Source organism: Loktanella agnita (assembly GCF_046640325.1).
Taxonomy (GTDB): Bacteria; Pseudomonadota; Alphaproteobacteria; order Rhodobacterales; family Rhodobacteraceae; genus Yoonia; species Yoonia agnita.
On record NZ_JBJMBF010000014.1, the window covers coordinates 57,672 to 107,129 of the forward strand.

A 49,458-nucleotide genomic window follows, 5' to 3' on the forward strand; every position below is an offset into this window, starting at 1 on the left:
CGGCCTCTTGTTGTAGAAAACGCCCGCGCGGTGGCACCCGATACGCCCGGTACGGGTGTGGAATTCGACTGGGAAGCACTGGCAGGATTTGAAACGCACGGCTAACACCTGCGCCCACTATTTGGCTTGCATTTGGTATACCAAGTTGCAACCTTGCGATCAGAACGTCTGGAGGGACCCCAATGCCATCAATGATCATCACCGGCGCCGGAAGCGGTATCGGACGGGCAACCGCGCAGGCGATGTTGGATGCGGGATGGGATGTTGCTTTGGTGGGTCGCCGCGCAGAGCCATTGCAAGAAACGGCTGGCAGCAGCGCGGCGCTGGTGCTGCCCTGTGATGTGACGGATGAGGCGCAGGTCGCAGCCGCCTTTGATAAAGCCTATCAACATTGGGGCCATGTCGATGCGTTGTTCAACAATGCAGGCGTCAGTCTGAAAGGTGCCCCGCTGGACGATCTGTCCGTTGCTGACATTCGCAACCTCATCGACGTGAACGTCATGGGCGCAGTCATCGCCGCGCGCGAAGCCTTTGGCATCATGCGCAAACAATCCCCACAAGGCGGGCGCATCATTAACAACGGGTCAGTGTCGGCCTATGTGCCGCGCTGGGGCTCGGCGGCATATACGACGTCCAAACACGCAATTACCGGGCTGACGCGCACGATTTCGCTCGATGGGCGGGCGTTCAACATTGCCTGCGGGCAGATCGACATCGGCAACGCGCTGACCGATATGGCGCAGGCGATGACCCAAGGAGTACCGCAGGCCGATGGCTCCATGGCGGTTGAACCGGTCATGGACGTGAAACATGTCGCGTCCTCAGTACTGCATATGGCGGGCCTGCCACTGGACGCCAATGTGCAGTTCATGACCGTCATGGCCAGCGCCATGCCCTATATCGGCCGGGGCTAGCAGGTGGAGTTTCAGGGGCAAACAGCTGTCGTCACCGGTGCCGCACAAGGCATCGGGTATGCAGTCGCGACACTTCTGGCGAATAAAGGCGTGCATGTTGTCAGTTGGGATGTTGATGACAGTAACGCCACCGCAATGGATCAGATCGGCGGCACCGCAGTCGCCTGTAACATCACCGATCCAGCGTCAGTCCAAGCCGCCTATGACACAACATGCGCGCAAATCGGTGTGCCCACGATCCTTGTAAACAGCGCCGGGGTCGCCGGGCCGAATGCGACTGTGCAGGACTACGACATCCGCGCATGGAACGATGTGGTCCAGATCAATCTGACGGGTACGTTTCTGGTCAACAAAGTCTGTGTGCAGGGAATGAAGGCGCAGGGCTATGGGCGTATCCTGAACGTGGCCTCCATCGCGGGGAAAGAGGGAAACCCGAACGCTTGCGCCTATTCCGCATCCAAAGCAGGGGTGATCGGCTTCACCAAATCGCTGGGCAAAGAGCTTGCGGATATGAACATTGCCGTAAACTGTGTCACACCCGCCGCCGCCCGCACCCGCATTTTCGACCAGATGTCAGCAGAACATATCGACTATATGCTGTCCAAAATCCCCCGCGGGCGGTTTTTAGAAGTCGACGAAGCCGCCAAGATGATCGTCTGGGCTGTCTCTGCGGAAAATTCATTCACCACGGGCGCGGTCTTTGACCTGTCCGGTGGGCGTGCAACTTATTAAGCAACGATAAGGAACAAATTATGGGACGGTTATCGGACAAGCGCGCGCTGGTCACGGCCGCGGGACAGGGGATCGGACGGGCATCGGCCCTTGCGATGGCAGCCGAGGGCGCGCAGGTGTTCGCGACCGACATCAACAAAGACGCGCTTGACGGATTAGGCGCTGCGGGTATCACAGCCTTTGTGATGGATGTGCGCGACCCGGACAGCATCAAGGCAGGCGTTGATCAGGCACAGCCGGACGTATTGTTCAATTGTGCGGGCTTCGTGCATCACGGGTCCGTTCTGGACGCCACCGAAGACGAATGGGACGTCGCATTTGATTTGAATGTGCGTTCCATGTCGCGCACGATCCGCGCCGCGCTGCCGGGGATGCTGGAACGGGGCGGCGGGGCGATTGTGAATATGTCCTCGGCCTGTTCCTCGATTATCGGCGCACCCAACCGGTTTATCTATGGGACAACCAAGGCCGCTGTGATCGGCATGACAAAATCAGTGGCCGTGGATTACATCACCCAAGGGATCCGCTGCAATTGTATCTGCCCCGGCACCGTCGAAAGCCCAAGCTGGCATGCGCGGGTCAAGGCGCTTGGCGATCAGCTTGGGTCTTACGACGACGCGCTGCAGCAATTCGTGTCGCGCCAACCCATGGGACGCGTTGCCACCGCAGAAGAAATCGCCGCGCTGGTGGTTTATCTGTCCAGCGACGAATCCGCCTTTACCACCGGGCAACCGCACGTCATCGACGGCGGCTGGTCGGGCTGAAATTCAAGGAGACAACAATGAAACTATTTCGCTATGGCGCTGTGGGCGCTGAAAAACCAGGGATGCTGGACGACGATGGCGGTCTGCGCGATTTGTCGGGTATCGTGGATGACATCGCGGGCGACGTGCTGTCGGATGCGGGGCTCGAAAAACTACGCGCTTTGGATCCGGCAACCCTGCCGCAGGTGGACGGTACGCCACGCATCGGGCCATGTGTGGGCCGTATCGGCAAATTCTGCTGCATCGGGCTGAACTATTCCGATCACGCCGCAGAAACCGGCGCCGCAATCCCGGACCATCCGATCCTCTTCATGAAAGCGACCTCTGCCGTCGTCGGCCCCAATGACGATGTTATCCTCCCGCGTGGATCGACCCATTCCGATTGGGAGGTGGAGCTGGGCGTCGTGATCGGCAAGACGGTCAAATACGTCAGCGCCGACGACGCATTAGCGCATGTGGCAGGCTACTGCGTGATCAATGACGTCTCAGAGCGCCATTTTCAGACGCAACTGTCCGGAAACTGGACCAAAGGCAAAAGCTGCGACACCTTCGGGCCAACAGGACCATGGCTGGTGACCCGTGATGAGGTTGAAAACCCGCAAGCACTGGCCATGCATCTGGATGTGAACGGCAAGCGCATGCAAACCGGGAACACCGACACGATGATCTTTACCGTGGCGCAAATCATCGAACATCTGTCCAGCCTGTTCACGCTGTACCCGGGTGACGTGATCTCCACCGGGACGCCGCCGGGCGTTGGCATGGGGATGAAACCGGATCCCGTTTACTTGAAAAAAGGCGACGTGATGGAACTGTCCATCGACGGTCTGGGCACCCAGAAACAATCAGTTGGGCAGGATGCATAATGGCTGATAAACCAAACCTCTTGGTGATCGGCGGGGCCATGTCGCCACCGATGCAAGCCGCATTGGAACAGGATTTCACGCTGCATAAATTGCATGCGCAGGATGACCAACAGGCTTGGTTGGCCGCACATGGGGCCGACATGCCGTCGGTCCTGACAGACGGCCACTGGGGCGTGCGCCCTGACGTGATGTTACATCTGTCTTCGGTGAAAATGATTTCCTGCTATGGCGTCGGCTATGACAATATCGACGCGGCAAGCTGTGCGGGCAAGGGCATCATGGTCACGCATACGCCCAATGTGCTCAACGCCGAAGTCGCGAATACCGCACTGCTGCTGTGGCTTGCCACCAGTCGGCGGCTGGTGCGCGACGATAAGTATATCCGCGATGGAAAATGGCCCGATGGCAACGCGCCACTAACCCATTCTGTCGATGATCGAAAGGTCGGCATTCTGGGGCTTGGCCGCATCGGTGAAGAATTGGCGCGGCGGCTGGCCGTGTTTAACGCCGACATCAGCTATCACACCCGCACCGAAAAACCAGAGAGCGGCTTTCGGTATTATAACGCGCTGGTCGATATGGCCCGCGATGTCGACGTGTTGTTTTGCATCACCCCCGGCGGTGCCGCGACGCACCATTTGGTGAACCGCGACGTCATGGACGCTCTGGGGCCCAACGGCACGCTCATCAACGTCGGCCGCGGCACCGTGGTGGACGAGGCCGAATTGGTCAAAGCTTTAGCCGACGGACGGTTGGGGAACGCGGGCCTCGACGTTTTCGAAAACGAACCACAGGTCCCACAGGAACTGTTCGACATGGATCAAGTCACATTGCTCCCCCACGTCGGCAGCGCCACGGTAGAAACACGCACTGCAATGGGCGATCTGGCCGTCAGTAATTTGCAGCAATTCCTGCGTGACGGCACGGTCATCAGCCCAGTACCAGAGTGCCGCGATCTTTGATATGAGAGGGCAAGGCGCCGCTGTCCTTGCCCTCACCTCAAAACCTGCGGGATCTTCCCTTCAGAGGCAGGCAGAAGCCTCTTCAATACTGCCGGATGTAAGAACGCCGAAAAAACGTGTGTCTTTATCACATAACCTGAAAATACCCGCGCCTGAGGGATTGAAGCAATTCTCCGGCCTACCCTGCGTAATCCGCCCCCTCTCCATCCAAAATCGTCTTCAGTTCCGCCAGATGCCGCGCGTCTTGTTCGGGATAACCTTCCAGCTCCTGCGCCGTCTTCTCGGCCACGTCATCGGGCAACACCCGCAGTTTCATCCCGGTTTGCAGCGCGCGGATATAGGTCTCGCAGGCGCGCTCGAAATAATACATCCGGTTAAAGGTTTCGGCCACGGTTTCCCCGATCACCAGCACTCCGTGATTGCCCATGATCAGCACCCGCTTGGCTGGATCATCAAACAGGGCCGCACAGCGTTCGCCTTCTTCCTCGAAAGCCAGCCCGCCGTAGCCGTCATCAATCACGTAGCGATTGAAGAAAGTGCAGCAATTCTGGTCGATGGGCGGCAACCGGCTATCAGCAAGCGAGGCCAGCACAGTAGCAAAGATCGAATGCACATGCATCGCACAGCGGGCATGGGGGACGCGGCGATGCACTGCGCCATGCAGCCCCCAGGCCGTCGGATCCGGCGCGTTCGGACCTTGCAGCGTGTCAGGATCAGCCGCATCCACCACGATCAGATCGCTCGCCTTGATCCGGGCGAAATGCATCTGGTTGGGGTTCATCAGGAACCGCGTGCCCTCATCGTTGATCGCCAGACTGAAATGGTTCGCCACCGCTTCGTGCATGTTCAGCCGGGCCGTCCAGCGAAAGGCGGCGGCCATGTCCGTGCGCTCCGCCCAATGGGTCAGGTTTCCCTTTGATATGTTCATCGCCCACTCCCTTGGATTTGTCCTGCACGCGGGGTAAGGATGCCGCAAAGATCAATACAAAGGAAGCAGATCATGGCATTCATCCCCGCCAAATGGCCCCGCAAGCTGCGGTCACAGGAATGGTTCGGCGGCAGCTCGAAGGATGCGATCTATCACCGGTCCTGGATGAAAAATCAGGGGCTCCCGGCAGATTTGCTGGACGGGCGTCCTGTGATCGGTATCTGCAACACATGGTCCGAACTGACCCCTTGTAACGCCCATCTGCGCGATCTGGCCGAACGGGTGAAATTCGGCGTGTATGAGGCCGGGGGCTTCCCCGTTGAGTTCCCTGTTTTCAGCCCTTCTGAAAGCACAATCCGCCCCACGGCAATGATGTACCGCAATATGTGTGCCATGGACGTCGAAGAGGCGATCCGCGCCAAATGCATGGATGGGGTCGTTCTGCTGGCTGGATGTGACAAGACCACACCCGCGCTATTGATGGGTGCGGCCTCGGTCGATCTGCCTGCGATCATGGTTTCTGGCGGGCCAATGCTGAACGGCTATTTCGGCGGCGAACGGGTCGGTTCCGGCACCCATCTGTGGAAATTCTCCGAAGCGGTCCGCGCGGGTGAGATGACAGCAGAAGAATTCGTCGAGGCAGAGGCATCCATGTCCCGCTCGCCGGGATCCTGCAACACGATGGGCACCGCCAGCACGATGGCGTCTATGGCCGAAGCGCTGGGCATGGCCATGTCAGGCAATGCCGCCATTCCCGCCGTCGACAGCCGCCGCCGGGTCATGGCGCATCTGACCGGTCGCCGGATCGTGGATATGGTCAAGGATGACCTGAAACCATCGGACGTGATGACGAAGGATGCATTTGAAAACGCCATCCGCACCAATGCGGCCATCGGCGGGTCAACCAATGCGGTCGTCCACTTGCTTGCCATGGCGGGCCGGACCGCTAACGTCGATCTGACGCTGGATGACTGGGACCGGCTTGGGCGCGACGTGCCGACCATCGTGAACCTGATGCCATCGGGCAAATACCTGATGGAGGAGTTCTTTTATGCGGGCGGCCTGCCCGTGGTGATCAAACGGTTGGGTGAGGCCGGACTGCTCAACAAAGATGCGCTGACCGTATCCGGCGGCAGCATCTGGGAAGAGGTCAAGGATGTGCGCAACCACAACCCTGATGTAATCCTGCCGGTAGAACAGGCGCTGACCCAATCGGGGGGCATCGCCGTGCTGCGCGGAAACCTCGCGCCGGGCGGTGCCGTGCTGAAACCCTCTGCCGCGACGCCGGAACTGATGCAGCACCGGGGCCGGGCCGTCGTGTTCGAAGATATCGACGACTACAAAGCGCGCATCAACAGGGACGATCTGGATATCGACGAAACCTGCGTCATGGTTCTGAAAAACTGCGGCCCGCGCGGCTATCCCGGCATGGCCGAGGTGGGCAATATGGGGCTGCCACCCAAGATCCTGAAAAAAGGGATCACTGACATGGTGCGGATCTCGGATGCGCGTATGTCCGGCACCGCCTTTGGCACGGTCGTGCTGCACACCACGCCTGAGGCCGCGCGCGGTGGCCCGCTGGCCGTGGTGCAAAACGGCGACATGATTGAATTGGACGTGGAAGGACGCCGCCTGCATCTTGATATTTCTGACGATGAGCTGCAAGCGCGGTTGGCCAAATGGACAGCAGAAGGCTCCGGCGCCAACCCCCGGCCCGAAAGCGGATATGCGATGCTCTACCATGACAAGGTCATGGGCGCAGACACAGGGGCCGACTTCGACTTCCTCGTCGGATGCCGTGGCAATGCCGTCGGCAAGGAAGCCCACTGATGACGCCCATATGCCTTGTGGGGATCGGCAAGATCGCGGTGGACCAGCATGTGCCTGCGATCGACGGCAGTGCTGACTGGACGCTCGCCGCGACTGTCAGCCGGGCGGGCAGCGTCGATGGGGTGCCGGCCTATTCTGACTTCGATCAGATGCTGGCCGAACGGCCTGACATCCCGGTTATCTCGCTCTGCCTGCCGCCGGTGCCGCGCTATGAGTACGCCGCCAAAGCCATCGCGGCAGGGCGGCATGTGATGTTGGAAAAACCACCCGGTGCCACACTGGCAGAGGTGCAAGCGTTGGAAACCATGGCGCAGACGGCGGGCGTATCGCTCTTTGCCACATGGCACAGCCGGATGGCGCGTGGCGTGGCGGCGGCCAAATCATTTCTGGCAGATAAAACCGTCACCGCCGGGAAGATCACCTGGAAAGAGGATGTGCGGCGCTGGCATCCGGGGCAGGATTGGGTGTTCGATCCCGGCGGGATGGGCGTGTTCGATCCCGGCATCAACGCACTCTCCATCCTGACAGAGGTACTGCCCGCCCCCGTGCACCTGCAATCCGCCACGCTGTCCTTCCCGGAAAATCGACAGACGCCCATCGCCGCAGACCTGCGCTTTTCCGGTGGGATCAGCGGCGCATTCGACTGGCGGCAAGAGGGGCCACAAACATGGGATATCACCTTGCAAGCGGGTGATGATCTGGTAGAGCTTCAAGAGGGCGGCAACCGCTGCATGATCAACGGGCAAGAGGCTACGTTGTCCGAACTCGACGAATATCCCGCGCTCTACGCACGCATGGCCGGGCTGATCAAGAACAGCAGCTCTGACGTTGACCTCTCTCCCATGATCCACGTCGCGGACGCGATGACACTGGGCCAGCGGAACATCGTCGCGGCCTTCGCATTCTGAAAACGGTCGGTGGGGGTGACGCTCCACCGGCAAATTCTGGACGCGACGGCTATTTCGTGGCCCAACTGACCGTCTCGGCGCTAACAAGCCAGCTTTTACTTAGAATGCTGATTCCTTAGGGTTGCTGACAACCGGCAGAAAGGAACATCAGGGATGGACGTTCAGCAGATGTACGATGATTTTCACCGTCAATATTCTGATGTGGCCAAAGCGGCTGATGCTCAACACAAGGTGACATGGGACAGTGTCACAGTCGAAGCGTCGCCCGTCTGGTTCGAAAGCCTTGCCAGCGTACTCAATACCCGCATGGGGGCGTTGGAAAATCACACTGAAATGGCTGCGATATTCCGCTTTTTTGATCTGAAGTTTCAGACAGGAAGCAAAGAGGTCAAAAGCTGCATTGATACCTGTTTTGTTGAAAACCTCTTTTGGCAAGTTCCTCCAAAAAAGGCGGCACCGGTTTGGGCTGTTCTGCCGCAGAACTTGCAGCAGTTATATGTTGCCTTCCATGGTCGGGCCCCGAACCAAGGCTGACAACGATTAAGTGCTGACACCAGCCCGTCCTATAGCGTTGACGAAATACCTAAGACATGACGTGTCAGCTAACGCGCCCAAATCTGTGATTTCGGGCGGCGTTAGCTGATCCAAATTTTTCGCATAACGCTCTAAATGCATGCGCCTCAAGAAACTGTTTGACATTGACGTTAGTGTCACCCTGCTAAGCACGGCTCCTAATCAAAGATGAACACTCATCTTCATCAGGAGAAAACACAAAATGACGCAGACGAATATCTGGCAAGACAAGGTTGCAATTGTGACTGGCGGCAGTTCCGGCATTGGGCGGGCGACCGCAATTGCGCTTGCAGAAAAAGGGGTCAAAGTTCTGATCACCGGGCGAAATGCAGACAGGCTGGCAGAGGTGACCGCCACAAATGATGCGATTAAGGCGGTGCAGACAGACAGCGCAGATGTGGAAAGTGGCGCACAGATCGTTGCAGCGACACGCGACCATTGGGGCCGCCTTGATCTGATCGTCAATAACGCAGGCGCGGGCCAGCCCTTACCAATCGCCGCCTATGACGCCGACATCATCGCAAACATGACGGCGGTGAATATTATTGCGCCCTCACAATTGGTCAAAGCGGGTCACGCAGCCCTGCGTGAAACCAAAGGGGCGATTGTCAATATCGGCACTGCCGTTTCCCAGAATGCTGCGCCGATGTTGGCGCATTACGCGGCAACCAAGGCCGCGCTCGCGCATTTGACCAAATCCTGGGCGATTGAACTGGCAGGCGACGGGATTCGCGTGAATGCGATCGCTCCGGGGCCCGTCAAAAGTGGCGCATTGACGGGGATGATGGGGTTGGCGGCGGAAACAGCCCAGCAGATAGAGGCACAGGAAGCGGCGCAAATCCCCCTTGGCCGGCGCGGTGTCACGGATGATATCGTACCGTGGATTTTGCGATTAGGCAGCGCGGAAAACGCATGGCTCACAGGGCAGGTTTTGACCGTCGATGGTGGCTGGGCGTTGCGCGCATAGAATCTGGCACAGGGTGGGCGGATTTCACTGATCCGCCCACGACGCTTGATCAGCGCACACAACGTTATCATCTATGTCAGAGTTAGTATAGGAGGGACGAAAATGCAGGCCAAAGCCGCCGCCGAAAGCTTGGGGATTACCCAGCGCATGTTGCGCCACTATGAAAACGAAGGTTTGATGCATGTGGCACGCAATCTGAACGGCTATCGGCACTATAGCGCGGCCGATCTGCGTCGTGCAGGGCGCATCCGCGATTTCATCTCAACCGGATTTTCCACACGCGAAATCCGCGCCATGAGCGCGTGCCTGTCGGATGACGGCTCTGGCGCCTGCGAAGGCGGGATCGAAAAGCTGACGCAAAAGCTGGCGGATATTGATCGGCTCCGATCTGAACTGGATGCACGCCGGGCCGCAGTTCAGGATCGCCTCGCAAGTCTAAGACGTGACCTACTCTCCGAAGCCATCCTTTAAAGCGTTTCGATTTCAACTTGAGACATTAAGCATCACAAATCGCGTTCGACCGTTAGGGAGAGGCAGCGAATTGTGATCCAAGGATGAATCGAAACGCTGTAGCGCACTGAAAACGGCAAGCGGCAGCCCCGAAAATCCTGAAGTTTGCCTTACATCCATATGCACGATGGGCGGACAGGCGGTGCGTAAAACCTTCGCGCGTTTTGCGTGCTGATCGGGAAAATGGTTAATGATCCCTGCAAAATGGACCGCACGATACATTAATTCGGGGCTTTTGCCCGGCAGAGTCCGATGCAAGTCCGACGTGTTTCCGACGTAAATCCGACCGGCATTTTTCCATAAAATACAGGCGTTAATCTTTGATTCGCGGGGGTTGCGTCCACCCAACGCACGGGCGGGGTCATGCAACGCCACCGCGCGTTGCACCCCCAAAGTTCACAAACTGCCAAAAATTTACCATTTGATAAAAAATAAAACTGTGGCAGGCTGATTCCCGTGAAGCCACGACAGGAAACGCTCATGTCCAGCCCCGTGAATACTCCGATGACCCCCGGCATTGCTGCTGACCGGCTGCCGCATGATACGCTTGATGACAATTTCAGCGACCTGCATGCGCCGCTTGCCCCGCATGAGGCCAGCGTTGCCGCCGACCGCTGTTATTTCTGCCATGACGCGCCTTGCATCACGGCCTGCCCGACAAGCATTGATATCCCGCTTTTCATTCGGCAAATCAGCACCGGCACGCCCGAGGCTGCGGCGAAAACAATCTTTGATAGCAATATCTTGGGCGGCATGTGCGCCCGGGTTTGCCCGACAGAGGAACTCTGCGAACAAGCCTGCGTGCGCGAAGCCGCCGAAGGCAAACCGGTCGAAATTGGTCGCTTGCAGCGCCACGCGACGGATCGTTTGATGGCGATGCAGGGCCACCCCTATACCCGCGCGCCAGAGACTGGTAAAACCGTTGCCGTGGTGGGTGCTGGGCCCGCTGGACTGGCCTGTGCGCACCGTCTGGCGATGCAGGGCCATGCGGTCACGCTGTATGATGCGCTGCCAAAACCGGGTGGCCTGAACGAATACGGCATTGCCGCTTATAAATCGACAGATGATTTCGCAGCGCGCGAAGCTGCGTGGCTGATGCAGATCGGCGGGATCACCTTGCAAAACGGCCAACGGCTGGGGGCAGAGCTTGCGCTGGATACGCTGGCCGACACGTTTGATGCGGTGTTCCTTGGTGTGGGGCTTGGCGGTGTGAATGCGCTGCGGGTCGCGGGCGAAGACATGGGCGGTGTGACCGATGCCGTTGGTTTCATTAAAGAATTACGACAATCGCAGGATCTGGCGCGCTTGCCCATCGGGCGTGATGTGGTGGTGATTGGCGGCGGTATGACGGCTGTTGACGCCGCCGTGCAATCCAAACTGCTGGGCGCGCAAAACGTGACCATCGCCTATCGGCGTGGACGTGAAAGCATGGGGGCCAGCACCTATGAACAAGACCTCGCCGCCGCCAAAGGGGTGACGTTGCTGTTCAACGCGCAGCCTGTTGCGCTGCACGGAAACGGCGCTGTGCGCGAAATTGAACTGGAATATACCGCCGATGATGGGACCGGGCTGAAAGGCACCGGCGAAACGATCCGGCTGAAGGCCGATCAAGTGTTCAAAGCCATCGGGCAGACGCTGGAAACCGATGCGGGGCTGACGCTTGCGGGGCGCAAAATCGCGGTGACAGGGCCGGGGCGCACCAGTCGCGCAGGCATCTGGGCAGGCGGCGATTGCGCCAGCGGTGGCGATGATCTGACGGTGACAGCCGTGGCCGAAGGGCGCGACGCGGCGATGGATATTCATGCAGTTTTGATGGGGAGCAATTAAGATGGCTGATCTGACAACAGAGTTTCTGGGCATCAAATCCCCCAACCCGTTCTGGCTGGCCTCGGCCCCACCGACCGATAAGGAATACAATGTGCGCCGCGCCTTTGAGGCGGGTTGGGGTGGTGTCGTCTGGAAGACGCTGGGCTCCGAAGGGCCGCCTGTCGTCAACGTGAACGGCCCGCGCTATGGCGCGATCTACGGGGCGGACCGGCGCTTGCTGGGGCTCAACAATATTGAGCTGATCACCGACCGCGATTTGCAAACCAACCTAGATGAAATCACGCGTGTGAAGGCAGATTACCCTGACCGTGCAGTGATCGTCAGCATCATGGTCCCGTGTGAGGAAGAAGCCTGGAAAGCGATTTTGCCAAAGGTCGCCGCGACCGGTGCTGATGGGATTGAGCTGAACTTTGGCTGCCCACATGGGATGGCCGAACGCGGCATGGGCAGCGCCGTGGGGCAGGTGCCTGAATACATCCAGATGGTCACCGAATGGTGCAAGAAATACTATGACAAACCGGTTATCGTAAAGCTGACGCCCAATATCACCGATGTGCGCAAACCAGCGCAAGCGGCCAAGGATGGCGGGGCCGATGCGGTCAGCCTAATCAACACGATCAATTCGATCACCAGCGTCGATCTGGATGTCATGGCCCCGCAGCCGACGATTGATGGCAAAGGCACCCATGGCGGCTATTGCGGCCCGGCGGTCAAACCGATTGCGATGAATATGGTCGCCGAAATTGCCCGCGATCCGGGCACACATGGGCTGCCGATTTCCGGCATTGGCGGGATCACGACTTGGCGCGACGCGGCAGAGTTTATGGCGCTGGGCTGCGGTAATGTGCAGGTCTGCACGGCGGCGATGACCTATGGCTTCAAGGTTGTTCAGGAAATGATCAGCGGACTGTCGCAATGGATGGATGAAAAGGGCTATCGTTCCACCGCGGATTTCATCGGCATGGCGGTTCCCAATGTCACTGACTGGCAGTATCTGAACCTGAACTATGTGGCAAAAGCGCAGATCAGTCAGGATGATTGCATCAAATGCGGGCGCTGCTATGCGGCCTGCGAAGACACCAGCCATCAGGCGATTGCAATGTCCGCAGATCGCACCTTTAGCGTGATTGATAAAGAATGCGTCGCCTGCAACCTATGTGTTGATGTCTGCCCGGTGGAAAACTGTATCACCATGGTGCCGATGACGCCGGGCGAAGTTGATCCGCGCACCGGTAAGGTGGTGCAGAAAGAATACGCCAACTGGACAACCCACCCCAATAATCCGGGTGCTGTCGCGGCAGAGTGATCGGAACCGCCGGCCCTTTCCCTTGTTAAACAGGGGAAAGGGAGAATTGACATGACAAAGGATCACGGACCGTCCATCAAGGATGATGACACCTATGAGGCACTGCGCGAAGACGGTGCCTCCAAGGAAAAGGCCGCGCGGATCGCAAACGCGAAAGCGAATGACGATCAACACCCGTCGGAAAAGGGTGGCAAGGCAAAGCCTTATGAAGACTGGACTGTTAAAGAGCTTTACTACCGGGCACAAGAACTGGATATTGATGGCCGGACGGATATGAACAAGGACGCGCTGATCGACGCTCTGCGCCATCACTAACGCCCCGCTGGCGGGACAAGCCGCAACGCGCGCGCCGAACGCGAAATTGTTGCGGCGTTACAACTCTTTCCAAAACTTTCAAAAACCGTTATGGCCCGTCCATCTTGAGAGCCCGGCGCCCGCGTCCCAGCGCCTGACCAAAGAAGATACCGGGATGAGGGGGAATACGCCCCCTACGCAAAAGGCCGCACAGGCCAACTAGGAAAACATGATGTTTAACGAAGTGAAAAAATCAATGCAGTGGGGGCAGGACACGCTCACGCTGGAAACGGGTAAGGTTGCCCGTCAGGCGGATGGTTCCGTCATTGCCACGCTGGGCGAAACCAGTGTGATGGCCAACGTGACATTCGCACGTGCCCAAAAGCCCGGTCAGGATTTCTTTCCGCTGACCGTCCACTACCAGGAAAAATATTACGCCGCCGGTAAAGTGCCAGGCGGCTTTTTCAAGCGCGAAGCGCGTCCGACTGAAAAAGAGACGCTGACCTCCCGCCTGATCGACCGCCCCATTCGCCCGCTGTTCGTCCCCGGCTTCAAGAACGAAGTGCTGGTGATGTGTACGGTTCTGTCGCATGACATGGTCAATGACCCCGATATGGTCGCGATGATCGCAGCCTCGGCCGCGCTGACCATTTCCGGTGCACCTTTCATGGGTCCGATCGGCGCCTGCCGCGTGGGCTTTGTGGATGGCGAATACATCCTGAACCCCGAAATCGACGATATGCACAACCTGCGTCTGAACCCAGAGCAGCGTCTGGACCTTGTTGTCGCCGGCACCAAAGACGCCGTGATGATGGTGGAATCGGAAGCCTATGAGCTGACCGAAGAAGAGATGCTGGGTGCCGTGACCTTCGCGCACGAACAGATCCAGCCGGTCATCGACCTGATCATTGATCTGGCCGAAGAAACCGCGAAAGAGCCGTTCGATTTCCAGCCTGTCGATTATTCGGATCTGTCCGCCGCTGTCAAAGCCGCTGGCGAAGACAAGATGCGCGCTGCCTATGCGATCACCGACAAGCAGGAACGCACATCGGCCGTGTCCGCCGCCAAGGATGCGATCATCGCTTCTTTGACCGAAGAACAGCAGGAAGACGGCAACCTTGGTGCCGCGCTGAAAAAGCTGGAATCCGCAGTGCTGCGCGGCGATGTCGTCAAGAACGGCAAGCGGATCGACGGACGTGCGCTGGACCAGATCCGGCCCATCGTGTCGGAAACCGGCATTCTGCCCCGGACCCACGGTTCCGCCCTGTTCACCCGTGGTGAAACGCAGGGTCTTGTCGTGACCACGCTGGGCACCGGCGACGACGAACAGATGATCGACGCGCTGACCGGCATGTATAAATCCAACTTCATGCTGCATTATAACTTCCCCCCCTATTCTGTCGGTGAAGTTGGCCGTGTGTCTGGCCCGGGCCGTCGCGAAATCGGTCACGGTAAACTGGCATGGCGTGCGTTGCAGGCAGTTCTGCCAGCGGCAACGGATTTCCCCTATACGATCCGCGTCGTGTCCGAGATCACTGAATCCAACGGCTCGTCCTCGATGGCGTCGGTCTGCGGCGGTTCGCTGTCCATGATGGACGCCGGTGTGCCGCTGAAAGCCCCCGTCGCCGGTGTGGCTATGGGTCTGGTGATGGAAGATGACGGTTCCTACGCCGTGCTGTCCGACATTCTGGGTGACGAAGACCACCTTGGCGACATGGACTTCAAGGTTGCCGGTACCGAAAACGGCATCACGTCGCTGCAGATGGACATCAAGATCGCGGGCATCACGCCAGAGATCATGTCCAAGGCACTGGATCAGGCCAAGGCCGGCCGCCTCCATATCCTGGGTGAGATGTCCAAGGCCCTGACCGGCGCGCAGGAATTCAGCGTTCACGCGCCCAAGATCGAAACGATGCAGATCCCTGTCGACAAGATCCGTGAAGTCATCGGGTCTGGCGGCAAGGTCATTCGCGAGATCGTGGAAACTTCCGGCGCCAAGGTCGATATCAACGACGACGGTGTGATCAAGCTGGCGTCCAACGACGCCGAGGCGATCAAGCGCGCCCACGACATGATCTATTCCATCGTGGCCGAGCCCGAAGAGGGCAAGGTTTACAAGGGTACGGTCGTGAAACTGGTCGATTTCGGCGCCTTCGTGAACTTCTTTGGCAAGCGCGACGGTCTGGTCCACGTGTCCCAGATCGAAAACCGCCGCCTGAACCACCCTTCCGATGTTCTGAAAGAAGGTCAGGAAGTCTGGGTCAAGCTGCTCGGCTTTGATGATCGCGGCAAGGTGCGTCTGGCCATGAAAATGGTCGATCAAGAGACCGGCGAAGAGCTGAAGAAAGAACAGGCTGCCGAAGAATAAGGCGACCTACCTGACCTGCCGCATCGCTGCGGCAGGTCTTTTCATTTTGAATATACGTTATAGCGACAACGATATTGTCTTACCTACCATAGCCAACCTTTAACTATGTAACAGGCGCGCCCGTAGGCACTTTATTTGCTGACGCGAATGAGATCATGCCGGACTGTTTTGGTATGTAGTACTGGCGAAAACCGATGAGCTTTAGGGAAATTTCCGTGACGCACGGAGCTTGTTTGACCGGTTCACGCATTCAGCCACATCTCCACCACATTCTATTCGCAATTTCGCAAGGATTCCGCGTTAACCTGAATTACTTGTGTTTAATGAGGGAAGAAATATGAAATTTGTTTTGGCCTGGGCGGCTTTTGCCCTCGCTTCTGCGCCGGTAAGTGCGCAGGATTTGCAGAATCTATCGGTTGGTCTGGGCGTTTCGAGCTTTGGTGGTAATCTTGAAGTTGGTTACCGGGTCGATCAGCGCTTTGGTGTGCGCGGTGCCTATCTGGGCGGTCTTAGCGCGGAATACGACGAACAGGATGGCCAGACCAATATCAGCGGCGATTTTGAGCTGGGTGGCCTGACGGTGATGGGCGATTATTACCCAATGCAGGGCAATTGGCGCGTTTCTGGCGGGCTGTTCTTTTCCGGCAGCGAACTGACTGCCCGCGGGACAGAGCAGATCGGGTTGCAAACCGTCGGCCTCATCACTGAGGCAGAGTTCAAAAATGACGTCTCGCCGGTTCTGACGACCGGATATGAAATTCCATTGGGCAACAATTTCAGCCTGAACACTGAATTCGGCGTCATCTTCACGGGCGGGATTGCGACTGAATTCACCGCAGATGATCCAGATGATCAGGACGACGTGGATAACGACCCGGATTTGCAGCAGTTGCAGGATGATCTGGAAGATATCGGTATCTACCCACAGGCCGCGATTACCGTTTCCTATCGGTTTTAAAACAAAAGCCGCCACGCAGCAGATTGCGTGGCGGCTGTCTTAGCTTCGTATGCGGCGCTTAAGGCGTCAGTCCTTCAGCTTTGTGGTCCGCAGGTAAGGCAGCACTTTTGTGAACTCACCATATTTCGCCTTGGCGTCATCATCGCTGACGGATGCGGGTATGATCACATCATCGCCGACATTCCAGTTGGCTGGTGTCGCGACACCTTTGCCGGTCGATGTTTGCAAACCATCCAGCGCGCGCAGCACTTCGGCAAAATTGCGGCCCACGGTCATCGGGTAGGTCATGGACAGTTTCAGCTTTTTGTCGGGCCCCATGATAAAGACAGAGCGCACGGTCGCGCTGTCGGCAGGTGTGCGGCCGTCAGGCAAATAGGCTTCGGCAGGCAGCATGTCAAAGGCTTTGGAAACTTCCAGCCCAGCATCTGCGATGATCGGGAAACCGGCCTTGGCGCCGCCAAAGGTTTCAATGTCACCCTTCCATTTCTTGTGATCCTCGACTCCGTCAACGCTGACGCCGATCACTTTGGTCCCGCGCTTTTCCCATTCGTCGGCCAGTTGGGCAACGGCACCGAATTCTGTGGTGCAGACAGGGGTGAAATCCTTGGGGTGCGAAAACAGGATCGCCCAGCTATCGCCGATCCAATCATGCAGCGAAATCGTGCCCTGATCGGTTTCGACCGTCAGGTTCGGGATTGTGTCATTGATCCGCAGACCCATCATATCACTCCTTTGAATGTGTTACCTTGGAATTGATATAGGCACGGTCCCGGCGCAGTACCACAGGTGCTTGCACTGTGTTTGGGCCAGTGCCAGTGTCCTGCCAAAGCAACAGGAGCGTTCGCATGATCGAGAACCGCAATTTCTATATCAACGGTGCCTGGGTTGCCCCGGCTAAGGCGCGCGACCATCACGTGATTGACCCCTCAACAGAAGAGGCCTGCGCTGTAATTTCGCTTGGAGATCAGGCGGATACGGATGCGGCGGTGGCTGCGGCCTCGGGTGCTTTTCCAACATGGGCCGCGACCCCGCCTGCCGACCGCGCCGAATATGTGAAGGGTATTCTGGCACAATATGAGGCCCGCCAAGAAGAAATGGCGCAGGCGATCAGCCAAGAAATGGGTGCGCCCATCGACCTTGCGCGCAGCAGTCAGGCCCCCTGCCTGCCGTGGCATCTGTCGAATTTCCTGAAAGCATTCGACCATATGGAATGGATTCGCCCGCTCGGCCCCCACGCCCCTGATGACCGTATCGCGATGGAGCCCATCGGCGTCGTCGGGCTGATCACCCCGTGGAACTGGCCAATGAATCAGGTCACGCTCAAGGTGATTCCGGCGCTTCTGGCAGGCTGCACCATCGTATTAAAACCGTCGGAAGAGGCACCGCTGTCATCACTGTTGTTTGCGGAATTAGTACATGACGCAGGCGTGCCCGCCGGGGTCTTCAATCTGGTAAATGGTGATGGTGCAGGCGTTGGCAGCCAGCTGTCCAGCCATGAAGATGTGGCGATGATCAGCTTTACTGGGTCCACCCGCGCTGGCAAGGCCATCTCTGCTGCGGCGGTGGATACGCTGAAGCGTGTGACGCTGGAGTTGGGCGGCAAGGGCGCGAATGTGATCTTTGCTGATGCGGACGAAAAGGCGATCAAACGCGGTGTGCTGCATTGCATGAACAATAGCGGGCAGTCCTGCAACGCGCCGACACGGATGCTGGTGGAACAGTCGATCTATGATCAGGCCGTCGAGACCGCTGCCGAAATTGCCGATAAGATTACCGTCGGACAAGCGTCGGACTCTGGCCGACATATTGGGCCTGTCGTGAACAAGACCCAATGGGAGAAGATTCAGGACATGATTGAGGTCGGGATCAAGGAAGGTGCCCGTCTGGTCGCGGGTGGTCCCGGTCTGCCAGAGGGCATGAACAAGGGATATTATGTGCGCCCGACGATCTTTGCCGATGTGAAGAATGACATGCGCATCGCGCGTGAAGAGATCTTTGGCCCGGTGCTGTCGATCATCCCTTTTAAGGATGAGGAAGACGCGGTGAAGATCGCGAATGACACGCCCTATGGGCTGACGAACTATGTGCAAACGCAAGACGGGGCAAAGCGGAACCGCATGGCCCGCGCCCTGCGCTCTGGCATGGTGGAAATGAACGGGCAAGCGCGGGGTGCCGGGTCGCCCTTTGGCGGGATGAAGATGTCGGGCCGCGCCCGCGAGGGCGGTGTATGGGGGATTGAGGAATTCCTTGAAGCCAAGGCAATCTCTGGCTGGGACACGGCTGCTGAATAATCCGCCCTGATTTCATGTGCGCCGGCGCACCAAATTCGTGCGCTGGTCGGTCTTTTGTGCGAATGAAATTCAGCTATCTATTTGGCAACGAATAGGAGGCTATTATGCTGAAACAGATCAAAGGTCTGCATCATGTCACGTCGCTGGCGCGCGACGCCCGCGAAAATAACGCGTTCTTCACCAATGTGCTTGGGCTGCGTCGGGTCAAAAAGACGGTCAATTTTGACGCCCCGGATGTGTATCACCTTTATTATGGGGATGAGACCGGCACCCCCGGCACCGTCATGACATATTTTCCCTTTCCGAATGCGGGTCGTGGCCGTCCCGGTACGGGCGAGATCGGGCGCACATCTTTCAGTATTCCGACCGGAACGGCAGAGGCGTGGAAAGAACGACTGGCGACATTCGACGCGCAGGGCATTGCCAGCGACACGCGCTTTGGCCAGACCCGTGTTTTGTTTGAGGGTCCAGATGGTGACGGTTTTGCGCTGGTCGAAAGCGATGATGATCGCACGCCGTGGACCGGCAATGGCGTCAGCGCTGAAATGGCGATCCGTGGCTTTCACTCTGCCGATATGCGGCTGCGCGATGGCGGGATGAGCGCGGAATTGCTCCAATTCATGGGTTATGAAAAGGCCGAGAGTGCCGACAATGTAACCCGGTTCATCGTGCCCGGCGGTAATCCGGCCAATGCGATTGATATTGAGGTGATGCCGGGAGCAAGCCATGCGATGCAGGGGGCGGGGTCAGTTCACCATATCGCCTTTGCTGTCGAAAATCGGGCGCGCCAGTTGGAAGTGCGCGAAGCGCTGCTCGACACGGGCTATCAGGTCACGCCTGTGATCGACCGGGACTATTTCTATGCAATCTATTTCCGCACGCCCGGCGGTGTGTTGTTCGAGGTCGCCACTAACGAGCCGGGTTTTGATAGGGATGAAGACACCGCCCATCTGGGCGAGGCGTTGAAGCTGCCAAGCCAGCATGAGCATATGCGTGCTCGGATCGAATCCCTTCTTGATCCGATCGAGGCCTGACATGAGCTACATCGCGAAACGTAGCACAGGGGCAGCGGGTCAACCGCTGTTCCTGACCTTTCACGGCACGGGTGGGCAAGAGGACCAGTTTCACGGGCTGGCCCGCGCGCTTTTGCCGAATGCACATGTGACATCGCCCCGTGGAGATGTGTCGGAACATGGTGCGCTGCGTTATTTTCGCCGCACGGGCGAAGGTGTCTATGACATGGATGATCTGGCAATGCGTCAGGCGGCCATGGCAGATTTCATCAAGGATGAGATCGCGGCGGCAAAAGCCCCCCGCACAATTGGACTTGGGTATTCCAACGGGGCGAACATTCTGGCGGCTGTTGCTTTCGAAGCGCCTGATCTGGTGGATGATTTGATCCTGATGCATCCGTTAATCCCATGGGACCCAGAACCGCAACCGGGTTTGGCGGGGCGGCGTGTGTTGATCACGGCAGGTCAGCGCGACCCAATCTGCCCGTTTGGTGAAACGGAAAAGCTTGCCAGTTATCTGACGGCGCAAGGGGCCGCGGTAAGCTTGGTCTGGCACGCAGGCGGGCATGAGATCGCGCAATCAGAATTGGACGCGATACAGCAGTTTTTGACGGCCTAGAGCATTTCGATTTATGCCTGAATCACCAATCACTGCCTTTTGCCTGCGGCTCAAACGCAATGGGTGATCTGTGATGTCTCAGGTGAAAACCGAAACGCTTTAAAACGGGCAGGGCGCGGTGATCCGCATGCCTTGCCCGCCATCGGGGTGCCGAAACTGCAAAGTTTCGGAGTGTAGCATCAGGCGCGAATGATCGCGCGCGGGACCCTGCGCATAAAACGGATCGCCCAGGATCGGATGGCCGATGGCCAGCATATGCACGCGCAGCTGATGGGACCGGCCAGTTTTGGGCATCAGCCGCAGCCGCGTTTCATCATCATTCGCCCGGACCACCCGCCAATCGGTCACCGCAGCTTTGCCATTTTCATGATCGACCATCTGTTTCGGCCGGTTCGGCCAATCCACGATCAGGGGCAGATCGACCGTGCCTGTACGCTCTGTAATCCGGCCAGCCACGCGGGCGACATAGGTCTTGCGCGTTTGGCGTTTTTCGAATTGCAGCCCAAGATGGCGCTGGGCGTGGGGTGTCAGGGCGAAAACCATGACCCCGGATGTATCCCGGTCCAGCCGGTGCACCAGCAGTGCGGTCGGAAAGACGGCCTGTACGCGGGTCATCAGGCAATCGGCCAGTTCTGGACCCTTGCCGGGGACCGATAGCAGGCCGCTTGGCTTGTCGACCAACAGCACCTCGTGATCGTCATGCAGAATGCTGAGCGGGTCATTGGGCGGGGCGTAGGCGGTCACCCGTAATCCCGTTCACCAAAGATGGCAGAGCCGACGCGCACATGGGTCGCCCCCAGCGCAATGGCGCTTTCGAAATCCGCGCTCATCCCCATCGACAAACCTTCCAGCCCGTTGCGGGCGGCGATTTTTGCCAGCAAGGCGAAATGAAGCGACGGTTCTTCCTCTGCTGGGGGGATACACATCAGACCTTTCAGTGGCAGATCAAGTGCGCGCACCTCGGCCACGAAATCATCCGCCTCGGCGGGCAGTACACCGGATTTTTGCGGTTCTTCGCCAGTATTCACCTGAATGAACAAATCCGGACATGATCCCATATCCTGCGCCAGCCGTGCGAGTGTATTGGCGAGCTTCGGACGGTCGACCGTGTGGATCGCATCGGCGAGTTCCATCGCCTGCCGCGCCTTGTTCGTTTGCAGCGGCCCGATCAGGTGAAGCTGTACATTATTATAGTGCGCGCGAAAGTCGGGCCATTTGCTTGCCGCCTCTTGCACCTTGTTTTCGCCGAACACGCGGTGCCCCTGATCCAGAATCGTGCGCACCCGATCCAGTGGTTGCACCTTGGATACCGCGATGAGTGTGATTTCATTTCTTTCGCGACCCGCACGGGTGCAGGCAGCCTCAATTCGCGACTGGATATCCGCTAAGGGCATGGAAACTCCGGTAAATAAGGATCACGCTGTGTTTCCGCCTGAAATAAAGGCAATTCAACCTAATGTCATGACCGAAAACACTGTGTGTCCTTGTTGCATCATTTTGCACTCTTGGGTCACAAATTCGCCCAATTCGCTTGAGTGTGAAAGCCCCAACGCGCAGATATTCGCCAATGCTAGGACAACTGGCATTCTTGGGAATGCAAAAACACGAGGGAAAAATCCATGAAAAGCATCCTTCTGACAACAACAGCTCTGGTCGCTTTCGCAAGCGCCGCTGCTGCTGACGGTCACGCCTCTATCTCTTTCTCGGGTAACACCGAAATCGGTTTCAACGACACAAACATTAATGTGCTTCCTACCGATGACAACGACAGCGAAGACGGTTTCTACTGGAACACAGACATCGACGTCACCATGACTGCTGAACTGGACAATGGTCTGACAGCATCGACATCGTTCGAAATCGACGTCGTTGGCGATCCTGCAAACAGTGCAACGCTGTCTAGCGACGAGTGGGTCACATCGATTGAAGGTGAAGGCTTTGGCGTATTCATCGGCGACACTGAATTCGCTGCGATCACCCGTTGGGCATCTGCCGGTGACATGGAAGCAGACAGCTTCTCTGAAGCAGACGGCGAAAACGTAATTCGCGCTGATGCGGACATTGCTGGCTTTGGCGTTTCTGTTTCGGCTGTTATCACTGACGCTGCTCAGGTCTATGTCAGCGACACCAACGGTGAAAACGTTGACCAAATGTCTGCCGGCATCGCAGGCGATCTGGGCATGTTCAGCTTTGCTTTGGCATACCAAGAAGAAGCATCTGCAACATTTGCCCCTGTGGCAGCTGCTGCTAACGGCGACTATGTTGCGAACGAAGTCCTCGGTGTATCTGCTGGCGTGAGCGTTGCTGGTGCAGATATCACCGTTGCTTTCGCCGAGAGAACCGGAATTGCACCTGAGGAAGATGCTACATCTATCGGCGCACAGGTTGCATATCCGTTTGGTCCAGTGACGGTAACTGGTTACTTCGTTGCTGAAGAAGGCACCGACGGCACTGAAGAAGATCCTAACTTCGGTATCGCAGTCGCTTATGCTGATGGCCCAATCGCTGTTGACCTGGACTTCGACGATGACCAAGGCACAACTAAAATCGGGCTTGACGGTTCTTATGACGTTGGCAACGGCCTGACTGTTCTGGCTGGTTACTACACCCAAGACAACGAAGACGGCAGCGACTATGCTGACGAATTCTATGTTGCCGGTACATACGACCTGGGCGGCGGTGCAGAACTGCTCGTTTCCTACGCTGAAGGCGACGACAACACCGACGACGAAATCGGTGGTCCTGACTACCAAATCGGTACAACTGTTGAAGTCTCCTTCGCTTTCTAAGCCAAGCTGACAATCAATACAGTCAGAGCGGCCCCATCCGGGCCGCTCTTTCTTTTTGTGCATCGGCGCTTGTGGCCTGCGCGCCCCTTCGCTACACCTCTTCCAGACCAGAGGCCGCCCTGATGGGAGAGTTCGTTTGACAGCTACGATCCGAAATTTCCGTTTCACCATTGCTGCGCTGTTGCTTGCGGCCCTTGCCGCCTGTGGCGGTGGCCAGACACCAACCCCGCGCGGGGCTGAAAATGTTGCGGTGAACCGTTACCTGTGGACTGCCTCGCTGGATGTGCTTAGCTTTCTGCCAGTGCAAAGCGCTGACCCTTTCACCGGTGTGATTTCCACGGGATACGGGACACCCCCTGGTTCTGGCCGTGCTTATCGCGCGACAATCCATGTCAGTGATCCCGCACTTGATGCGCGTTCGCTCAACCTGTCGCTGATGACCCAAAGCGGCCCTGTCGCCCTTGAAACGCAGCGCGCGGTTGAAGACGCCATTCTATCGCGGGCGCGCCAGCTTCGTATTGCTGATGGTGGCCTATAGCCATCGGCCATCTGCCCGATTATGAATACCGCCGGGCCCTTTCGCCCGGCGTTCTTGTTTGAGAGACATGCTATGACCACCTACACCCCGTCCGAGATTGAGACGAAGTGGCAGGCCGCCTGGGCCGATGCCGAGACTTTCAAGGCCGTCCGCAGTGCCGATAAGCCCAAATATTACGTGCTGGAGATGTTCCCCTACCCGTCGGGCCGCATTCACATGGGCCATGTGCGGAACTACACGATGGGTGATGTGATCGCCCGCTACAAGCTGGCGACCGGCCATAATGTGCTGCACCCGATGGGCTGGGATGCCTTTGGAATGCCTGCCGAAAATGCCGCGATGGCATCGGGCGGTCACCCCAAGGATTGGACCTATAGCAACATCGCCGACATGCGCGCGCAGATGAAGCCGCTGGGTCTGTCCATCGACTGGTCCCGCGAATTCGCCACCTGCGATCCCGAATATTACGGCCAGCAACAGGCGCTGTTCATTGATTTCCTGTCCAAGGGTCTGATCTATCGCAAGAAAGCGGTGGTAAACTGGGATCCGGTCGATATGACCGTGCTGGCCAATGAACAGGTGATCGACGGCAGGGGCTGGCGTTCCGGCGCGGATGTGGAACGCCGCGAACTGGTGCAGTGGTTTTTCAAGATCAGCGACTATTCCGAGGAATTGCTGAGCGCGATTGACAGTCTTGATAACTGGCCTGCTAAGGTCAAGCTGATGCAGGCGAACTGGATCGGCAAATCCCGTGGCTTGCAATTCGCGTTTGAACGCACCGATGGCGGCGAGATCGCGGTTTACACGACCCGCCCAGATACGTTGATGGGCGCGTCATTTGTGGGCATTTCACCCGACCACCCGCTGGCGAAAGAGCTGGAAGCCAAAGACGACAAAGTTGCGGCCTTCTGTGCCCAATGCCGCAAGGGCGGCACAACGGCAGAGGCGATCGAAAAGGCTGAAAAGCTGGGCTATGACACGGGTCTGACGGTCAAGCACCCGCTGGCCGGTCAGCCAGACCTGCCTGTCTATATCGCGAATTTCATCCTGATGGATTACGGCACCGGTGCGATTTTCGGCTGCCCGGCCCATGATCAGCGGGATTTGGATTTTTGCCGGAAATATGGCCTTAAAGTTACGCAGGTTTTTAGTACTCTGGGTGCCAGTAGAAATCATGACTTGCCGGACGAGCTATTCGCGAAATCCGCCTTGTACGAAAAAGAAGTACATGATGAGTACGAAAACTTTCCTCCTAGCTATGAACTGTACGAGCGCATTGTAGATACCGCTTTGGTTCCCCCAAAGAACGAAGAAGTCGAATATTTACTCGGCTTTGCTGGCGAACAGTTGCAAACCGGGGAAGAAGCGGTTGATGCGGCTATCTTATATTGCGAAGCTAATGGCATCGGGCAGGGCGTGACCAAATTCCGCCTGCGCGACTGGGGTCTGTCCCGCCAGCGTTACTGGGGTTGCCCGATCCCTGTGGTGCATTGCGATGCCTGCGGTGTGGTGCCTGAGAAAAAAGAAAACCTGCCGGTCGAGCTGCCCTATGACGTGACATTCGACACCCCCGGCAATCCGCTGGACCGCCATCCGACATGGCGCAACTGTGCTTGCCCATCCTGCGGCAAACCGGCGCTGCGCGAGACAGACACGATGGACACATTTGTGGATTCCAGCTGGTACTATGCCCGCTTCACCGCGCCCCATGCCGCCACCCCCACTGTGGCCGAGGATGCGGCATACTGGATGAATGTGGATCAGTACATCGGCGGCATCGAACATGCGATCCTGCACCTGCTTTACAGCCGTTTCTTTGCCCGCGCGATGAACATCACCGGCCATTTGCCAGATAGCGCGAAAGAACCGTTCAACGCGCTGTTCACCCAAGGCATGGTGACGCATGAAATCTACCAGACCAGCGGTGCCGATGGCCGTCCAGTTTATCACTTCCCCGAGGATGTGACTGACGGGAAATTGGCGGATGGCACTGATGTTGAAATTGTGCCATCGGCGAAGATGTCAAAATCGAAAAAGAATGTCGTCGATCCTGATGATATTCTGGCGAAATATGGTGCTGATACTGCTCGCTGGTTTGTTCTGTCCGACAGCCCGCCTGAACGTGACGTGGAATGGACCGCGTCAGGGGCGGAGGCGACCCATAAGCACCTGTCCCGCGTGTTCCGCGTAGTGACCGATATCGCGGCGATGGATGATGCGCCCGGCGCAGGGGATGAGGATCTGTTGCGTGCGATGCATAAGGCGATTCATGATGTGACCATGGGTGTCGAAACCTTTGGCTTCAACGCGGCAATTGCCAAGCTTTATGCCTTTACCAATGTGCTGGCGAAAGCCAAGGCAGGCGGCGCGGCCAAGCGGCAGGCGGCAAAGGTGCTGTCCCAGTTGATGTCCCCCATGACCCCGCATTTGTCCGAGGAAATTTGGACCATGCTAGGTGGTGATGGGTTGGTGGCTAACGCCCCATGGCCTGTCGCGGATGAGGCGATGTTGGTCGAAGATACGGTGACCATGCCGATCCAGATCAACGGTAAACGCCGGTCGGAAATCGTTGTCGCTGCTGATGCCGACAAGGGCGCGGTGGAAGAGATCGTGATGGGGCTTGAGGTGGTGCAAAAGGCGCTGGATGGGGCCGTGCCGAAAAAGCTGATCGTTGTGCCTGGGCGGATTGTGAATATTGTCATCTGATCGCATCTCTCGTCGCGGGGCCATGTTTGGTCTGCTGGCCTTGGGGGGCTGTGGCTTCATGCCGATCCACCGCAATGACAGTAGCCTGCGCGGTGCGGTTGCATTTGAAACGGGCGATAGCGTGGCCGGTTTCCGGCTACGCGAACGTCTGGAAGAACGGCTGGGGCCCACTGTGGCGCCGCGTTATTTTTTGGGTGTGACATTGCTCGACCGGCGTCGCACCTCTGCCATCACGGCTGAAGGTGAAACGACCCGCTTTAACGTGATCGGTACGGCGAATTGGGTGTTGCGTGACGCCAGCACCGGTGAAGCGCTGGAAACGGGTCAGGTTGAGACCTTTACCAGCTATGGCACAACCGGTTCCACCGTCGCGACACAGGCGTCAGAGGCGGATGCCAGCGCCCGTCTGTCTGTTGCACTGGCGGATATCATCGTGAGCCGCCTTCTGATCATGGCCCCGACCCTGACCTCATGAAACTGACCGGGCCCGCCGCAAATGCGTATTTCCGCAAGCCTGATCCGGCACATACGGGTCTGCTGATTTTTGGTGCGGACCCGATGCGGGTGGCGACCAAACGGCAAGAGGTGATTGCGGCGCTGGTCGGTCCGACGGGTGAAGAAGAAATGCGCCTGACTCGGATGAACGGGGCCGAGCTGCGCAAGGATGCTGCATTGCTATATGATGCGATCAAGGCGCAGGGCTTTTTTCCGGGCCACCGGGTTGCCTTTGTTGAAGACGCGACAGACGGGCTGTCAAAAGTGTTCAACGCGGCCCTTGCCGACTGGCAGCCGGGTGATGCCCAAGTAATTGTGACGGCGGGGCAGCTGACGGCGAAATCGGCGCTGCGCAAGGTATTCGAGGGTCACAGGAATGCTGTGGCTATCGGGATTTACGATGACCCGCCCAGCGTTGCCGATATCGAACAGGCGTTGGCGCAGGCGGGGATCAGCGATGCCAGTCGCGATGTGATGGATGCATTGATGGCCTTAGCCAGCACGCTGGAACCGGGCGATCTGCGGCAGACGATTGAGAAGATCGGCCTTTACAAGCGCGACGATGCAGAGCCGCTGTCTGTCGCGGATGTCGAGGCGAACGCGCCGCAGTCGGCAGAGGTTGATGTCGATGATATTCTGGATGTTGTGGCGTCGGGACAGGCTGACAGGTTGGGCCCGGTGTTGCGCAACCTATATGCGCAGGGTGTGACTCCTGTCACGCTGTGCATTGGTGCGATGCGTCATTTCCGGCGACTGCATACGGTTGCGTCTGATCCGGGTGGGCCGGGGGCCGGGATCGGACGCCTGCGCCCGCCGGTTTTCGGGCCGCGCCGTGATAAGATTATGAATCAGGCCAGCCGCTGGGGCCGGGATAGATTGGAACGCGCGTTGACGGCGCTGACAGATGTGGATTTGCAGCTACGTTCAGCCAATACCGCGCCGCAGGACGCGCTGATGGAGCGTACTTTGATCCGGCTGGCGATGATGGGGCGGCGTTAACGCTCTATATTGCTGGCACCAATTAGCATCAGCAGCAGGGTCCCCAAGATGATGTAGCCACCGTTGACCGGGCTTTGCGCGGGGACAAACACCGCTGGCGGCGGGGGCACGATTTCGGGTTCAATGGTGGGTTCGGACAGCCCACCAGCTTGTACGGCAAGGGGAAGCGATGACAAGATAAATGTCATCAGAACATGTTTTAGAACGCGCACAATATTTGCCTCTTATAGCGGCGGAGAGGGAGGAATATATCCTGCCTGTGTTTCCTGTTCTTTGACACCTAACGTGTGAAGCGACACTGACACAATATACATGCGCGCCGCGCGCATTTGAGGGTCTCACGCTGTTGTCTTCGGGCATCAACAAACAAATTGGATCAGGCAAAGAAAAAGGCAGACCATTGGTCTGCCTTCCTACTCGGATCGGAACCCGAGAATTTTGATCAATCGTCTGCGTTCACAGCAGCTGCGATCAGCAGAGCAGCAAGAACACCGAGAATGATGTAGGTGCTGTTGACAGAAGAACCAGCAGGTGCGGGCTCTTCAACCACAACAACAGGTGCTTCCATAACTTGTGGGGACAGGCCACCAGCGTTAGCGGCGAGGCCGGAAACAGACAGAGCTGCGGCGGCGAGAGTAGTAGTAAGGCGCATGTCGGTACTCCAATTAATGCACATTTGGTCAGCCGTAAGACGGCGATCCATAAGCATTAAATCAGGCTGCTTTTCAAAATCCAAGTGGCTCCGATATTGTTCAATACACATCGATTTGCAGATAGCCCGCATCCGGCGAGACGGCTTGAAGGCTGCGCAGCATTTGCCCGTTTGAGTTTAGCCAGTAAATATTGGTGAATCCAAGCGTTTCGCCCTCGCAGGTTTCCTGAAAGCGGACGGAATTTAGCCTTTTTTGAAGTCTTTCTATGACTTCAGGTCCTTCGAAAGCGATGCGGCACTGCAACAGTTCCATCGAAATTCCATCATCATCCGCTATAAATTCATGCGTTCTTTGGGCGTTGCCACCCCCAGAACGTATTGCGGATAGGGTTCCAGACACGTTAGCCCCCATCAAATCGCGGGGTAGACCGCGTGTGGCAACGAGAATCCCATTGTCGACCGTCAGGCTGATGTTGTTGGGATTGACCCATGTGACCCGTGATCCGTTTGCGCCGGACCGGACCATACTGTCCCATCGTTTCTGATCGCGGATGTTGACCCGCATATATTTGCCGGGGTTCGCCTCTAACTCTTCCTGCGGGAGCCCTGCGGGTGGCGGCGGTGCCGCTTGTGCCCCTGTCACGCGCCCGACGACCAACTGCCCAATCTGGCTTGCGGTGCCGCCTTCATTCAGCGGGCCGCACCCGGTCAGCGCAAGCGCGGCCAAGCCCAGCGCTGATATCCATATATTCTTCATCGCCAGAACCGCCCCCAGGTATCGGAAAGATCGTTCACATGTGCGTCGCGCACGATATCGTAAAGCCGCCCGTTCACGCCCAACCGCGCCCCGCCATCGCCAACTTGCGTCCGCAATGTTGCGTCATAGCTGCTGCGTGTGGCGGTGCCGGTTAGGAAGTCCTGCGGAATCGTGATTTGCACACCCTTGTTATAGGATCCGTCGCCGAAATCCTCGTACGACAGGTCGGTCTGGGTCACATAGCCGCTGATCTGCACACCGTTGTCGTATTCTTTGGCAAGCGTCAGCGTCGCGCCCCAGTCGCCGGCCAGATAGCGGCCCATATCAACCTGTGTATGATAGCCGTTGCCCATGTCATAATAACCCGACAGGTGACCGGTTGTGACCTCGTAATCATACTCGGCAAAGCCGAATGCCATGTCACTGTCGCGCTGTGCGACGTGGTTTAGTTCGAGGCCTACGCCAAAGCTGCTGTTCACAGGTTTCCACAGCAGCTCTGTCGAGAGACCGCCGAACATCCGTTCCAGATAGCCAAGGCTGACCCGGCTATAAAGATCACGTCCGGGGCGGGCATAGTGGGTCAGGGTCAGGCTTTGCAGCACGGGTATGCCGTCATCGCCGTAGACATCGCTATCACTGCGCACGTTCCGCACATCCGGCGTGTCATCTGTCCCGGGTTCGTCCCCGTCAGCGTTTACCACGCTTTGACGGACCTCACCGCTCAGCACCAATTGTGGTGCAAAGGTGTAGACCCCGCGCAGGCTGATCCCGGTATCAAGCTCCACCCCGCCGCCGCCAAACCCATCAAGGTCGAAATAGGGGCCGATCCCCCATTCCCAGCGCGCCGCTTCGGGACGTGCATCGCTTAACGTCGCACTGTCACCTGCGTCCGTGAAACGGGTCCGCTGCAAGAGCGTCTGCCCTGCGCCGGGGCGGTTTTCGAGCCGTTCGATATCGCTGCGGGCAATGCGCGCTGCGGACAGGGGAATCCCGCGCGATTCGGGTTCCAGAATGAATGTATCCACACGCCCCGGCATGATCTGCGTCATCATCCGCGCGACGCGGCCCATCGCCTGCGCCTGTGACCGATACCGATCATTGATATAACGTGCGCGCGCGGTCGTTTCGGTGACTTCCAGCCCGGTCAGGGTGATGCCTTCGATTTCTAGCAGCTTGGTGAGCGCAACACGCAAGGCGGCGGTTGGCGGCGCGGATGTGTTGTTTCGCTCTGCGGCGGAACGTACTTTGACCGGGGCAGGGGCTGTTTCCGCCCCGCTCATCCCCGGACGGTTGTTGGCGTTCAATGCAAAGGACCCGGACAGGGCAAGCTGGTTGCCATGTAGCGCGGCCAGACCGAGCTGGACACCGGGCCGGGGGCGGTAGGTGACGCCGATGTTATAGGGCGCATCGACATCTAGCGCGGGTCCATAGGGTGTTTCCTGATAGTCGAGCGACGAATATTCCGCCTTGAACCCCCATTTTTCGTTGATTTGATATTCCAGCCCGCCGAACAGGGCTGCATCGCCCCGGAACCAGTCGTCAGACGCCAGCTGGCCTTCGGCGTTATCATCGTCAAAAACCGGGCGTGGCTCATCCGTGAATGGGTTATCGAACCCGTCGCGCATGCCCATCGCGCCCCAGCCGATGCCGGCGGTCACTATCAGGTCGTCGCCAAAGGTTTTCGTGGCGACCAGATATTCCGATCCGAACCGCCCCGGTGTCAGAAGGTCGCGCAACCCGATAGCGATAGCGGGCACATAGTCGGTTTCATCGTTGAACCGGTATCGCAGGTCAAAACCCCGCTCCAGCTCTGCCTCGGCGATATCGGTGGCCGTGTCGTCGTAAAGATCAACAAAAGCATAGCGCAATGTGCCCGAAAGATGGTCGGTCAGCTGGAATGTAAACGCGGCCCGCGATTGCCCGTCTGTGTGGGATAGCGTGGTCGCCAATGCGCCCTCATCCGCGCTTTGTGCCGTGGGTATTTCCAGCAGGCCGGGGGTGCCGTTGAGCGAATAGGTGACATCTGCATCCTGCGCCAGCGCGGGATGCGCGGCGGTGAGGGCAATCACTGAAGTGGCCGAAATTACGGACCTGCGCATGGGTGATACTCCGTCAATACTACGCGCGAGGTGTAACGCGCCTGCCCGGAAATGGAAAACATGATTGCGATGCGCCTGTTTTGACCTCGCGGGGGTGAAGCTCCTGCCCGGCTGTCGTGTCTTTACCATTCTTTAACCAAGCACATGCAATCTGCCGGGATGTTGGTTTGTCATAGTAAACGTTTTATATTGTTCAATGATCCGTTGGGGGCCTGTCCTTGGATCGAAGATGTTCTTTCCCCTTGGGTCGACCAGCCTGTCGCCGATAATATCGCGACCGCCCGACATACATATTTCTTCAAAGATATGTCCCCGACAGAGGCAGAGCTTGCTTTTGATATCATGGGGCTGCCCTTTCGCAGCTATAGGCGCATCGCGATTGTGCGCGACCCATTTGCAAAGATGGAAGACCTTTATAACCGCATCGCGGATACGGATCGGCTTTGGCAGATGCGGGGCCGGATCGGGATGGGCGCGCCTGATTATGTCCGCTGGCTGCGCCGCACGCGCCCTTGTCGGAACGGTGCTGGGAATAGTGCCAGCCCCCGTTGGCGCCGGTTCGGCGCGTGGACGGTGCGGGCATGGTGCGATGGTCGGATCAGCCATGTGATCCGGGCCGAAAGCGCGGCACAGGATCTTCTTAGCGTTCTTGGCCCTTTGGGTGTCAAACCGGCCATACCAGGGGACATTAATTGCATTCTGCGTCCAGCCCGCTATCGCGGGGTCCCGCAGGTCAAGGCGCTGATCGGGGCGCGCTATCATTGGGATTTGCGGCACTACCCGCCTGCGCAAAGACGTTCAGCTCTTGCGGCCTGACTATTGCTGACCCTGCGCATAGCGTGCTGCGGCGTTGCCTGCCAGGCGTCCCGTGGCCAAACAGCCGGTGATCAGGTAGCCCCCGGTGGGTGCTACCCAATCCAGCATTTCGCCTGCACAAAAGACGCCCGGCCTGTCGCGCAGCATGAGGCCGTCATCCAAGGCGTTGAAGCGCACGCCTCCGGCGGTCGAGATCGCCTCGTCCATAGGGCGCGGACCGTTGTGGGCCACTGGCAAGCGCTTGATCAGCACTGCCAGATCATCCGGAAACGGTCGCCCGAATTCCGACAAAAGCGCGAGCCGCACGGGATCAAGCCGCAGCGCCTTGCGCAGGTGGTTGGACAGGCTTGTCTTGCCGCGCGATCGCGCCAACGCGGTCCGAATGCGGTCGGCGGGCCAGTCAGGCATCAGGTCGATAAGCAGCGGTTGGCCTTCGCGCATGGCGCGTGAGACCGCATAAACGCCGCCGCCTTCAATTCCGCGTTGCGAAATCACCCATTCGCCCCGGCTGGTCAGATCGCCCGCATGCAGTGCAACCGATTTCACTGGCGCGCCCAGATGGCGGGTCATGTGATCGGACCAATGAACGATGAATCCCATATTGGCCGGGGCAAAGGGGGCCAGATGATCAGATAGATGGCGCGACCACGCCCCGTCAGACCCTAGCCGCGCCCAGCTTGCCCCGCCAAGCGCAAGCACTGTGACAGTGGGGGTAAGCGTGACGCGGCCTTCGGGTGTGTCAAAAACGCTTTGCCCGTTTTCCCAGCCTTGCCAGCGCCAGCGGGTGCGCAGCGTCACCTCCAGCCCGTCCAGCCGCCCCAGCCAAGCGCGCAGCAGCGGTGATGCTTTCATCACTTTCGGAAACACCCGCCCGGTCGATCCTGTGAACAGCGGCTGACCTAGCCCCTCTGCCCAGTTGCAGACAGCGTCGGGGCCCAAATCCTGCACCGCTTGGCGCAGCGGATCGGGCATATTACCATAGGCTGCTATAAAATCGGCGGCAGGCTCTGTCTTGGTCAGGTTCAGCCCTGATTTTCCCGCCATCAGAAATTTGCGCCCGACCGACGGCATTGTATCCGCGACCGTCACGGACAGACCTGCCTGCGCCATGACCTCTGCCGCCATCAGCCCTGCGGGCCCCGCGCCGATTACGAGCGCTGTCATAAAGGCGGCACCATGTTTTTGATCGCGGCGATATGATCCGGGGCGGCTTGCATCAGATCAGCACAGAGGGCGCGGGCGGATGTGAGCAGCGCCTCGTCCAGCACAACCCTGTCGATCAGCCCCCATTGCAAAGCCTCTTCCGCGCCAATTTTTTGACCTGCCATCAGGATCATCTTTGCCCGAGCGGGACCGATCAGCGCCGTCATCCGCATGGGATCAGAAGGTTGCGGCAGAAAGCCCAGCTTCATCACCGGATAAAAGAACCGGGCGTCCGGCACCGCGATCCGCAGATCGCAGGACAGCACCATCCCCATGGCCCCACCCGCCACAGTGCCATTCAACGCAGCAATGCTGAGCCCCGGAAAATTCGCAATGGCCCCAGACAGCCGTTCCCAGACCGGATCAGTTGCCAACCCGGCGCGGGCCGCATCAAGATCAGCGCCTGCGCTGAAAACACGGCCCGTTCCAGTCAGGATCAACGCTTTGGCCGTGCGTGCAGATCCGACGATATCCGCCAGTTCGGTCAACATGGCAGCGGTCAGCGCCCCTGCCTTTTCCGGCCTGTCGATGGTGATGGTCAGCAGATCGCCGTTTTGATCACTGCGGATCATACAAGCCCGATCTGTTGGCGGATGTTCTCCTCGCGCAGGCTAACATCCTGACCAAGATGGGCGTCGGCCTCTGGCGTACACATCCAAAGCAGGGCCTGTGCGGGCCATTCGGGTGGGATATGCACTGACCAGTCAAGCTGGCTGACCGGGTTGATGCCCGATGCTTTGATGTTGCGCTGCATATCGGTGGCGACTGTGCCGGGGGACAGGCCAAGCACACGTACACCATGATCGCGGGCTTCGTTATCGGCCACACGGGTCAGCATATAGGCACCGGCCTTGGCGCTACAGTAAGCTGACCAGCCTTCGACGGGGCCATGCGCCGCCCCAGATGAGACGTTGATAATAGTGCCGTGGCCTTGGGCGATCATACCGGGCAGCGCCGCGCGCATTCCGTGCATCACGCCTTTGAGGTTGATATCAATCGCGCGCGACCACGCATCCGGATCGCTTTCGGCCAGATGGCTAATCGGGTCAACCACGCCTGCGTTGTTGATCAGCACATCAAGCCCGCCAAAGCTGCGGGCGGTGGCGGCAATGGCGGCCTCTACCTCGCCGTAGCGGGATACGTCACATGGGATCGCCAGCGCCTTTTCTCCGATTTCGCCAGCAATTTCCGATATCTCGTCTGTGCTGCGTGCGACAAGCGCCACATTCGCGCCAGCATCGGCAAAGTTCCGCGCAGCAGCGGCCCCAATGCCACGGCTGGCCCCGGTTATAAGTACGGTTTTCCCGACCATGTTAATCTTTTTCACGCTTATCCCTTTCGATCTGGCTTGGGGATGGATAGTTAATGAATCACAATTCGCGCCCCTCGCGATATTATAGTAAGAACGCTTGGGTCGGTCCGAAAGATACATAATGAAAGGTATAGCCATGACCCACTCAACAGGATTGCGTAGCGCAGTTTGTTTTTCTGCTCTGGTTGCTGGTGGCGCCGCGCAAGCTGATGTGACGGCGGCGCAGGTTTGGGAAGACTGGAAATCCCAGATGAACGTCTATGGCGAAGACACGCTGAGCGTCGGTGCCGAAGAAGCCAACGGCGACACGCTGGTTGTCCGTGACGTGACATTCAGCTTCAGCGATGATCTGGTCAGCACCACCGCCGAGATGGGTGACATCACACTGACCGAGCAGGGCGATGGCAGCGTTAGCATAACTGTGGCGGACAGCTATCCCATCGTTGTGACCACCGAAGACGGTGCGGTCGTGACGCTCGACGTGACCCAGTCGGGCATGGAAATGCTGGTCAGCGGCGACGAAGACGAGATGACTTATACTGTCTCTGCTGATGCTTACGGTATCGCACTGCGGGACGTGGTGGATGGCGATATCACCTTTACTGGTGACGCCAGCCTGACAGCGAGGGACATGACCGGAACCTATGTCACCAGCCTGGAAGGTGAACTGCGTCAGCTGGACTATAGTGGCGAAATCGCCTCTGTCGATCTGGTCATTGATGTGGAGCCACCCGCAAGAAACGGTGCCGCTGGCGAATATATCCGTGCGAACGCCACCTATACCGGACTGAGCTTTCAAGCCGATATGTCATTGCCGGAAAACATCGATCTGGCCGAGTCCGATGACATTTTCACCAAGGGTTTCGCCATCGCCGGCGGCTATGAAATCGCCGGTATGGAATTTGCCATTGACGCGAATGTAGAGGGCGATCAAGTCGTGGGTCAGGGGAGCGGTGGTGCGGCAACCTTGGATGGTGAAATCAACAGTGATGTTCTGCGCTATGACGCGCAGGTCACCGACCTGAATGTCGCGCTGAATCTGCCGCCAAGCCAGTTCCCTTTCCCGATTGAGGTCAGCCTTGGCGAATATGGTGTGGGTATTGAAATGCCTGTTGGTCAGTCCGATGAAGCCGAGGATTTCCGCCTGAGCTTTGATTTCGTGGACTTGACCCTGAACGATATGCTTTGGGACATCTTCGATGCGGGCAAGGTGCTGCCACGTGATCCGGCCACAATCCAGCTGGCCATCGCGGGCACGGCAAAGCCGCTGTTCGACCTGCTTGACCCGGCGCAGGAAAAGGCAATCGACAACGCTGATATGCCGTTCGAACTGGAGGCACTGTCGCTTGAAAACCTGCGTATCGCCTTGGCCGGGGCACTGGTGACCGGCGAGGGTGACTTTACTTTCGACAACACCGATACCGAGACCTTCGCGCCGATGCCGCGCCCTGAAGGTAGCGCCACCGTCGAAATGTCGGGGCTGAACGCGCTGATGGACAATTTGGTGGCCATGGGTCTGGTCCCCGAGGATCAGATCATGGGCGGCCGCATGATGCTGGGGATGTTTGCCCGCACCACCGGTGATGATCAGCTGGAAACCGCGGTAGAGATCAATGGCGAGGGCCACGTCCTCGTCAACGGCCAGCGGGTCCGCTAAACACATTCAAACGGCGCGGTGAGAAATCACCGCGCCGTTTTAGATTTGATACGAACGATCTTTTTACGCATCTAGCGTGATACGTAACCCTATGCGGTGCGCTGATCCCACGGTTTGATCAACCGACCTTTCTCAAGTTCAGAAGAAATCATTATGCCTTGCCCGGCAGGGCGTTGCGTAGTTCTCTCGCGAAAGTGAGCAATTTAACCACAGGAATTCTGATGCTTGTCAGCCTTCGGATGCGGGTCGCCTTATGTATGGCGATTTACAGGCAGCGTTTTTGCCCCTGCCACAGAATGTTTGATTAAAACACTCGGATAGCTTGACAGATCTACTGACAATCCTTAGCAACCCGATTGGTTATGTTATAACATCATGGAGTTCACATATGCGCAGCCTCGTCATTGCCGCTTTTGCGGCCCTTATTTCTCCTTTGGCGCAGCCCGCCGCCGCGCAAGAGGGTAGCCTGACCATCGCCTACCTCAGCGGTCCGACTGCTGAGGTCCCTGATCCGCGCATCCGCTTCAACGGCTGGACCTCAAATCAGGCGGGGGTGACCGAAACTTTGATGGGGCTGACACCAGATATGGAGCTGTTTCCGCGTTTGGCCGAGAGCCTGACACAAATAGCTGATCTTACTTGGCGCATCACGCTGCGCGAGGGGCTGATATTTCATGACGGCACGCCTGTCACGGCGCAGCATGTGGTTGATAGTATCGCACCGATCCTTGATACGGAATCTGCGGTGAACAACCCACGCAATGCGAACCTTCTAAGTATCGCTGATATGCTGGCAGAAGGCGACCGGGATGTGATCTTCACAACAAACGAACCAAACGCTGCCTTCCCTTGGATATTGACCGAGCCGGGTGTAGTGGTTTTGGGCGCGCCGTCCGACGATTTTCCGATCAACGCAACCGGCCCCTTCATCTTCAAGGAGGCAGTCCCGGATCAGTCTTACCGGGCCGTGGCCAACCCAAATTATTGGGGCGGCACACCTGGTCTGGCAGAGCTGACGATTAAGGCCGTGACCGATCCGGCAGCCGCTGCGCTTGCGTTTGAGGCGGGGGATGTTGACCTTGTAATCAACTACCCTGAAACGGATTACGCGCGTATCACCGCGGCAGGCGCGAAAGGGGTCACTGCCCCGAATGTGCAGCTTTATTGGTTAGATATTGACGCGACCAATGGCCCCCTTGCTGATCCGCTGATCCGTCGCGCGGTTTCGCTGGCGATTGACCGGCAGGGCATCGTTGACGCGGCGCTGTCTGGGGTGGGCGGCGTTCCAGCAGGCTCAATCTATCCGCAGTTGATGCCTTGGGCCGCTGATATCGCGCCAACCTATGATCCGGCGGCGGCAGAGGCGCTGCTGGCCGAAGCTGGTGCGGTCAAGCAAGGCGGTCGTTGGATGTTGGACGGTGCGCCGCTACGCCTTGATATCGTTACCTATTCTTCACGTGCAGCTTTGCCGCCAAGCGCGGAACTGATCCAAGCCTATCTGATGGCCATCGGCATTGATGCGCGTGTGTCCATTGGTGAATGGGGTGCCAATAGCGATGCCATCGCTGCGGGCGAAGCAGACATGCACCTGCAAGCATGGGGTGTCGCACCTTCTGGTGATCCAGCCTACTTTCCGGATGTGGTGCTGGCCACAGATGCGGGCAGCAATATCGGTGGTTATTCCAACCCGGAACTTGATGCATTGCTTGTGGAAGGTAAGCAGACTTTTGATGAGGATACCCGCAAGGCGATCTATGATCAGGTGCAGTCGATTATCTCAGAGGATGCACCGCTGATCCCCGTGTTCCACGCTGCGCAGGTCAGCGTGATGAAACCCGGGCTTGAAGGCTATGTGCCGCACCCGGCGATCACTTATTGGATGGGGCCTTCTGCCGATATTCGTTGGGCGGACTGACGTGACGCTACATATTACAGGCCTGTCCGCTGCGCGGGCGGGCCGCACCATTCTACATCCAACCGATCTGAGCTTGCCGAAAGGTGGCCGGGTCGGGCTTGTCGGGCCAAGTGGGGCTGGCAAGTCGACGCTTTGCCACGCGCTGATCGACCGTTTGCAAGCCGAAGGCACGCCTGTGTCGCATGTGCCGCAAAGCCCGGAAGAGGCATTGGACCCGCTGCGCCGCCTTGATTTTCATTGGCGACAAGCTGAACGGGCACTGGGGCTTGCGCCAGATCCCATACGGCAGAACATGCTGATGAAGGCGCTGGGGTTAGAAGCACGGCCGCTGAACGTGCGCCCCGGCAGTTGGAGCCGGGGCATGCAGCAACGGTTTGTCATCGCGCTTGCGCTGCTTTCCCGGCCCGCATTGCTGATCCTGGATGAGCCGACCTCGGCGCTTGATCCGGTGATCGCGGCGGCGACGCTGGAACTGGTTGAAGGCCACGCGGTTCAGACCGGCATCACGATTCTTGTTGTCACCCATGATCTGGGCCTTGCCGCCGCCCGCGCCGACTGGCTGCTGGTGCTGGACGCCGGCCGCATTGTTGAAGATGCCGCCACGCCAGAGCTGTTGGCGCGCCCGAAAAGTGTTGCTGCGCGGGCGCTGGTGTCGCACCGAAATTGGGCAGCGCTGCCATGTTGAGCGTCGATAAGATCACCGCCCGTCGCGGTGGTCGTGTCGTGCTGCGCGACGTGTCCCTGGCGCTGCCTGCGGGCAAGACGCTGATAGTTTTGGGCGAAAGCGGTGCGGGCAAAAGTACGTTGGTGGGCGCGGTGCTGGGTCTGTTGCCGCTTTGCGCGGGGCGTGTTAGCTGGGACGCAGCACCGCTTGCACGGGGTGGTGCGGCGCTGGTCATGCAAGAACCGCGCGCCGCCTTCAATCCCCGCCTGTCCCTGCGCCGTTCGATCTGCGAGCCTTTGCGCGCGAAAGGTCTGCCTGACGATCCCGCGCGGCTAACCCGGCTTTGCAAAGGATTGGAACTGGATGAGGCGCTGCTTGACTGGCGGCCTTGGCAGATTTCTATCGGGGAGGCGCAGCGTGCCGGGGTGCTACGCGCCCTGATCGCGGCCCCGCCGCTCGTTATCTTTGACGAACCCCTTTCCGCGCTGGATGCGATGACACAAAAGCACACGGCCCGGCTGATCGCGACCCTGCAAAGGGAAGAAGGCTTTGCCGCGCTGACCGTGACCCATGATTTGGGTTATGCGGCCGCACATGCCGATAGCGTGGCCGTGCTGCGCGCCGGGCAGATCGAAGAAGCTGCACCGGCGGCGCAATTCTTTACCACCCCGCAAAGCACTTACGGCCAAAGCCTTGTCAGCGCAGCAATATCGCTTGGTGCATTGGAGCGTCGCGCCGCATGAAAAGCATTTTAGAACTAATTGCCCGCACCCTTGTGGTGCTTTCGGGCACCGCGCTGCTGACCTTTGCCCTGCTTTGGCAGGCGCCCGGCGATCCGGCGTTGACCATAGCCGTGGCGCGCTTTGACGCAATTGTTCCGCCCGAAGTGGTTGAACAAATCCGCGCCGAGGCGGGGCTGGATGCCGGGTTTTGGCAAGCCTTTTGGAACTGGGTCGGCCCATTGCTGCAAGGCGATATGGGCAATTCTTCAGTTTCTGGTCGGCCCGTCTGGCCGGACCTGCGTGACGCGATTTTATATACTTTGCCACTGGCCATGCTTGGGCTGGCGATTGGCATGAGTATTTCCGTGCCGCTGGCGGTGATTGCTGTGCGCCATCCCGGCGGCTGGGTGGACCGGGGTGCGGTTGCGATAGCCTCGCTTGGCGCAGCGATGCCCGCTTATTGGCTGGCGTTGTTGCTGATCCTTGCTTTTGCGGTCAAACTTTTGTGGCTGCCAGCCACGGGAACTGGGACGTTGCGGCACATCGTGCTGCCCAGTCTGACCTTGGGTCTGGGCGTTGCTGCCTCGCTGACGCGTATCCTGCGCTCTTCGCTTTTGGAAGCCAAAGGCGCGCCCTTTCTGCCAGCACTGTCGCGGCGTGGGGTCGGTGCGCGCGAACGGACCCTGCGGCATGTCGCCCCTCACGCGGCAATCCCGGTCATCACCATTGTCGGGCTAGAGCTGGCTTTCCTGCTGGAAGGCGCGGTGATGGTCGAGGTGATCTTTGCCCGCCCCGGCCTTGGCAGCTTTCTGATCCACGCCATTCAGGCGCGCGATTTTCCAAAGGTACAAGCGGTGGTGCTGCTGACCGCGCTGTTGTTCGTCACCGTGAACCTTCTGACCGATCTGATTTACCGACTGGCCGATCCCAGACTAGGAGCCCGCGATGCATGATTTACGTCCCGTGCTGATCGTCGTGGGTCTGCTGGCGTTGCTGGCCATCTTTGGGCCTTTCATCGCGCCAAATAACCCGGTGGGCATCGACATCCCCAACCGCCTTTCACCGCCGGTCTGGCAATATCCACTGGGCACTGACGTCATGGGGCGCTGTATCCTGTCGCGACTGCTTTATGGTGCGCGCTGGTCGCTGGGGCTGGCATTCCTTGTCTCGACCATCGGGCTGGTGGCGGGCAGCATATTGGGCCTTGTCGCTGCGATGGGTGGCAAGGCGGTGGATTGGGCGGTGATGCGTGTGACCGATATCTTTCTGGCCTTTCCTGACCTTATTGCCGCTGTGGTCATCGCCGGGGTTCTGGGGGCCAGCACCGGCAGCCTGATCTTTGCGCTGACGATCACAGGCTGGATGCGCTATGCGCGGGTCGCGCGGGGCGTCGGGCTGGGTCTGGCCACACGTGGCCATGTCATGCAGGCACAGCTTGCTGGCATGTCGGGTGCGGCAGTCGCGCGCTGGCACTATTTGCCGGCGTTGGTGCCCTCGCTCACTGTTGTGTGGACGGGGATGCTGGGGCGGGCGATCCTTGGCATTTCGGCGCTGGGCTTTCTTGGGTTTGGTGTGCAGCCACCAACGCCGGAATGGGGCACGATGCTGCTGGACGCACGGGTGCATATCCGCTCTATCCCGTTGCAGATGATCTGGCCCGGCCTTGCTGTTGTGCTGACAGTTCTGACCATCAATATCGCCGGGGACGTGCTGCGCGACGCCCTGACCAAAGAGGACTCGCAGTCATGACATCCCCGGAACTCCACGCCGGACGTGGCATCGCACTGCGGCTCCTGTCTGGATTGCTGTTCGCGGTGATGGTGATCGCGGTGAAAATGCTTAGCGAAAGCGTGCCATTGGGCGAGATCGTCTTTTTCCGGTCGGCCTTTGCACTGATCCCGCTGGTGATCTTTTTGCGTTTGCGTGATGAATTTCCAGCCGGTCTGCGCACACAGCGGCCTTGGGGTCATATGCTGCGTTCAGGCTTTGGCGCGTTGGCGATGTTCACGTCCTTCGCTGCGATCGCACGGCTGCCTGTGGCCGAGGCAACGCTGATCGGCTACCTGTCGCCCGTGCTGACCGCCATTGCCGGTGTGCTGCTGCTGGGAGAGCGCGCAACGATCTACCGTGTCGGGGGTATCGCACTTGGCCTTGCGGGGGTGGCGGCGCTTTTTGGTCCGCAACTGGGCGGAGGTACGTTTGACGCCCGCCATCTTGCGGGGCTGGGGTTTGGCGTTGTTACGGCTGTGCTGACCTCTTTGGCGCTGGCCATGACCCGGTCACTTGCGCGCACCGGCGAAAGTCCCGGTGCCATCGCATTCTACTTTGCCCTTTGCGCTGCACTGGCAGGGTTGCTTACACTGCCGGGTGGCTGGGTGATGCCGTCGGCACAGACCTTGGCGTTGCTGATGCTGGCGGGGCTGTTTGGAGGTTTCGCACATATCGCCATGACGCTGGCCTTTCGCTATGCCGAGGCATCGCGGTTAGCACCTTTTGAATATGTCGCGCTGATCTGGGCCATGCTCGCCGATCTGGTGATCTTTGGACTGCCGCTTGCCTCTGCCTTCTTGGTTGCGCTGCCGCTCTTGCTGGGCGGGGCCGCATTGGCAGCGATGGAAAGGGTACCGAAGAAACCGGCGCTTGCATGATCGGACCCTTCACACCATCCGGATCACGTCTTTGTCGATGGCCAGCATGTAACCTTTGCGTGCGATGTTCTTGACCAGCAATTCACTGACCAGTTGATTGCCCAGCGTATCACGTAGTCGTTTGATCCGGGTGGCACCGGCAGCTTCGTCGCAATCGGCAGAATCTCGGCCAGAGATCATGCCTTCGATTTCGGCCCCGGATAGGACCTCATCATCCATGCGTGCCTCGGCGAGGACCGACAATGTCTCGATTGCCGCATCCGTCAGTTTGAAGGCGAAATCGTTCAGATAGACCGCCTTTTCATCGCGGCTGATCAGAAGGGAGTTTACCTCTATCCCCTGACGTTCGATCCGGCCCATGCGCCGGTTCAGGGCGATCAGCATCACCAGAAAGGCAACCGCTGCGACAAGCAGCGCCGTTGCAAAAACCAGTAAGACGAAGATCACGAACCGGTAAGAGGCAAGCGTGTCAGAAAACGCCGTGCCCGACTGAGCGAGGATTTCCAGCAGCTTGATCTCGGCCATGCCGGTTAGATCGTCATTTGCGATAAAGAGCTGTTCAACCCGCGCATTGAACGCGTTTGCGTCAGGCAGGTTGATGAACAACAACACCGCTGCAATCGCCAGGATCAGCACAATCGCCGCGATGCCCGCGATGATGGTCCTGCTGCCGATTTCACGTGCCTCAGTAGCGGAGGAAGTAGTCACCCGCGCTGTTCCTTCTTTCATCCAGCCCGCCCTCGTCAAATACACCAAGCACAGTCAGCAATTGCCACCCGTCGCGCTGCAGCGCAGGGCGCAGCTGATCTTCTGCCGTGCCGATATTACAGTTGCCGCGTATCTCTGCCACACCGTAGTGTAGACGCAAAGGGTTATCCTGCTTTGCCTTGTAATCGGCATAACAATCCGCCTGCGCCGCGCCCGCCGCCAGAACAAGGATGAGAACCTGGAAAGAAAGCTGTTTCATGGCGACCACCTGACCTGACATTGCGCTGATATTCAATAACGCCTGATGTTATCGCGACCGCCATCGCATAGCCAACCCCCGTTATTGTCTGGCGGCCCGATCCCGCCCCAAGGTCGGTGCATCAGCGCCCTTGTTCGAAAGCCAGAGCGCAGGACATAAAAGGAAAAGCCCATGATGAAGCCATTGATTGCAGGTGTGACTGCCCTGTCCATGACCATTGCGACCGCGCTGCCTGCCCATGCAGAGCTGACCAGCCGCGAAAATACCAGCAGGCTTTTGCTTGGCCTTGCGGCTGTGGCCGTCGTGGGGGCTGTCATCAAGAATAACGCTGACCGCGACAGTGGTGCCACCAGTAGTACCCCGGTCCGCGATCGTGCGCATCGCGGCAATGGTCGCAACGCCCCTGCTAATGACTGGTCCCGCCTTGGCGGGCGTGACCGCCGGGTGCTGCCCGCTAACTGTCTGCGCGCGGTCGAGACCCGCTTCGGCGCCCAGCGCATGTTCGTCCAACGCTGCATGGAGCGTAACTATGCCCATGTGAATAACCTGCCCGGCCGCTGTGCGGTGCGCGTCTATGCCAGCAACGGCCCGCGTCGTGGCTTTGACCCGTTCTGCCTGCGCCAAGAAGGCTACCGCATCGGTGGCCGCCGCTAGGGCATCCCGATCATCCCCGACCAGCAACCGTTTTCTGGATAAGAGTAGAAACGCGATAAGCGTCAGCAGTGTCGCGCGGTGCAACGCCCCGGTTACCGCGCCACCTTGGGGCAGAGCCATTGGACATGGTGCTCTGCCCCTTTTTTCTTGCAGCCTGTCACCTGATCTGGTCACTGGCTTTATGACTCAACCCGATTTCAGTTTCGAACAGGCCGCGTTTGATCGCGGTTTTTCCGCTATCGCCGGTGTGGATGAGGTGGGCCGTGGCCCGCTGGCCGGGCCGGTTGTTGCTGCCGCCGTGATCCTTGACCCTGAAAATATTCCAGACGGGCTGAATGACAGCAAGAAACTGACGGCCAAGCGCCGCGAGGCGCTGTTCGCGCTGATCATGCAGCACGCCACTGTCAGCATCGCTGAGGCGACCGTGGAAGAGATCGACCATCACAATATCCTGCGTGCATCGCATATCGCTATGGTCCGCGCAGTCGAGGGTCTGACCCGCACCCCTGACCATGTGCTGATCGACGGGAACATGGTGCCCCGTAGTCTAGCCCTGTCACACGAAACAATTGTCAAAGGTGATGGCCGCAGCCAGTCGATTGCCGCAGCGTCCATCGTGGCTAAACTGTGGCGAGACCGCCACATGGTGGATTTGGCGCAACAGTTCCCCCACTATGGCTGGGAGCGCAATGCAGGCTATGGGACTGCACAACATTTACAAGGACTTAAGTCGCACGGCGTGACGCCGCACCATAGGCGTTCCTTTAAGCCGATACACAATATCTTGTATCAAGACTAAAACGTAAGTGATTGATTCAATAAAGCTTTTGACAGCGAATCGTCTCTGACTCACATTAGAGCCAAGCAAATGAGCGGAATAATTCGCCGGGGCTAGAGGCAGACATGACAACGAAGACCAAAGCGAAGGGGGCGCAAACGCTTCCTCTGAATACGATTATTGATGGTGACTGTATCGCGGTCATGAACAGCCTGCCCGCAGGCTCTGTAGACCTGATCTTTGCAGATCCCCCCTACAACCTTCAATTGAAAGGTGAATTGCATCGGCCGGATAACTCTAAGGTTGATGCTGTGGATGACGCTTGGGACCAGTTCGACAGCTTCAAGGCCTATGACCGGTTCACCCGTGACTGGCTGAAGGCCGCCCGCCGCCTGCTGAAAACCAATGGCGCGATCTGGGTGATCGGCAGCTATCACAACATTTTCCGCATGGGGGCCGAGCTGCAGAATCAGGGCTTCTGGATCCTGAATGACGTCGTCTGGCGGAAATCCAACCCGATGCCGAATTTCCGGGGCAAGCGCCTGACCAATGCCCATGAGACGATGATCTGGGCGTCCAAGGAAGAGGCCAGCAAATACACCTTCAACTACGAGGCGCTGAAAGCGCTGAACGAAGGCGTGCAGATGCGCTCCGACTGGGTGCTGCCGATCTGCACAGGCCATGAGCGGCTCAAGAATGACGCGGGCGAAAAGGCCCATCCGACCCAGAAACCGCAATCGCTGCTGCATCGTGTGCTGGTCTCAACCACCAACCCCGGCGACGTGGTGCTTGATCCGTTCTTCGGCACTGGCACAACAGGTGCTGTGGCCAAGATGCTGGGCCGCGATTTCATTGGCATCGAACGCGAAGAAGCCTATCGCAAGGTGGCCACGAAACGCATCGCAAATACCCGTAAATTCGACAACGAAGCGCTGGAGGTATCCACCTCTAAACGCGCCGAACCACGGGTTGCCTTTGGTGTTCTGGTCGAACGCGGCATGCTGCGTCCCGGCGAAGAGCTGTGGTCGATGAACGGTCGTCACAAAGCCAAGGTCCGTGCTGATGGCACGTTGATCGGAGACGATATCAAAGGATCCATCCATCAGGTTGGGGCGCATCTGGAAGGTGCGCCAAGCTGTAACGGCTGGACCTATTGGCAATTTAGACGCGACGGGCAAAAGGTGCCCATTGATCTGCTGCGTCAGCAGATCCGCGCAGAGATGGCGAAGCACTGACCCTCATAAGAGTCAAAACGCATTCCCAACGTTGATACCGCCGGTGCCTGCGGCAAACCCATCCATGGTGGACGGGTCCGCAAGCACGACTTTCCCCCGCCGTCTTTGTACGGCGGGGTTTTTTCTTTTGTAGCGCGTTGTAGCGGTCACCTGATTTGATATTTGTAGACGCCCCCTTGTGGCGTCGTCAGCGCCATGTTTTTGACGAAACCTGCCTTCTGAAGGACCCGCGCCGATGCCGCATTGTCCTTGTCGACCTCCGCAAGTAGCGTAATTGGCGCGAGGCTCTGCGCGGCTGAGACAAGCCCCTGCAAAAGCTCTGACGCGACGCCGTGACCCCAGATACGCTCTTCTAGCAGATAACCGATGTGAAGGATGGTCACCTTTTCAGGGCCACTATCTCCCGCGAGTATGATCAAACCAACTATTCGATTGTTATCCTTTGGCTGGACGATCAGCACGCTGCTATCTGCCGTGCGTGCGTCGATCCATGACGTAACCGCGCCCTCTTCGCCCTTAAGCGCAAGACTGGGTGGCAGGTGTCTCAGCACTGGCGGCGTCAGAATTTCTGCCAGCGCCTGTTCCAATGCATGCCGCGCGGCCGCATCGCAAAGAAGCTGCCGCCAGTCTTACACCGCATGTCGGTCGGTGGAAAATCCCGGAATCGGCATGGCTAGCCCCCGTCGCTACTACTATGGGGTAAACCTAACGTGGTTTCAGCCTTTTTGAACGACAGGATTGTCCCGACCGCTATGCGTCTTCTGGCACCCGGTGCCATTGCGAAAATGCATCGGGCAGGTTTTCCCATTGCGCAGGCACAAAATCATCCTCAGCGACCAAGGCCCCGTCCAGCGCCGTGGTGATCACTGCTTGGTCCAGCCCGGCGCCGATAAACACCAGTTCCTGCCGCCGGTCGCCCCATGTAACTTGCCAGTGCTGTGCCAGGTAGGCGCGCCCTTCAGGATGGGTTGGGTGCCGATCCGCAGGCAAGCTGGCCCACCAGCGGCCCAGCGGCGCAATGCGGCTGATCGCACCGGCCATTGAAAACTCAATCAGCCAGTCGGGCCGTGTCGCGATCCAAAAATGCCCCTTGGCCCGGATCACGCCCGGAAGCCGCCCGTTGAGCACTGCTTGGATCTTCTCTGGCACGAAAGGGCGCCGCGCGCGATATACAAAGGATGAAATCCCGTATTCTTCTGTCTCGGGCACGTGATCGGCAAAGCCATAAAGCTCTTTCGCCCAAAGCGGATGTTCATGTGCGGTGTCAAAATTGAACCGCCCGGTGCCCAGAATTTCCATTGCGGGGACAGCGCAAAAATCCGCCATCACGATACGCGCATCCGGGTTCAAGGCGGCGATCACCAATCGCGCCGCCTGCGCCGCATCAACCCCAGCATCGCTGACCTTATTCAGCACAACCACATCGGCAAATTCGATCTGTTCAACCAGCAAATCCACCAATGTGCGTTCATCGCCCTCGCCCAGGCTTTCGCCCCGATCGGCTAGCAGGTCGTGGCTTGCGTAGTCGGCCAGCAGATTCACCGCATCGACAACAGTCACCATCGTGTCGAGCCTCGCTACGTCAGACAGGCTTTGCCGGTCTTCATCGCGAAACTCAAAGGTCGCGGCCACGGGCAGGGGTTCTGACACGCCGGTGGATTCGATCATCAGGTAGTCGTACCGCCCCGTTTCGGCCAAGCGCCGGACCTCCACCAGCAGATCATCCCGCAGGGTGCAGCAGATGCAGCCATTGGTCATTTCAACCAGGGTTTCTTCGGTCTGGCTCAGCTCTGATCCACCTGCGCGAACAAGGTCGGCGTCAATATTCACTTCGGACATGTCGTTGATGATGACCGCGACGCGTAGCCCGTCACGATTATTCAGAACGGCGTTGAGCAATGTGGTTTTGCCAGCACCAAGAAAGCCGGAAAGCACGGTCACGGGAAGACGGGTATCGGTCTGGGCCATGGAGTCTGAACCTTGTTTTGATAAGAGTTATGGAAATGTCCGGGCGCATCCGATGCGACCGGTGCAAAGATCAATGCGCGATCATCGCATCAACGATCTGGGCGCCGCTCATTTCGCTGGGGAAATAGGTCGGCCAGTTTGTGAGTTCTTCCAGCAACCCCGCGCGATCATCGCCCCAATAAAGATGATAATGATCTGACGATGCAGGGGCGATCCGGTGGTCGCTAAACTGGATATAGGCGGGGGCCGCCGCGTCGCCGCTCGTCTTGGCGAAAACAAAGCGCACGCCGCGATTGCCTTTTGAATAGGTCAGCACCTCATACCCGTCGTCGGCATATGTCGCTTCGGTGACTGCATTCTCGCCATAAAATGCAACCTGCCCATCGGCAGCGATCGTGATCCGGTCTACATCGGTCGCATAACCGATTTCATAGTATGCGGTATACTCTGCCGCGGTCTTATCACCATGCGCAGCCTTATCCGCCATCACCGGATCAAGGGTGCCGTCTAGCAATAGCGGATAGACCGATTGCCAGTCGCCCGCCCAATCGGACAGGGCGCGGTCCGCGATTTGGTTATCATCGAAATAGCCCTTGTAGATATCATCTGCTCCGTGATCATGCGTCTGGGCAATGGCAGGCAGTGCCATCGCAATAAGCGCGCCCGTTGCGCATGCTGCCGAGATTTTTGTGAATGCCTGTTTCATGCATGCTGTCCTTCCTGATTTATCTAAATGTTATGTTATAACATATCGGATAATAGAATTATCGCCCAACGCCTGCTTTGACAAGAGCGTTTACGTATTGCGGACGCGTATGGACGGCTTGCACGTTGATTTCGCGCACATGCGTCGATAGAACGTTAGGTGAACACATGAGGCCGACGCCAATGGATAGTCTCGCGCAATACACGTCCCGTACGGGAAGATTGCAGCCGGTCTGGACAATTGAAGTGCAGACACTGCCCAATAATACCGACCGTCTCCTTGATGCTGTTATGCAGGTCCATCCGCTGGGCTTTGGCCGCTATCAGCGCAACGCAAGCATATCCGCCATCGGCAAGGAAACCGCTCAGCCAGAGCTGGGATCGACCACAACCACTCATGTGGACGGGTTTACCGCTGGCAGCACCGAAACCTATCCAATGGTCGAGCTTAAAATTTCAATTGATCGCGACTTAGAGCATGTTGCACTCAATGGCCCTCATATCCTGCGGCCTTGAAGTAGTTGTAGCACTCTTCGTCTGAGAAAAGGT

Annotated in this window: 52 protein-coding genes (1 of these 52 cut by a window edge); 36 read left to right on the top strand and 16 right to left on the bottom strand. The window is 58.3% G+C overall.

Features of this window, described 5'->3' with window-relative positions; genetic code table 11:
- From ACJ5NV_RS15440 to ACJ5NV_RS15465, 6 genes are all read left to right on the top strand, one after another.
- Window positions 1-105 carry the end of a mandelate racemase/muconate lactonizing enzyme family protein gene (locus ACJ5NV_RS15440; protein ID WP_411645127.1) on the top strand. 987 nt of this gene lie to the left of the window's left edge, so 105 of the gene's 1,092 nt are visible here — the last part of the coding sequence; its start codon lies off the left edge, out of view; it ends in the stop codon at window positions 103-105.
- A gap of 77 nt (window positions 106-182) precedes the next feature.
- Window positions 183-914 (top strand): SDR family oxidoreductase, encoded by a 732-nt coding sequence (locus tag ACJ5NV_RS15445; RefSeq protein WP_411645128.1) that lies wholly within the window; start codon window positions 183-185, stop codon window positions 912-914.
- 3 nt (window positions 915-917) lie between these two features.
- Window positions 918-1,646, top strand: coding sequence for an SDR family NAD(P)-dependent oxidoreductase (locus tag ACJ5NV_RS15450; RefSeq protein ID WP_411645130.1), 729 nt, complete (start codon window positions 918-920; stop codon window positions 1,644-1,646).
- Between the two features lie 20 nt (window positions 1,647-1,666).
- Window positions 1,667-2,410, top strand: coding sequence for an SDR family oxidoreductase (locus ACJ5NV_RS15455; protein WP_411645132.1), 744 nt, complete (start codon window positions 1,667-1,669; stop codon window positions 2,408-2,410).
- Window positions 2,411-2,427: 17 nt separating this feature from the next.
- Window positions 2,428-3,276 (top strand): fumarylacetoacetate hydrolase family protein, encoded by an 849-nt coding sequence (locus tag ACJ5NV_RS15460; protein WP_411645134.1) that lies wholly within the window; start codon window positions 2,428-2,430, stop codon window positions 3,274-3,276.
- Window positions 3,276-4,238, top strand: coding sequence for a 2-hydroxyacid dehydrogenase (locus ACJ5NV_RS15465; RefSeq protein WP_411645136.1), 963 nt, complete (start codon window positions 3,276-3,278; stop codon window positions 4,236-4,238). Before ACJ5NV_RS15460 ends, ACJ5NV_RS15465 begins: the two co-directional genes overlap by 1 nt.
- A 178-nt stretch (window positions 4,239-4,416) precedes the next feature.
- Here ACJ5NV_RS15465 and ACJ5NV_RS15470 read toward each other — a convergent pair whose 3' ends face one another.
- Complete coding sequence (locus ACJ5NV_RS15470) at window positions 4,417-5,166, bottom strand: class II aldolase and adducin N-terminal domain-containing protein (RefSeq protein ID WP_411645138.1); 750 nt, start codon at window positions 5,164-5,166, stop codon at window positions 4,417-4,419.
- 72 nt (window positions 5,167-5,238) lie between these two features.
- On the opposite strand from ACJ5NV_RS15470, the gene araD reads away from it, so the two are divergent.
- The 10 genes from araD (at window position 5,239) to ACJ5NV_RS15520 (ending at window position 16,707) form a co-directional block, all read left to right on the top strand.
- Complete coding sequence (gene araD / locus ACJ5NV_RS15475) at window positions 5,239-6,996, top strand: L-arabinonate dehydratase (RefSeq protein ID WP_411645140.1); 1,758 nt, start codon at window positions 5,239-5,241, stop codon at window positions 6,994-6,996.
- Entirely contained in the window at window positions 6,996-7,904 is a 909-nt protein-coding gene (locus tag ACJ5NV_RS15480; protein ID WP_411645142.1) for a Gfo/Idh/MocA family protein, read from the top strand. Before araD ends, ACJ5NV_RS15480 begins: the two co-directional genes overlap by 1 nt.
- Before the next feature lie 153 nt (window positions 7,905-8,057).
- Window positions 8,058-8,438, top strand: a complete 381-nt coding sequence (locus ACJ5NV_RS15485; RefSeq protein WP_411645143.1) for a DUF7674 family protein — start codon at window positions 8,058-8,060, stop codon at window positions 8,436-8,438.
- Between the two features lie 241 nt (window positions 8,439-8,679).
- Window positions 8,680-9,444, top strand: coding sequence for an SDR family NAD(P)-dependent oxidoreductase (locus ACJ5NV_RS15490; protein WP_411645145.1), 765 nt, complete (start codon window positions 8,680-8,682; stop codon window positions 9,442-9,444).
- A gap of 102 nt (window positions 9,445-9,546) precedes the next feature.
- Window positions 9,547-9,915: a MerR family transcriptional regulator gene (locus ACJ5NV_RS15495; RefSeq protein WP_411645146.1), complete on the top strand. Its 369-nt coding sequence runs from the start codon at window positions 9,547-9,549 to the stop codon at window positions 9,913-9,915.
- A gap of 519 nt (window positions 9,916-10,434) precedes the next feature.
- The gene (locus ACJ5NV_RS15500; RefSeq protein ID WP_411645147.1) at window positions 10,435-11,781 is read left to right on the top strand and encodes an NAD(P)-dependent oxidoreductase; all 1,347 of its coding nucleotides are present in this window, start codon (window positions 10,435-10,437) and stop codon (window positions 11,779-11,781) included.
- A gap of 1 nt (window position 11,782) precedes the next feature.
- Window positions 11,783-13,087: an NAD-dependent dihydropyrimidine dehydrogenase subunit PreA gene (preA, locus tag ACJ5NV_RS15505; RefSeq protein ID WP_411645149.1), complete on the top strand. Its 1,305-nt coding sequence runs from the start codon at window positions 11,783-11,785 to the stop codon at window positions 13,085-13,087.
- A gap of 51 nt (window positions 13,088-13,138) precedes the next feature.
- On the top strand, window positions 13,139-13,402 hold the full coding sequence (locus ACJ5NV_RS15510; RefSeq protein ID WP_411645151.1) for a DUF7218 family protein: 264 nt from the start codon (window positions 13,139-13,141) through the stop codon (window positions 13,400-13,402).
- 211 nt (window positions 13,403-13,613) lie between these two features.
- The gene (gene pnp / locus ACJ5NV_RS15515) at window positions 13,614-15,749 is read left to right on the top strand and encodes a polyribonucleotide nucleotidyltransferase (protein WP_411645210.1); all 2,136 of its coding nucleotides are present in this window, start codon (window positions 13,614-13,616) and stop codon (window positions 15,747-15,749) included.
- Between the two features lie 337 nt (window positions 15,750-16,086).
- Entirely contained in the window at window positions 16,087-16,707 is a 621-nt protein-coding gene (locus tag ACJ5NV_RS15520; RefSeq protein WP_411645152.1) for a hypothetical protein, read from the top strand.
- A gap of 66 nt (window positions 16,708-16,773) precedes the next feature.
- On the opposite strand, the gene ACJ5NV_RS15525 is transcribed toward ACJ5NV_RS15520, so the two are convergent.
- A complete protein-coding gene (locus ACJ5NV_RS15525) occupies window positions 16,774-17,427 on the bottom strand; it encodes a peroxiredoxin (RefSeq protein WP_411645211.1) in 654 nt (217 codons plus the stop codon).
- Between the two features lie 125 nt (window positions 17,428-17,552).
- Between ACJ5NV_RS15525 and ACJ5NV_RS15530 the strand changes: the two genes are divergently transcribed.
- The 3 genes from ACJ5NV_RS15530 (at window position 17,553) to ACJ5NV_RS15540 (ending at window position 20,630) form a co-directional block, all read left to right on the top strand.
- Window positions 17,553-18,998 (top strand): aldehyde dehydrogenase family protein, encoded by a 1,446-nt coding sequence (locus ACJ5NV_RS15530; protein ID WP_411645153.1) that lies wholly within the window; start codon window positions 17,553-17,555, stop codon window positions 18,996-18,998.
- A 104-nt stretch (window positions 18,999-19,102) separates the two neighbouring features.
- Window positions 19,103-20,032 carry a VOC family protein gene (locus ACJ5NV_RS15535; protein ID WP_411645155.1) on the top strand — a complete coding sequence of 310 codons (930 nt, stop codon included), beginning with the start codon at window positions 19,103-19,105 and terminating at the stop codon, window positions 20,030-20,032.
- A 1-nt stretch (window position 20,033) separates the two neighbouring features.
- On the top strand, window positions 20,034-20,630 hold the full coding sequence (locus ACJ5NV_RS15540; protein ID WP_411645157.1) for an alpha/beta hydrolase: 597 nt from the start codon (window positions 20,034-20,036) through the stop codon (window positions 20,628-20,630).
- A 99-nt stretch (window positions 20,631-20,729) separates the two neighbouring features.
- Here the strand turns inward: ACJ5NV_RS15540 and ACJ5NV_RS15545 are convergent, their stop codons facing one another.
- A complete protein-coding gene (locus tag ACJ5NV_RS15545; RefSeq protein WP_411645159.1) occupies window positions 20,730-21,374 on the bottom strand; it encodes an RluA family pseudouridine synthase in 645 nt (214 codons plus the stop codon).
- Window positions 21,371-22,024 (bottom strand): YggS family pyridoxal phosphate-dependent enzyme, encoded by a 654-nt coding sequence (locus ACJ5NV_RS15550; protein ID WP_411645161.1) that lies wholly within the window; start codon window positions 22,022-22,024, stop codon window positions 21,371-21,373. The genes ACJ5NV_RS15545 and ACJ5NV_RS15550 overlap by 4 nt, the downstream gene beginning before the upstream one ends.
- A 225-nt stretch (window positions 22,025-22,249) precedes the next feature.
- On the opposite strand from ACJ5NV_RS15550, the gene ACJ5NV_RS15555 reads away from it, so the two are divergent.
- From ACJ5NV_RS15555 to holA, 5 genes are all read left to right on the top strand, one after another.
- Window positions 22,250-23,419, top strand: coding sequence for a porin (locus tag ACJ5NV_RS15555; protein ID WP_411645162.1), 1,170 nt, complete (start codon window positions 22,250-22,252; stop codon window positions 23,417-23,419).
- Window positions 23,420-23,555: 136 nt separating this feature from the next.
- Window positions 23,556-23,957, top strand: coding sequence for a DUF3576 domain-containing protein (locus tag ACJ5NV_RS15560; RefSeq protein WP_411645163.1), 402 nt, complete (start codon window positions 23,556-23,558; stop codon window positions 23,955-23,957).
- Between the two features lie 72 nt (window positions 23,958-24,029).
- Entirely contained in the window at window positions 24,030-26,663 is a 2,634-nt protein-coding gene (gene leuS, locus ACJ5NV_RS15565) for a leucine--tRNA ligase (protein ID WP_411645165.1), read from the top strand.
- Window positions 26,653-27,138: an LPS assembly lipoprotein LptE gene (gene lptE, locus ACJ5NV_RS15570; protein ID WP_411645167.1), complete on the top strand. Its 486-nt coding sequence runs from the start codon at window positions 26,653-26,655 to the stop codon at window positions 27,136-27,138. The genes leuS and lptE overlap by 11 nt, the downstream gene beginning before the upstream one ends.
- Entirely contained in the window at window positions 27,135-28,157 is a 1,023-nt protein-coding gene (gene holA / locus ACJ5NV_RS15575) for a DNA polymerase III subunit delta (RefSeq protein WP_411645168.1), read from the top strand. Before lptE ends, holA begins: the two co-directional genes overlap by 4 nt.
- Here the strand turns inward: holA and ACJ5NV_RS15580 are convergent.
- From ACJ5NV_RS15580 to ACJ5NV_RS15595, 4 genes are all read right to left on the bottom strand, one after another.
- Window positions 28,154-28,345, bottom strand: a complete 192-nt coding sequence (locus ACJ5NV_RS15580; RefSeq protein ID WP_411645170.1) for a hypothetical protein — start codon at window positions 28,343-28,345, stop codon at window positions 28,154-28,156. The two genes, holA and ACJ5NV_RS15580, sit on opposite strands and share 4 nt — an antisense overlap.
- A 254-nt stretch (window positions 28,346-28,599) precedes the next feature.
- Window positions 28,600-28,893, bottom strand: coding sequence for a hypothetical protein (locus ACJ5NV_RS15585; protein WP_411645171.1), 294 nt, complete (start codon window positions 28,891-28,893; stop codon window positions 28,600-28,602).
- Between the two features lie 16 nt (window positions 28,894-28,909).
- Window positions 28,910-29,566: a YjbF family lipoprotein gene (locus ACJ5NV_RS15590; protein WP_411645173.1), complete on the bottom strand. Its 657-nt coding sequence runs from the start codon at window positions 29,564-29,566 to the stop codon at window positions 28,910-28,912.
- Complete coding sequence (locus tag ACJ5NV_RS15595; protein WP_411645175.1) at window positions 29,563-31,665, bottom strand: YjbH domain-containing protein; 2,103 nt, start codon at window positions 31,663-31,665, stop codon at window positions 29,563-29,565. The genes ACJ5NV_RS15590 and ACJ5NV_RS15595 overlap by 4 nt, the downstream gene beginning before the upstream one ends.
- A gap of 189 nt (window positions 31,666-31,854) precedes the next feature.
- On the opposite strand from ACJ5NV_RS15595, the gene ACJ5NV_RS15600 reads away from it, so the two are divergent.
- Window positions 31,855-32,481 (top strand): hypothetical protein, encoded by a 627-nt coding sequence (locus tag ACJ5NV_RS15600; protein ID WP_411645177.1) that lies wholly within the window; start codon window positions 31,855-31,857, stop codon window positions 32,479-32,481.
- On the opposite strand, the gene ACJ5NV_RS15605 is transcribed toward ACJ5NV_RS15600, so the two are convergent.
- Genes ACJ5NV_RS15605 through ACJ5NV_RS15615 form a run of 3 tightly spaced genes read right to left on the bottom strand, consistent with a single transcriptional unit; the run spans window position 32,482 to window position 35,002 of the window.
- Window positions 32,482-33,645 carry a TIGR03862 family flavoprotein gene (locus ACJ5NV_RS15605; protein WP_411645179.1) on the bottom strand — a complete coding sequence of 388 codons (1,164 nt, stop codon included), beginning with the start codon at window positions 33,643-33,645 and terminating at the stop codon, window positions 32,482-32,484. It lies immediately after the preceding gene.
- Window positions 33,642-34,256: an enoyl-CoA hydratase/isomerase family protein gene (locus ACJ5NV_RS15610; protein ID WP_411645181.1), complete on the bottom strand. Its 615-nt coding sequence runs from the start codon at window positions 34,254-34,256 to the stop codon at window positions 33,642-33,644. The genes ACJ5NV_RS15605 and ACJ5NV_RS15610 overlap by 4 nt, the downstream gene beginning before the upstream one ends.
- A complete protein-coding gene (locus ACJ5NV_RS15615) occupies window positions 34,253-35,002 on the bottom strand; it encodes an SDR family oxidoreductase (protein WP_411645213.1) in 750 nt (249 codons plus the stop codon). The genes ACJ5NV_RS15610 and ACJ5NV_RS15615 overlap by 4 nt, the downstream gene beginning before the upstream one ends.
- Window positions 35,003-35,132: 130 nt before the next feature.
- Here ACJ5NV_RS15615 and ACJ5NV_RS15620 point away from each other — a divergent pair, with 130 nt between their 5' ends.
- The 7 genes from ACJ5NV_RS15620 to ACJ5NV_RS15650 all read left to right on the top strand — a co-directional run bounded on the left by ACJ5NV_RS15620 (window position 35,133) and on the right by ACJ5NV_RS15650 (window position 42,602).
- Entirely contained in the window at window positions 35,133-36,653 is a 1,521-nt protein-coding gene (locus tag ACJ5NV_RS15620) for a DUF2125 domain-containing protein (RefSeq protein WP_411645182.1), read from the top strand.
- 388 nt (window positions 36,654-37,041) lie between these two features.
- Window positions 37,042-38,568 carry an ABC transporter substrate-binding protein gene (locus ACJ5NV_RS15625; protein WP_411645184.1) on the top strand — a complete coding sequence of 509 codons (1,527 nt, stop codon included), beginning with the start codon at window positions 37,042-37,044 and terminating at the stop codon, window positions 38,566-38,568.
- 1 nt (window position 38,569) lies between these two features.
- Entirely contained in the window at window positions 38,570-39,253 is a 684-nt protein-coding gene (locus ACJ5NV_RS15630; RefSeq protein WP_411645186.1) for an ATP-binding cassette domain-containing protein, read from the top strand.
- On the top strand, window positions 39,247-39,975 hold the full coding sequence (locus ACJ5NV_RS15635; protein ID WP_411645187.1) for an ABC transporter ATP-binding protein: 729 nt from the start codon (window positions 39,247-39,249) through the stop codon (window positions 39,973-39,975). Before ACJ5NV_RS15630 ends, ACJ5NV_RS15635 begins: the two co-directional genes overlap by 7 nt.
- Complete coding sequence (locus ACJ5NV_RS15640) at window positions 39,972-40,907, top strand: ABC transporter permease (protein WP_411645189.1); 936 nt, start codon at window positions 39,972-39,974, stop codon at window positions 40,905-40,907. The genes ACJ5NV_RS15635 and ACJ5NV_RS15640 overlap by 4 nt, the downstream gene beginning before the upstream one ends.
- Window positions 40,900-41,703 (top strand): ABC transporter permease, encoded by an 804-nt coding sequence (locus ACJ5NV_RS15645; protein WP_411645190.1) that lies wholly within the window; start codon window positions 40,900-40,902, stop codon window positions 41,701-41,703. The genes ACJ5NV_RS15640 and ACJ5NV_RS15645 overlap by 8 nt, the downstream gene beginning before the upstream one ends.
- Window positions 41,700-42,602, top strand: coding sequence for a DMT family transporter (locus ACJ5NV_RS15650; protein ID WP_411645192.1), 903 nt, complete (start codon window positions 41,700-41,702; stop codon window positions 42,600-42,602). The genes ACJ5NV_RS15645 and ACJ5NV_RS15650 overlap by 4 nt, the downstream gene beginning before the upstream one ends.
- Window positions 42,603-42,611: 9 nt before the next feature.
- Here ACJ5NV_RS15650 and ACJ5NV_RS15655 read toward each other — a convergent pair whose 3' ends face one another.
- Window positions 42,612-43,262, bottom strand: a complete 651-nt coding sequence (locus ACJ5NV_RS15655) for a winged helix-turn-helix domain-containing protein (RefSeq protein ID WP_411645215.1) — start codon at window positions 43,260-43,262, stop codon at window positions 42,612-42,614.
- 25 nt (window positions 43,263-43,287) lie between these two features.
- Entirely contained in the window at window positions 43,288-43,569 is a 282-nt protein-coding gene (locus ACJ5NV_RS15660) for a hypothetical protein (RefSeq protein WP_411645193.1), read from the bottom strand.
- 171 nt (window positions 43,570-43,740) lie between these two features.
- Between ACJ5NV_RS15660 and ACJ5NV_RS15665 the strand changes: the two genes are divergently transcribed.
- The 3 genes from ACJ5NV_RS15665 (at window position 43,741) to ACJ5NV_RS15675 (ending at window position 46,236) form a co-directional block, all read left to right on the top strand.
- The gene (locus ACJ5NV_RS15665; protein ID WP_411645195.1) at window positions 43,741-44,223 is read left to right on the top strand and encodes a hypothetical protein; all 483 of its coding nucleotides are present in this window, start codon (window positions 43,741-43,743) and stop codon (window positions 44,221-44,223) included.
- A gap of 181 nt (window positions 44,224-44,404) precedes the next feature.
- Complete coding sequence (locus tag ACJ5NV_RS15670; RefSeq protein WP_411645197.1) at window positions 44,405-45,022, top strand: ribonuclease HII; 618 nt, start codon at window positions 44,405-44,407, stop codon at window positions 45,020-45,022.
- Window positions 45,023-45,126: 104 nt separating this feature from the next.
- Complete coding sequence (locus ACJ5NV_RS15675) at window positions 45,127-46,236, top strand: site-specific DNA-methyltransferase (RefSeq protein WP_411645199.1); 1,110 nt, start codon at window positions 45,127-45,129, stop codon at window positions 46,234-46,236.
- A gap of 146 nt (window positions 46,237-46,382) precedes the next feature.
- Here ACJ5NV_RS15675 and ACJ5NV_RS15680 read toward each other — a convergent pair whose 3' ends face one another.
- From ACJ5NV_RS15680 to ACJ5NV_RS15690, 3 genes are all read right to left on the bottom strand, one after another.
- Window positions 46,383-46,823 (bottom strand): GNAT family N-acetyltransferase, encoded by a 441-nt coding sequence (locus tag ACJ5NV_RS15680; protein WP_411645200.1) that lies wholly within the window; start codon window positions 46,821-46,823, stop codon window positions 46,383-46,385.
- Window positions 46,824-46,986: 163 nt separating this feature from the next.
- Window positions 46,987-48,204, bottom strand: coding sequence for a GTP-binding protein (locus tag ACJ5NV_RS15685; RefSeq protein ID WP_411645202.1), 1,218 nt, complete (start codon window positions 48,202-48,204; stop codon window positions 46,987-46,989).
- 70 nt (window positions 48,205-48,274) lie between these two features.
- Window positions 48,275-48,910, bottom strand: coding sequence for a ZinT family metal-binding protein (locus ACJ5NV_RS15690; RefSeq protein WP_411645203.1), 636 nt, complete (start codon window positions 48,908-48,910; stop codon window positions 48,275-48,277).
- A 167-nt stretch (window positions 48,911-49,077) separates the two neighbouring features.
- On the opposite strand from ACJ5NV_RS15690, the gene ACJ5NV_RS15695 reads away from it, so the two are divergent.
- Window positions 49,078-49,425: a hypothetical protein gene (locus ACJ5NV_RS15695; protein WP_411645205.1), complete on the top strand. Its 348-nt coding sequence runs from the start codon at window positions 49,078-49,080 to the stop codon at window positions 49,423-49,425.
- Window positions 49,426-49,458 lie beyond the last annotated feature (33 nt).

Coding starts and splice junctions, on each gene's coding strand:
- ACJ5NV_RS15445 (WP_411645128.1), top strand. CDS start 183: ATGCCATCAATGATCATCACCGGCGCCGGAAGCGGTATCGGACGGGCA.
- ACJ5NV_RS15455 (WP_411645132.1), top strand. CDS start 1,667: ATGGGACGGTTATCGGACAAGCGCGCGCTGGTCACGGCCGCGGGACAG.
- ACJ5NV_RS15460 (WP_411645134.1), top strand. CDS start 2,428: ATGAAACTATTTCGCTATGGCGCTGTGGGCGCTGAAAAACCAGGGATG.
- ACJ5NV_RS15465 (WP_411645136.1), top strand. CDS start 3,276: ATGGCTGATAAACCAAACCTCTTGGTGATCGGCGGGGCCATGTCGCCA.
- ACJ5NV_RS15470 (WP_411645138.1), bottom strand. CDS start 5,166: ATGAACATATCAAAGGGAAACCTGACCCATTGGGCGGAGCGCACGGAC.
- araD (WP_411645140.1), top strand. CDS start 5,239: ATGGCATTCATCCCCGCCAAATGGCCCCGCAAGCTGCGGTCACAGGAA.
- ACJ5NV_RS15480 (WP_411645142.1), top strand. CDS start 6,996: ATGACGCCCATATGCCTTGTGGGGATCGGCAAGATCGCGGTGGACCAG.
- ACJ5NV_RS15485 (WP_411645143.1), top strand. CDS start 8,058: ATGGACGTTCAGCAGATGTACGATGATTTTCACCGTCAATATTCTGAT.
- ACJ5NV_RS15490 (WP_411645145.1), top strand. CDS start 8,680: ATGACGCAGACGAATATCTGGCAAGACAAGGTTGCAATTGTGACTGGC.
- ACJ5NV_RS15495 (WP_411645146.1), top strand. CDS start 9,547: ATGCAGGCCAAAGCCGCCGCCGAAAGCTTGGGGATTACCCAGCGCATG.
- ACJ5NV_RS15500 (WP_411645147.1), top strand. CDS start 10,435: ATGTCCAGCCCCGTGAATACTCCGATGACCCCCGGCATTGCTGCTGAC.
- preA (WP_411645149.1), top strand. CDS start 11,783: ATGGCTGATCTGACAACAGAGTTTCTGGGCATCAAATCCCCCAACCCG.
- ACJ5NV_RS15510 (WP_411645151.1), top strand. CDS start 13,139: ATGACAAAGGATCACGGACCGTCCATCAAGGATGATGACACCTATGAG.
- pnp (WP_411645210.1), top strand. CDS start 13,614: ATGTTTAACGAAGTGAAAAAATCAATGCAGTGGGGGCAGGACACGCTC.
- ACJ5NV_RS15520 (WP_411645152.1), top strand. CDS start 16,087: ATGAAATTTGTTTTGGCCTGGGCGGCTTTTGCCCTCGCTTCTGCGCCG.
- ACJ5NV_RS15525 (WP_411645211.1), bottom strand. CDS start 17,427: ATGGGTCTGCGGATCAATGACACAATCCCGAACCTGACGGTCGAAACC.
- ACJ5NV_RS15530 (WP_411645153.1), top strand. CDS start 17,553: ATGATCGAGAACCGCAATTTCTATATCAACGGTGCCTGGGTTGCCCCG.
- ACJ5NV_RS15535 (WP_411645155.1), top strand. CDS start 19,103: ATGCTGAAACAGATCAAAGGTCTGCATCATGTCACGTCGCTGGCGCGC.
- ACJ5NV_RS15540 (WP_411645157.1), top strand. CDS start 20,034: ATGAGCTACATCGCGAAACGTAGCACAGGGGCAGCGGGTCAACCGCTG.
- ACJ5NV_RS15550 (WP_411645161.1), bottom strand. CDS start 22,024: ATGCCCTTAGCGGATATCCAGTCGCGAATTGAGGCTGCCTGCACCCGT.
- ACJ5NV_RS15555 (WP_411645162.1), top strand. CDS start 22,250: ATGAAAAGCATCCTTCTGACAACAACAGCTCTGGTCGCTTTCGCAAGC.
- leuS (WP_411645165.1), top strand. CDS start 24,030: ATGACCACCTACACCCCGTCCGAGATTGAGACGAAGTGGCAGGCCGCC.
- holA (WP_411645168.1), top strand. CDS start 27,135: ATGAAACTGACCGGGCCCGCCGCAAATGCGTATTTCCGCAAGCCTGAT.
- ACJ5NV_RS15580 (WP_411645170.1), bottom strand. CDS start 28,345: ATGACATTTATCTTGTCATCGCTTCCCCTTGCCGTACAAGCTGGTGGG.
- ACJ5NV_RS15590 (WP_411645173.1), bottom strand. CDS start 29,566: ATGAAGAATATATGGATATCAGCGCTGGGCTTGGCCGCGCTTGCGCTG.
- ACJ5NV_RS15595 (WP_411645175.1), bottom strand. CDS start 31,665: ATGCGCAGGTCCGTAATTTCGGCCACTTCAGTGATTGCCCTCACCGCC.
- ACJ5NV_RS15605 (WP_411645179.1), bottom strand. CDS start 33,645: ATGACAGCGCTCGTAATCGGCGCGGGGCCCGCAGGGCTGATGGCGGCA.
- ACJ5NV_RS15610 (WP_411645181.1), bottom strand. CDS start 34,256: ATGATCCGCAGTGATCAAAACGGCGATCTGCTGACCATCACCATCGAC.
- ACJ5NV_RS15620 (WP_411645182.1), top strand. CDS start 35,133: ATGACCCACTCAACAGGATTGCGTAGCGCAGTTTGTTTTTCTGCTCTG.
- ACJ5NV_RS15625 (WP_411645184.1), top strand. CDS start 37,042: ATGCGCAGCCTCGTCATTGCCGCTTTTGCGGCCCTTATTTCTCCTTTG.
- ACJ5NV_RS15635 (WP_411645187.1), top strand. CDS start 39,247: ATGTTGAGCGTCGATAAGATCACCGCCCGTCGCGGTGGTCGTGTCGTG.
- ACJ5NV_RS15640 (WP_411645189.1), top strand. CDS start 39,972: ATGAAAAGCATTTTAGAACTAATTGCCCGCACCCTTGTGGTGCTTTCG.
- ACJ5NV_RS15645 (WP_411645190.1), top strand. CDS start 40,900: ATGCATGATTTACGTCCCGTGCTGATCGTCGTGGGTCTGCTGGCGTTG.
- ACJ5NV_RS15650 (WP_411645192.1), top strand. CDS start 41,700: ATGACATCCCCGGAACTCCACGCCGGACGTGGCATCGCACTGCGGCTC.
- ACJ5NV_RS15660 (WP_411645193.1), bottom strand. CDS start 43,569: ATGAAACAGCTTTCTTTCCAGGTTCTCATCCTTGTTCTGGCGGCGGGC.
- ACJ5NV_RS15665 (WP_411645195.1), top strand. CDS start 43,741: ATGATGAAGCCATTGATTGCAGGTGTGACTGCCCTGTCCATGACCATT.
- ACJ5NV_RS15670 (WP_411645197.1), top strand. CDS start 44,405: ATGACTCAACCCGATTTCAGTTTCGAACAGGCCGCGTTTGATCGCGGT.
- ACJ5NV_RS15675 (WP_411645199.1), top strand. CDS start 45,127: ATGACAACGAAGACCAAAGCGAAGGGGGCGCAAACGCTTCCTCTGAAT.
- ACJ5NV_RS15685 (WP_411645202.1), bottom strand. CDS start 48,204: ATGGCCCAGACCGATACCCGTCTTCCCGTGACCGTGCTTTCCGGCTTT.
- ACJ5NV_RS15690 (WP_411645203.1), bottom strand. CDS start 48,910: ATGAAACAGGCATTCACAAAAATCTCGGCAGCATGCGCAACGGGCGCG.
- ACJ5NV_RS15695 (WP_411645205.1), top strand. CDS start 49,078: ATGAGGCCGACGCCAATGGATAGTCTCGCGCAATACACGTCCCGTACG.